55 protein-coding genes and 1 tRNA gene (1 of these 56 running past the window's edge) are annotated in these 57,119 nt (G+C 55.8%); 19 read left to right on the top strand and 37 right to left on the bottom strand.

Annotated features, from left to right (window positions below):
- Window positions 1-790 carry the 3' portion of a LacI family DNA-binding transcriptional regulator gene (locus tag INF58_RS10610; RefSeq protein ID WP_063450401.1) on the top strand. The gene continues 230 nt to the left of window position 1, outside the view, so only the last 790 of its 1,020 coding nucleotides appear in the window; its start codon lies beyond the left edge, outside the window; its stop codon occupies window positions 788-790.
- Between the two features lie 3 nt (window positions 791-793).
- Here INF58_RS10610 and yfcD read toward each other — a convergent pair whose 3' ends face one another.
- Genes yfcD through yfcF form a run of 3 tightly spaced genes read right to left on the bottom strand, consistent with a single transcriptional unit; the run spans window position 794 to window position 2,668 of the window.
- Entirely contained in the window at window positions 794-1,360 is a 567-nt protein-coding gene (gene yfcD / locus INF58_RS10605; protein WP_063450402.1) for an NUDIX hydrolase YfcD, read from the bottom strand.
- A 55-nt stretch (window positions 1,361-1,415) separates the two neighbouring features.
- Entirely contained in the window at window positions 1,416-1,967 is a 552-nt protein-coding gene (yfcE, locus tag INF58_RS10600; protein ID WP_063868180.1) for a phosphodiesterase, read from the bottom strand.
- Between the two features lie 56 nt (window positions 1,968-2,023).
- Complete coding sequence (gene yfcF / locus INF58_RS10595) at window positions 2,024-2,668, bottom strand: glutathione transferase (protein ID WP_102750757.1); 645 nt, start codon at window positions 2,666-2,668, stop codon at window positions 2,024-2,026.
- Between the two features lie 140 nt (window positions 2,669-2,808).
- On the opposite strand from yfcF, the gene yfcG reads away from it, so the two are divergent.
- The 4 genes from yfcG to INF58_RS10575 all read left to right on the top strand — a co-directional run bounded on the left by yfcG (window position 2,809) and on the right by INF58_RS10575 (window position 5,343).
- A complete protein-coding gene (yfcG, locus tag INF58_RS10590; protein ID WP_063450405.1) occupies window positions 2,809-3,438 on the top strand; it encodes a GSH-dependent disulfide bond oxidoreductase in 630 nt (209 codons plus the stop codon).
- A 75-nt stretch (window positions 3,439-3,513) separates the two neighbouring features.
- Window positions 3,514-3,882: a dihydroneopterin triphosphate 2'-epimerase gene (gene folX / locus INF58_RS10585; protein ID WP_003861432.1), complete on the top strand. Its 369-nt coding sequence runs from the start codon at window positions 3,514-3,516 to the stop codon at window positions 3,880-3,882.
- A gap of 13 nt (window positions 3,883-3,895) precedes the next feature.
- Window positions 3,896-4,789: a TIGR01777 family oxidoreductase gene (locus INF58_RS10580; RefSeq protein ID WP_193527652.1), complete on the top strand. Its 894-nt coding sequence runs from the start codon at window positions 3,896-3,898 to the stop codon at window positions 4,787-4,789.
- A 44-nt stretch (window positions 4,790-4,833) separates the two neighbouring features.
- Window positions 4,834-5,343, top strand: a complete 510-nt coding sequence (locus INF58_RS10575) for a GNAT family N-acetyltransferase (RefSeq protein WP_193527651.1) — start codon at window positions 4,834-4,836, stop codon at window positions 5,341-5,343.
- Between the two features lie 87 nt (window positions 5,344-5,430).
- Here the strand turns inward: INF58_RS10575 and hisP are convergent, their stop codons facing one another.
- From hisP to pdxB, 15 genes are all read right to left on the bottom strand, one after another.
- Window positions 5,431-6,204 (bottom strand): histidine ABC transporter ATP-binding protein HisP, encoded by a 774-nt coding sequence (gene hisP / locus INF58_RS10570; protein WP_003861426.1) that lies wholly within the window; start codon window positions 6,202-6,204, stop codon window positions 5,431-5,433.
- 9 nt (window positions 6,205-6,213) lie between these two features.
- The gene (locus INF58_RS10565; RefSeq protein WP_003861424.1) at window positions 6,214-6,927 is read right to left on the bottom strand and encodes an ABC transporter permease; all 714 of its coding nucleotides are present in this window, start codon (window positions 6,925-6,927) and stop codon (window positions 6,214-6,216) included.
- Window positions 6,924-7,610 (bottom strand): histidine ABC transporter permease HisQ, encoded by a 687-nt coding sequence (locus INF58_RS10560; protein ID WP_006811404.1) that lies wholly within the window; start codon window positions 7,608-7,610, stop codon window positions 6,924-6,926. The genes INF58_RS10565 and INF58_RS10560 overlap by 4 nt, the downstream gene beginning before the upstream one ends.
- Before the next feature lie 88 nt (window positions 7,611-7,698).
- On the bottom strand, window positions 7,699-8,481 hold the full coding sequence (hisJ, locus tag INF58_RS10555; protein WP_003861421.1) for a histidine ABC transporter substrate-binding protein HisJ: 783 nt from the start codon (window positions 8,479-8,481) through the stop codon (window positions 7,699-7,701).
- Between the two features lie 224 nt (window positions 8,482-8,705).
- Window positions 8,706-9,488 carry a lysine/arginine/ornithine ABC transporter substrate-binding protein ArgT gene (argT, locus tag INF58_RS10550; RefSeq protein WP_006811405.1) on the bottom strand — a complete coding sequence of 261 codons (783 nt, stop codon included), beginning with the start codon at window positions 9,486-9,488 and terminating at the stop codon, window positions 8,706-8,708.
- A gap of 290 nt (window positions 9,489-9,778) precedes the next feature.
- Window positions 9,779-10,348: a UbiX family flavin prenyltransferase gene (locus INF58_RS10545; RefSeq protein ID WP_193527650.1), complete on the bottom strand. Its 570-nt coding sequence runs from the start codon at window positions 10,346-10,348 to the stop codon at window positions 9,779-9,781.
- Window positions 10,349-10,437: 89 nt separating this feature from the next.
- Window positions 10,438-11,955: an amidophosphoribosyltransferase gene (gene purF / locus INF58_RS10540; protein WP_008502595.1), complete on the bottom strand. Its 1,518-nt coding sequence runs from the start codon at window positions 11,953-11,955 to the stop codon at window positions 10,438-10,440.
- Between the two features lie 33 nt (window positions 11,956-11,988).
- A complete protein-coding gene (cvpA, locus tag INF58_RS10535) occupies window positions 11,989-12,477 on the bottom strand; it encodes a colicin V production protein (protein WP_063868171.1) in 489 nt (162 codons plus the stop codon).
- Between the two features lie 226 nt (window positions 12,478-12,703).
- Window positions 12,704-13,399 carry a cell division protein DedD gene (dedD, locus tag INF58_RS10530; protein ID WP_063868170.1) on the bottom strand — a complete coding sequence of 232 codons (696 nt, stop codon included), beginning with the start codon at window positions 13,397-13,399 and terminating at the stop codon, window positions 12,704-12,706.
- Complete coding sequence (folC, locus tag INF58_RS10525; RefSeq protein WP_193527649.1) at window positions 13,389-14,657, bottom strand: bifunctional tetrahydrofolate synthase/dihydrofolate synthase; 1,269 nt, start codon at window positions 14,655-14,657, stop codon at window positions 13,389-13,391. Before folC ends, dedD begins: the two co-directional genes overlap by 11 nt.
- A 70-nt stretch (window positions 14,658-14,727) precedes the next feature.
- Window positions 14,728-15,633 carry an acetyl-CoA carboxylase, carboxyltransferase subunit beta gene (gene accD / locus INF58_RS10520; RefSeq protein WP_003861408.1) on the bottom strand — a complete coding sequence of 302 codons (906 nt, stop codon included), beginning with the start codon at window positions 15,631-15,633 and terminating at the stop codon, window positions 14,728-14,730.
- A 154-nt stretch (window positions 15,634-15,787) separates the two neighbouring features.
- A complete protein-coding gene (locus INF58_RS10515; protein ID WP_063450414.1) occupies window positions 15,788-16,447 on the bottom strand; it encodes a DedA family protein in 660 nt (219 codons plus the stop codon).
- A gap of 28 nt (window positions 16,448-16,475) precedes the next feature.
- The gene (gene truA / locus INF58_RS10510; RefSeq protein ID WP_193035573.1) at window positions 16,476-17,288 is read right to left on the bottom strand and encodes a tRNA pseudouridine(38-40) synthase TruA; all 813 of its coding nucleotides are present in this window, start codon (window positions 17,286-17,288) and stop codon (window positions 16,476-16,478) included.
- On the bottom strand, window positions 17,288-18,301 hold the full coding sequence (locus INF58_RS10505) for an aspartate-semialdehyde dehydrogenase (RefSeq protein ID WP_063450416.1): 1,014 nt from the start codon (window positions 18,299-18,301) through the stop codon (window positions 17,288-17,290). Before INF58_RS10505 ends, truA begins: the two co-directional genes overlap by 1 nt.
- 64 nt (window positions 18,302-18,365) lie before the next feature.
- The gene (pdxB, locus tag INF58_RS10500) at window positions 18,366-19,502 is read right to left on the bottom strand and encodes a 4-phosphoerythronate dehydrogenase PdxB (protein ID WP_193527648.1); all 1,137 of its coding nucleotides are present in this window, start codon (window positions 19,500-19,502) and stop codon (window positions 18,366-18,368) included.
- Between the two features lie 111 nt (window positions 19,503-19,613).
- Between pdxB and flk the strand changes: the two genes are divergently transcribed.
- Window positions 19,614-20,618 (top strand): flagella biosynthesis regulator Flk, encoded by a 1,005-nt coding sequence (gene flk, locus INF58_RS10495; protein WP_063868162.1) that lies wholly within the window; start codon window positions 19,614-19,616, stop codon window positions 20,616-20,618.
- A gap of 87 nt (window positions 20,619-20,705) precedes the next feature.
- Here the strand turns inward: flk and INF58_RS10490 are convergent, their stop codons facing one another.
- Both INF58_RS10490 and fabB read right to left on the bottom strand, forming a co-directional pair.
- Entirely contained in the window at window positions 20,706-21,884 is a 1,179-nt protein-coding gene (locus INF58_RS10490) for an MFS transporter (RefSeq protein WP_193527647.1), read from the bottom strand.
- A 67-nt stretch (window positions 21,885-21,951) separates the two neighbouring features.
- Window positions 21,952-23,169, bottom strand: coding sequence for a beta-ketoacyl-ACP synthase I (gene fabB / locus INF58_RS10485; RefSeq protein WP_022648859.1), 1,218 nt, complete (start codon window positions 23,167-23,169; stop codon window positions 21,952-21,954).
- Between the two features lie 158 nt (window positions 23,170-23,327).
- Between fabB and mnmC the strand changes: the two genes are divergently transcribed.
- Entirely contained in the window at window positions 23,328-25,325 is a 1,998-nt protein-coding gene (gene mnmC / locus INF58_RS10480; RefSeq protein WP_193527646.1) for a bifunctional tRNA (5-methylaminomethyl-2-thiouridine)(34)-methyltransferase MnmD/FAD-dependent 5-carboxymethylaminomethyl-2-thiouridine(34) oxidoreductase MnmC, read from the top strand.
- A 65-nt stretch (window positions 25,326-25,390) separates the two neighbouring features.
- On the opposite strand, the gene INF58_RS10475 is transcribed toward mnmC, so the two are convergent.
- Genes INF58_RS10475 through prmB form a run of 6 tightly spaced genes read right to left on the bottom strand, consistent with a single transcriptional unit; the run spans window position 25,391 to window position 29,939 of the window.
- Complete coding sequence (locus INF58_RS10475; protein WP_028013966.1) at window positions 25,391-25,666, bottom strand: YfcL family protein; 276 nt, start codon at window positions 25,664-25,666, stop codon at window positions 25,391-25,393.
- Between the two features lie 13 nt (window positions 25,667-25,679).
- The gene (locus tag INF58_RS10470) at window positions 25,680-26,225 is read right to left on the bottom strand and encodes an elongation factor P hydroxylase (protein ID WP_063868156.1); all 546 of its coding nucleotides are present in this window, start codon (window positions 26,223-26,225) and stop codon (window positions 25,680-25,682) included.
- Window positions 26,225-27,034, bottom strand: a complete 810-nt coding sequence (locus INF58_RS10465) for a sulfite exporter TauE/SafE family protein (RefSeq protein ID WP_022648863.1) — start codon at window positions 27,032-27,034, stop codon at window positions 26,225-26,227. Before INF58_RS10465 ends, INF58_RS10470 begins: the two co-directional genes overlap by 1 nt.
- Window positions 27,034-27,858: a penicillin-insensitive murein endopeptidase gene (gene mepA / locus INF58_RS10460; protein ID WP_193033403.1), complete on the bottom strand. Its 825-nt coding sequence runs from the start codon at window positions 27,856-27,858 to the stop codon at window positions 27,034-27,036. The genes INF58_RS10465 and mepA overlap by 1 nt, the downstream gene beginning before the upstream one ends.
- Window positions 27,859-27,860: 2 nt before the next feature.
- Window positions 27,861-28,946, bottom strand: coding sequence for a chorismate synthase (aroC, locus tag INF58_RS10455; RefSeq protein WP_063450425.1), 1,086 nt, complete (start codon window positions 28,944-28,946; stop codon window positions 27,861-27,863).
- Window positions 28,947-29,006: 60 nt separating this feature from the next.
- A complete protein-coding gene (gene prmB, locus INF58_RS10450) occupies window positions 29,007-29,939 on the bottom strand; it encodes a 50S ribosomal protein L3 N(5)-glutamine methyltransferase (RefSeq protein ID WP_063450426.1) in 933 nt (310 codons plus the stop codon).
- 145 nt (window positions 29,940-30,084) lie between these two features.
- Here prmB and smrB point away from each other — a divergent pair, with 145 nt between their 5' ends.
- Complete coding sequence (smrB, locus tag INF58_RS10445) at window positions 30,085-30,636, top strand: endonuclease SmrB (protein ID WP_063450427.1); 552 nt, start codon at window positions 30,085-30,087, stop codon at window positions 30,634-30,636.
- A gap of 45 nt (window positions 30,637-30,681) precedes the next feature.
- On the opposite strand, the gene sixA is transcribed toward smrB, so the two are convergent.
- The 4 genes from sixA to INF58_RS10425 form a co-directional block, all read right to left on the bottom strand.
- Window positions 30,682-31,167, bottom strand: a complete 486-nt coding sequence (gene sixA, locus INF58_RS10440; RefSeq protein WP_063868153.1) for a phosphohistidine phosphatase SixA — start codon at window positions 31,165-31,167, stop codon at window positions 30,682-30,684.
- Between the two features lie 209 nt (window positions 31,168-31,376).
- Complete coding sequence (gene fadJ / locus INF58_RS10435; protein ID WP_193527645.1) at window positions 31,377-33,524, bottom strand: fatty acid oxidation complex subunit alpha FadJ; 2,148 nt, start codon at window positions 33,522-33,524, stop codon at window positions 31,377-31,379.
- Window positions 33,524-34,834 carry an acetyl-CoA C-acyltransferase FadI gene (fadI, locus tag INF58_RS10430; protein WP_107533441.1) on the bottom strand — a complete coding sequence of 437 codons (1,311 nt, stop codon included), beginning with the start codon at window positions 34,832-34,834 and terminating at the stop codon, window positions 33,524-33,526. The genes fadJ and fadI overlap by 1 nt, the downstream gene beginning before the upstream one ends.
- Window positions 34,835-35,071: 237 nt before the next feature.
- On the bottom strand, window positions 35,072-35,356 hold the full coding sequence (locus tag INF58_RS10425) for a YfcZ/YiiS family protein (RefSeq protein ID WP_063868147.1): 285 nt from the start codon (window positions 35,354-35,356) through the stop codon (window positions 35,072-35,074).
- Between the two features lie 372 nt (window positions 35,357-35,728).
- On the opposite strand from INF58_RS10425, the gene fadL reads away from it, so the two are divergent.
- Window positions 35,729-37,012, top strand: coding sequence for a long-chain fatty acid transporter FadL (gene fadL, locus INF58_RS10420; RefSeq protein WP_063868145.1), 1,284 nt, complete (start codon window positions 35,729-35,731; stop codon window positions 37,010-37,012).
- 44 nt (window positions 37,013-37,056) lie between these two features.
- Here fadL and mlaA read toward each other — a convergent pair whose 3' ends face one another.
- A complete protein-coding gene (mlaA, locus tag INF58_RS10415; RefSeq protein ID WP_003861365.1) occupies window positions 37,057-37,809 on the bottom strand; it encodes a phospholipid-binding lipoprotein MlaA in 753 nt (250 codons plus the stop codon).
- Between the two features lie 314 nt (window positions 37,810-38,123).
- Between mlaA and INF58_RS10410 the strand changes: the two genes are divergently transcribed.
- Together INF58_RS10410 and INF58_RS10405 are read left to right on the top strand one after the other, a co-directional pair.
- On the top strand, window positions 38,124-39,053 hold the full coding sequence (locus INF58_RS10410) for a formate/nitrite transporter family protein (RefSeq protein ID WP_193527644.1): 930 nt from the start codon (window positions 38,124-38,126) through the stop codon (window positions 39,051-39,053).
- A gap of 75 nt (window positions 39,054-39,128) precedes the next feature.
- Window positions 39,129-39,200 (top strand) — tRNA-Arg (locus tag INF58_RS10405).
- Window positions 39,201-39,213: 13 nt separating this feature from the next.
- Here the strand turns inward: INF58_RS10405 and INF58_RS10400 are convergent.
- Window positions 39,214-40,593: a diguanylate cyclase gene (locus INF58_RS10400; RefSeq protein ID WP_193527643.1), complete on the bottom strand. Its 1,380-nt coding sequence runs from the start codon at window positions 40,591-40,593 to the stop codon at window positions 39,214-39,216.
- A 268-nt stretch (window positions 40,594-40,861) separates the two neighbouring features.
- On the opposite strand from INF58_RS10400, the gene lpxP reads away from it, so the two are divergent.
- Window positions 40,862-41,782, top strand: a complete 921-nt coding sequence (gene lpxP / locus INF58_RS10395) for a kdo(2)-lipid IV(A) palmitoleoyltransferase (RefSeq protein ID WP_167349523.1) — start codon at window positions 40,862-40,864, stop codon at window positions 41,780-41,782.
- 359 nt (window positions 41,783-42,141) lie between these two features.
- A complete protein-coding gene (gene ypdK, locus INF58_RS21100; RefSeq protein WP_099458937.1) occupies window positions 42,142-42,213 on the top strand; it encodes a membrane protein YpdK in 72 nt (23 codons plus the stop codon).
- A 57-nt stretch (window positions 42,214-42,270) separates the two neighbouring features.
- Here ypdK and alaC read toward each other — a convergent pair whose 3' ends face one another.
- Window positions 42,271-43,506, bottom strand: a complete 1,236-nt coding sequence (gene alaC / locus INF58_RS10385; protein ID WP_107533444.1) for an alanine transaminase — start codon at window positions 43,504-43,506, stop codon at window positions 42,271-42,273.
- Window positions 43,507-43,892: 386 nt separating this feature from the next.
- Here alaC and INF58_RS10380 point away from each other — a divergent pair, with 386 nt between their 5' ends.
- Both INF58_RS10380 and INF58_RS10375 read left to right on the top strand, forming a co-directional pair.
- Window positions 43,893-45,590, top strand: a complete 1,698-nt coding sequence (locus INF58_RS10380; RefSeq protein WP_193527642.1) for a sensor histidine kinase — start codon at window positions 43,893-43,895, stop codon at window positions 45,588-45,590.
- 13 nt (window positions 45,591-45,603) lie between these two features.
- Entirely contained in the window at window positions 45,604-46,335 is a 732-nt protein-coding gene (locus INF58_RS10375) for a LytTR family DNA-binding domain-containing protein (protein WP_063450438.1), read from the top strand.
- 35 nt (window positions 46,336-46,370) lie between these two features.
- Here the strand turns inward: INF58_RS10375 and glk are convergent, their stop codons facing one another.
- A complete protein-coding gene (gene glk, locus INF58_RS10370) occupies window positions 46,371-47,336 on the bottom strand; it encodes a glucokinase (protein ID WP_063868132.1) in 966 nt (321 codons plus the stop codon).
- A gap of 205 nt (window positions 47,337-47,541) precedes the next feature.
- Between glk and INF58_RS10365 the strand changes: the two genes are divergently transcribed.
- Window positions 47,542-48,777 carry an ion channel protein gene (locus INF58_RS10365; protein WP_193527641.1) on the top strand — a complete coding sequence of 412 codons (1,236 nt, stop codon included), beginning with the start codon at window positions 47,542-47,544 and terminating at the stop codon, window positions 48,775-48,777.
- On the opposite strand, the gene ipdC is transcribed toward INF58_RS10365, so the two are convergent.
- The gene (gene ipdC, locus INF58_RS10360) at window positions 48,778-50,436 is read right to left on the bottom strand and encodes an indolepyruvate decarboxylase (protein ID WP_193527640.1); all 1,659 of its coding nucleotides are present in this window, start codon (window positions 50,434-50,436) and stop codon (window positions 48,778-48,780) included.
- Between the two features lie 186 nt (window positions 50,437-50,622).
- On the opposite strand from ipdC, the gene mgrA reads away from it, so the two are divergent.
- Complete coding sequence (gene mgrA, locus INF58_RS10355; RefSeq protein ID WP_193527639.1) at window positions 50,623-51,621, top strand: L-glyceraldehyde 3-phosphate reductase; 999 nt, start codon at window positions 50,623-50,625, stop codon at window positions 51,619-51,621.
- Window positions 51,622-51,747: 126 nt separating this feature from the next.
- Window positions 51,748-52,095 (top strand): DUF2502 domain-containing protein YpeC, encoded by a 348-nt coding sequence (ypeC, locus tag INF58_RS10350; protein ID WP_063450443.1) that lies wholly within the window; start codon window positions 51,748-51,750, stop codon window positions 52,093-52,095.
- Between the two features lie 33 nt (window positions 52,096-52,128).
- Here ypeC and INF58_RS10345 read toward each other — a convergent pair whose 3' ends face one another.
- Window positions 52,129-53,367 (bottom strand): Nramp family divalent metal transporter, encoded by a 1,239-nt coding sequence (locus INF58_RS10345; RefSeq protein ID WP_064910292.1) that lies wholly within the window; start codon window positions 53,365-53,367, stop codon window positions 52,129-52,131.
- 345 nt (window positions 53,368-53,712) lie between these two features.
- On the opposite strand from INF58_RS10345, the gene nupC reads away from it, so the two are divergent.
- Window positions 53,713-54,900: a nucleoside permease NupC gene (gene nupC / locus INF58_RS10340; protein WP_063450445.1), complete on the top strand. Its 1,188-nt coding sequence runs from the start codon at window positions 53,713-53,715 to the stop codon at window positions 54,898-54,900.
- Window positions 54,901-54,945: 45 nt separating this feature from the next.
- On the opposite strand, the gene INF58_RS10335 is transcribed toward nupC, so the two are convergent.
- Window positions 54,946-57,096, bottom strand: coding sequence for an EAL domain-containing protein (locus tag INF58_RS10335; protein ID WP_193527693.1), 2,151 nt, complete (start codon window positions 57,094-57,096; stop codon window positions 54,946-54,948).
- Between the last annotated feature and the right edge of the window lie 23 nt (window positions 57,097-57,119).

Below are 57,119 nucleotides of genomic sequence, written 5' to 3'. Positions count from 1 at the left end.
TCCCAATCTTTCCGAAGCTGGATGTTCCGAGATGTTCGCCGGGCTACAGCAGGTGCTTCAGCCTGCGGGCTACCAGATCATGCTGGCGGAATCTCAGCACCGGCTTGAACAGGAAGAGAAATTGCTCGAAACGCTGCTGGCATCGAACATCGCCGCGGCAATATTACTCAGCGTTGAACACTCTGATACCGTGCGGCACTGGCTTAAAAACGCCTCTATCCCGGTAATGGAAATGGGTGCGATGCGTGCCGATCCGATTGATATGAATATCGGGATTGATAATGTCGCCGCCATGTATGAACTCACAGAAATGGTGATCCAGCGCGGCTACCAGAATATCGGCCTGCTGTGTGCGAACCAGGAGCAGTGGATTTTTCAGCAGCATTTGCAGGGCTGGTACAAGGCGATGCTGCGCCACCATATGTCGCCGAACAGGGTGATTAATGCCGCCATGCCGCCAAACTTCTCTACCGGCGCGGCGCAGCTGCCCGAGTTCCTGCTGGCGTGGCCAGAGCTGGACGCGCTGGTGTGCGTGTCCGATGAGCTCGCCTGCGGCGCGCTGTATGAGTGCCAGCGTCGGCGCATCAAAGTGCCGGACGATTTAGCGGTGGTGGGCTTTGGCGACAGCGACGTCAGCCGCGTCTGTCAGCCGCCGCTGACGACGATGGCGGTGCCGCATCGCAAGATTGGTATTGAAGCCGGGAAAGCGTTACTGGAACGACTAAACGACGGGGGCTGGCGCGACCATAAGCCCATCGCGTCCAGCCTGTGCCTGCGGGAAAGCTGTTAAGGCTTACTCAGCCTCTTCCTCTTTCTCCGCTCTATTTTCCGGTTTAGCGGATTCGTTTTTGGCGTTGCGGGTCATCCACAGCGCCAGTGCTTTTAAGGAATCCGGGGTGAACTCGTCGCAACGCGCGGTGATCTCTTCCGGCGTCATCCAGCTGACTTCGCTCACTTCCTCTTCCTGCAAGGCGAAAGGCCCATGGGAAACGCAGCTAAACAGCCCGCCCCAGACGCGGCAATGCTCATCTTCAAAATAAAACTGGCCGTGCTCGGCAAACGGCACGCCAGCGATACCTAACTCTTCTTCCGCTTCACGACGCGCGGAATCCAGCAGCACTTCATCGGCCTGCACGACGCCACCCGCTGTGGCATCCAGCATACCAGGAAGAAAATCTTTGGTGTCGGTGCGACGCTGGACCAGAATCTTGCCCATGCCGTCATGAACAACGATGTACGTCGCGCGGTGACGCAGACGCTCCGCACGCATTTGTTCGCGGCTGGCCTGCGCGATCACTTCATTTTCTTCGCTGACAATGTCAACCCATTCAGTACTTGCCAAATGATTCTGCTCCACCATCGGGAAACCTTCTCGTCTAAGCGCTCTTTCGGCGCGTTTGCAGTTGAGGTGTAACTTACGGATTAATCGCTATCTGTGCAATAACTTGCTGATCATTAAGTGCTATAACGCTTAATGTACCGTCTTCGTACATGCCGTAGCTTGCCGGGTAACCGCCCTTTGGAATGCTGACGGACCCGGGGTTGAAGTAATAAATGCCTTCACGTTTTTCCGCCACCGGAATATGAGTATGGCCAGAAACCAGGACATCGCCAGCGGCGAGTGACGGCAGGTTATCCGGGCCGAACAGGTGCCCATGGGTCAGGAACAAACGGCTGTTTTCCATCAGCACCTGCTGCCAGGGAGCGGTGATGGGAAAGTGCAGCAGCATCTGGTCAACTTCACTGTCACAGTTGCCGCGCACGGCAATGATGCGCGAAGCGTGCTGATTCAATTTTTCCGCCACCTGCGCCGGGGCATAGCCTTCCGGCAGCGCATTGCGCGGGCCATGGTTTAATACATCACCCAGGATGACCAGCCATTGCGCCCCGCTTTGGGCAAACAGCGAAAGCACGCGTTCGGTCGCGGGCAGCGATCCATGGATATCCGACGCAAACATCAGTTTCATCAGTTACTCCTCCGACAATCAGACTGCCCCTATCATACCTCAAGCGCCTCGTCCGATCAGCCCGCGCGCTTAGCGGAGAGTGCCACATAGCGCTGCACCGACGCGCGTTGCCACTGGAACCCGGCATAATCCACCAGCAGCTGCGGGACGGCATCCCCGTTGAGGATCAGGCGATTGAGCATCAGCGCCAGATCGGCGTCGGCAATACACCACTCGCCAAACAGGTTCGGACTGCCGTGAGCCAGCAGCGAGGAGGCCGTCTCAATCAGCTTTTGCGCGCTGGCTTCCCCCTCCGCGCTGAGCGCCGGCTTTTTGACGCCAGCGAAGACCACGTCCGTGGAGCGCTCGACGCGAATCGGCACCAGATCGCTGCGCAGCCACGCCTGGATCTGACGGGCGCGGGCGCGCTTTTGCAGATCGTGAGGATAGATGCGTTCCCACTCTGGCGGAGCAAAGCGATCTTCCAGATACTCGTCAATCGCCGAGGATTCGCTCAGCTCAAAGCCGTCAATCTCCAGCACGGGAACCCGTCGGGTAAGCGCGTAGCCCTGCCACTGGGGCTTCAGATGTTCGCCGCTGTCCAGGTCAATAGTTTTCAGATTCACGGCGAGCCCCTTTTCAGCCAGCGCCACGTAAACGCTCATAACATAAGGAGAAAAGAAGTTCGCATCGGACCACAACGTTATTACAGGCTGGCTCATGACATCCTCATTAACTGATTGGTTTTCACTCAACATATAATCTCTTTGCCTCGCTGTCACCTGATGAAAACTCACGATTTTCTGCCAGCACCTATACTGTTTTTTCATGGCAACACTCTTCACACTGACAGGAGTTGAGAATGATCGATCTCTATTATGCCCCCACCCCGAATGGCCATAAGATCACCCTCTTTCTCGAAGAAGCCGAAGTGGAGTACCGGATCGTTCGCGTGGATATCAGTAAAGGGGACCAGTTCCGCCCCGTTTTTTTGGCCATATCGCCCAACAATAAAATTCCGGCCATTATTGATAACCTGCCCTCTGACGGCGGCAAACCGTTAAGCCTGTTTGAGTCCGGAGAGATATTGCTCTATCTGGCGGAGAAAACCGGCAAGCTCCTGAGCGGTGAACTGCGCGAGCGTCACCAGACCCTTCAGTGGCTGTTCTGGCAGTCAAGCGGCCTGGGGCCCATGCTGGGGCAGAACCACCACTTTACCGCGTATGCGCCGCAGACTATCCCTTACGCCATTGAGCGATACCAGGTCGAAACCCAGCGCCTGTACGGTGTTCTGAATCGTCGGCTGGAAAAATCACCGTGGCTCGGTGGTGAGCATTACAGCATCGCCGATATCGCCTGCTGGCCGTGGATCAACACCCATGAACGCCACCGGATCGACCTGGCCTCTTATCCGGCGGTGAACAACTGGTTTGAGCGCATCAGGACCCGACCGGCCACCGAACGCGCGATGCAAAAAATCCATCAGATTTGAGCCTGCGCCCCGTTGGGTACAGGTGTTCTCCTCATGTATGATGAGGCAGAAATACTGACACGGAGAAGACCTGCAATGTCCCAGCATGACGCTATTATTCGTATAAAAAACTTACGCTTACGCACGTTCATCGGTATTAAAGAGGAGGAGATCGCTAATCGCCAGGATATCGTGGTGAATGTGGTGATCCATTACCCGGCAGACAAGGCGCGCGCCAGCGAGGATATCAATGACGCGCTGAACTATCGCACGATCACCAAAAGCATCATCCAGTACGTTGAGAACAACCGTTTTGCGCTACTGGAAAAATTAACTCAGGATGTGCTCGATATCGCACGCGAACACCACTGGGTCACTTATGCTGAAGTAGAGATCGATAAACTTCACGCCCTGCGCTACGCCGACTCCGTCTCGATGACGTTAAGCTGGCAGCGCCAGGCGTAAACCTGGAGGTAGTATGAAGATTCTGCTCACCGGCGGTACGGGCCTGATTGGTCGCCATCTCATTCCACGCTTGCAGGCGTTGCATCACGACATCACCGTGGTCACGCGCAGCCCGGAGAAAGCCCGTCAGGTGCTGGGTGCCGGCGTTGAGATCTGGAAAGGCCTGGCGGAACGGCAGGATCTGAACGGCTTTGACGCCGTCATTAACCTCGCGGGTGAACCTATTGCCGATAAACGCTGGACCGAAGAGCAAAAGCAGCGTTTATGCAGCAGCCGCTGGAACATGACCGAAAAGCTGGTTGAGCTGATTCGCAACAGCGAGACGCCGCCTTCGGTGCTGATTTCCGGTTCTGCTACAGGCTACTATGGCGATCTCGGTGAAGTGGTGGTGACCGAAGAGGAGCCACCGCACAACGAGTTTACCCATAAACTCTGCGCCCAGTGGGAGCGTATCGCCTGCGCGGCGCAGAGCGATAAGACACGCGTCTGTCTGCTGCGCACCGGCGTGGTGCTTGCCCCGAAGGGCGGTATCCTCGGTAAAATGCTGCCGCCGTTTAAAATGGGGCTTGGCGGTCCTATCGGTAACGGACGGCAGTATCTGGCGTGGATCCATATCGACGATATGGTCAACGGCATTCTCTGGCTGCTGGATAACGACCTGCGCGGGCCGTTTAACATGGTGTCTCCGTATCCGGTACGTAATGAGCAGTTTGCTCATGCCCTGGGCCATGCCCTGCATCGCCCGGCGGTGCTGCGCGTGCCTGCGACGGCGATTCGGCTGCTGATGGGTGAATCGTCGGTGCTGGTGCTGGGCGGCCAGCGCGCGCTGCCAAAACGGCTGGAAGCGGCCGGATTTACGTTCCGCTGGTATGATTTAGAAGAGGCGCTGGGGGATGTGGTGCGGTGAATATGTTACAGTCATACGCCATGTCTGGATGATATGGCGTAACTATGGCAACCCTCACCACAACCCGGCTTCACCTCTCTCCTTTCAAACCCTCTGACTGGGCGTTCTTCCGCTCACTGCGGGAAGATCCCACCGTCATGCGCTACATGGCTGCTATCACGCCGGAAAAAGAGACGCGCCGCGTATTTGCCGCACGCCTGATGGCGGAGCATGTCTTCGTGATCCGTCTGCATAATGACGATACGCCGCTCGGGGATATCGGGCTGCAAATCAGCGCAGCGAACCGTGAAGAGGCGGATATTGGCTATACCGTGGTGCCTGCCGCGCAGGGAAAAGGTATTGCCAGCGAGGCGCTGCGCGCGGTATGTGATTACGCCTTTAACCCGATCGGCGTGAAGGCGATTAATGCGTATGTACTGGCGGATAATGGCGGTTCGGTACGCGTGCTGGAGAAGGCCGGTTTTGTGCGTACGCAGGTGCTGGAGAAAGCATACGAGATTAACGGGGTGCGGTATGACGACTGGGTGTATCGGCTGGAGCGTGGTGCACCCTGAATGCAGGGCAGCGGCCTACGGTTTTTGTAGGCCCGGTAAGCGAAGCGCCACCGGGCGATTAAGCTGCACCGCCGTCTGATGCCCTCTTTATTTCAGAGATCCCTTCAGGAACTGCTGCAAGCGCGGGCTTTGCGGGTTCGCCAGCACCTCATCAGGATGCCCCTGCTCCTCAATCTTGCCCTGATGCAGGAAGATAACGTGGTTAGAAACGTTACGGGCGAAGCCCATCTCATGCGTCACCACCACCATCGTTTTGCCCTCTTCAGCCAGCTTCTGCATGATGCGCAGCACCTCGCCAACAAGTTCCGGGTCCAGCGCGGAGGTCGGTTCGTCAAACAGCAAAACTTCCGGCTCCATCGCCAGCGCGCGGGCGATGGAGACGCGCTGCTGCTGACCACCTGACAGGTGCACCGGGTATTTGATCTGCTGACGCTCGTCGATACCCACTTTCGCCAGGTATTTCACCGCACGCTCGCGGGCCTCCTGCTTGCTTAAGCCGAGCACCTGAACCGGCGCTTCCATCACGTTCTCCAGCACCGTCATGTGGCTCCAGAGGTTGAAGTGCTGGAAGACCATCGTCAGGCGCGTACGCAGCAGGCGCAGCTGGTTTTTATCCGCCACTTTAAGCTGGCCGTCTTTATCACGGACCATATTAATGTTCTGTCCGCTCACCACAATCGAACCTTCGCTCGGTTTTTCGAGGAAGTTGATGCAGCGCAGGAAGGTACTTTTACCCGAACCTGATGAACCGATAATACTGATCACGTCGCCCGCGTTAGCTTCCAGCGACACCCCTTTCAGCACTTCATGTTCGCCGTAGCGCTTGTGCAAATCAATTACGTTTAATTTGTTCTCAGCCATCATAAATTCTCAGTGCGTCGACGGTTTTATATGCTGCAACCAGCGTTTTTCAGCCTTACGGAACAGGCTGATCAGGACGTAAGAAATGATCAAATAGAGTACTGCCGCAATGCCAAACGCCGTAAACGGCTGATACGTCGCAGAGTTAATATCGCGCGCAATCTTTAACAGATCCGGTACCGTGGCGGTAAAGGCCAGTGCCGTTGAATGCAGCATTAAAATCACTTCGTTGCTGTACGCCGGCAGCGCAATACGCAGCGCTGAAGGCAGAATAATACAGCGGTAAAGCTTCACGGAGGAGAAGCCGTACGCGCGCGCCGCCTCGATCTCTCCGTGCGGCACGGAACGAATGGCACCGGCGAAGATCTCGGTGGTATAGGCGCAGGTATTGAGCGTCAGCGCCAGCACCGTACAGTTCAGGCCGCTGCGGAAGAACGCGTTCAGCATCTCGGTGCCTTTCACGATCTCAAGCGTGTACATCCCCGAATAGAACACCAGCAGCTGTACGTACAGCGGCGTACCGCGAAACACGTAGGTAAACAGCCAGATCGGGAACTGGATAAATTTATTGTTCGACACGCGGCCAATGGCCAAAAACACCGCCAGAATGCCGCCCATTACTACCGAGGAAATCAGCAGCCACAGCGTGATCGCCACGCCCGTGAAGCGGTAGCCGTCCGTCCACAGCAGGGATTTCCAGTACTCCTGAATAATCTCAATCACAGGTCAGCCCTCTTCACACCCACGGAATAGCGACGTTCGAGCAGAAGCAGCACACCATTGGAGACGGTCGTAAAGACCAGATAAATCACGCCGCAGACCACCGCAAAGTAGAACGGTTCCCAGGTGCTCTTACCCGCCAGCTGCGTGGCCTTAACCACGTCTTCCAGACCCAGCAGGGAGACCAGCGCCGTCGCCTTGAGAATAACCTGCCAGTTGTTGCCGATACCCGGCAGCGCGTAACGCATCATGGCCGGGAACATGATCCGGCGAAACGTTTGTGAGGAGGTAAAACCGTAGGCAGTCGCCGCTTCAATATGTCCCTTCGGCACGGCCATATACGCGCCGCGAAAGGTCTCGGTGAAGTAGGCGCCGTAGATAAAACCAAGGGTAATGATACCGGCCACCATCGGGTCGATATCGATCTGATCCATGCCGATAGCGTCCGTCACGCCGTTGAGTGCGATTTGCAGGCCGTAAAAGATCAGCAGCATCAGCACCAGGTCAGGCACGCCGCGAATCAGCGTGGTATAGCCTTCAAATATCAGCGCCAGCGGTCTGTTGGCGGATAACTTTGCCCCCGCGCCCGCCAGGCCTATCAGCACCGCCAGCACCACGGAGCTGATGGCCAGCTCAAGGGTGACAAGCGCGCCCTGTAAAATAACGCCAGAAAATCCGTACAGCATACCGCGTGCCCTGTCGTCTCGTGAGTGGTGGAACCGTGTCTTTTCCCCTCCCGCAACGGGAGGGGCCGCACGTTATCAGACGGGGCGATTAGCCGCCGTAGACGTTAAAATCGAAGTACTTTTTCGCCAGCTTGTCGTAGGTGCCGTCCGCGCGCATCTCGGCGAACGCTTTGTTCAGAGCCTCACGCAGTTCGTTGTCTTCTTTACGCAGGCCCATACCGGTGCCTACGCCAAAGAGTTTTTCATCCTTAATGGACGGACCGCCGAACTTGTAATCTTTACCCACAGGCTGCTTCAGGAAGCCTTCGCTTGCCGCCACTTCATCCTGGAATGCGGCATCAATGCGGCCTGCGGTCAGGTCTGCGTAGATATTTTCCTGGCCCTGGTAAGAGACAATTTCAATGCCCTTAGGCGCCCAGTGCTCGTTGCCGTAGGTTTCCTGCGTGGTCCCCTGCAACACGCCCACGCGCTTGCCTTTGAGAGACTCAAGGGTTGGCTGAATGTCAGAGGATTTCGCCACTACCAGACGTGAATCAGCCGCGTAGAGTTTGTCGGTGAAGGCAATCTCCTGCTGACGTTTTTCAGTGATGGAAAGGGAGGACATGATCACGTCGATTTTTTTCGCTTTCAGGGACGGGATCAGCGCATCCAGCGGGTTTTCAACGTAGGTACATTGCGCTTTAATGCGTTTGCACAGCTCGTTAGCCAGATCGATGTCAAAACCGACCAGTTCCCCCTTCGCATTCTTCGATTCAAAAGGTGCGTAGGTTGGATCAGTTCCAATACGAATTTTCTGCGGAATTGCTGCGAATGCCGCGGTGGCGCTGGAAAAGGCCAGTACCAGAGAAAGTGACAACACCAGTTTTTTCATATCTGTCCTCAACAAACTGTCTTAATACGAGATTTTACGACCACGGGGTGCCGTTAATGTGCCATTAATCCCCTCATTCAGGCAAAGATTAATGCCTCTGAACGGGAATTTTTGCATTTTAAATGCTTAACTATGCACACAGCGATCCAATACGGTGCATTCCCTGCACCATACTGGAACATTACACCGTGGGATGCACCACATCAGTGCATCCCGTTCAGGCATTAATCACCGTAGACGTTAAAATCGAAGTATTTCTTCGCCAGTTTGTCGTAGGTACCGTCTTTACGCAGCTCGTTAAACGCTTTGTCGAAGGCGGCTTTCAGCTCGGTATCATCCTTACGCAGGCCAATACCGGTGCCGTCGCCAAAGTATTTTTTATCTTTAACTGACGGGCCAGCAAAGGCGTACTCTTTACCCGCAGGCTGCTTCAGGAAGCCTTCGCTCGCGGCAACTTCATCCTGGAACGCGGCATCCAGACGGCCCGCCGCCAGGTCAGAGTAGATCAGATCCTGGTTCTGGTAGGCGACCACATCGACGCCCTTCTCGCGCCAGTTGGCGTTCGCGTAGCCTTCCTGGGTTGAGCCCTGAAGCACGCCAACATGCTTACCTTTCAGCGAGTCGATGGTCGGCTGGATTGGGGAGCCTTTCGCGGCAATCAGACGTGAATCGGCAGCGTAGAGCTTCTCAGAGAAGGCGATCTCCTGCTGACGTTTTTCCGTGATGGAGAGAGAAGAGATAATGGCGTCGATTTTCTTGGCTTTCAGCGACGGGATCAGCGCGTCAAAGTCACTGCCCACCCATGTGCACTTCACTTCCATGCGTTTGCACATCTCATTTCCCAGATCGATATCAAACCCCACGAAATCGCCCTTCGCATCCTTGGATGAGAATGGCGCGTAAGTTGCGTCTGTACCGATACGAACTGTCTGTGGAAGCGCTGCATAGCTGCCTGCTGCTGCACTCAAGCCCACGAGCAAAGACAGAGCCAGAACCGTCTTCTTCATACATTTACCCTCAAGAACCGTGATTTTATTATGGTTTATGTTGTGTGTTGTGTTGCAGGCTGCTCTTGCAGGTCTTATGCCACATTGTCGTCGGGTCAAGACTACGACGTTAAATATGTTAATAAAACGTTGCGATACTGCCTTAATGGTGAAAGATAGCAGGTCTGCCGAACGAACCGGAAAGAGAAAAAGGGAAAAAGCGAATTAAATGTCGAGGATATGATCGCGGTTGCAGTTTTGCCCTGAAACAGGGCAAATTGGCTTTTCATGCACCCTGGTTGTGCACGGCTTCACGTACCCTGCCAGCGGACAAAGAGATCTTCAGGCAGGTCAATATCGAACTGATCCAGTACGCGGTTAACGGTCTGATTGATGACATCGTCCAGCGTCTGCGGGCGATGATAGAACGCAGGAACCGGGGGCATAATCACCGCGCCCAGTTCGGCTGCCTTCGTCATGAGGCGCAGATGTCCCAGGTGCAGAGGGGTTTCGCGCACGCACAGCACCAGAGGGCGACGCTCTTTCAGCACCACGTCTGCCGCACGCGTCACCAGCGTGTCGGTATAGCTGTTTACAATGCCGGAAAGGGTTTTAATCGAACAGGGCAAAATAACCATGCCGGCCGTTTTAAACGAGCCTGAAGAGATGCTGGCGGCGATATCGCGGGCATCGTGCACAACGTCAGCCAGGGCCTGAACGTCGCGCAGAGAGAGATCGGTTTCAAGAGAGAGGGTCTGGCGCGCCGCCTGGCTCATCACCAGATGAGTTTCTACGCCTGCAACGTCACGCAGCACCTGTAACAGCCGGACGCCGTAAATCGCGCCGCTGGCGCCGCTGATCCCTACAATGAGTCGTTTCATGATTTTTGCCCTTGCTGATTTCAGGGCAGACTGTGCAGGATTTTACGGGGAGTTGCAAGTGAGGGCGAGCGCCCTCACCTGCACAGGCATCAACCTTCGTTGTGCATCTCTAAGCTTTCGAGATCGTTTTGCAGCTGGACGGCTTTCGCATCGTCGTTACGCAGCGAATCAAGGTAGTCGAGATACTGCTGGTCAACGTCTTTCGTCACGTAGATGCCATTGAACACCGAGCATTCGAACTGCTGGATGTCCGGGTTCTCGGCGCGCACCGCGTCGATCAGATCGTTCAGATCCTGGAAAATCAGGCCGTCGGCCCCGATGATCTGACGGATTTCGTCCACTTCGCGACCGTGAGCAATCAGCTCGTTGGCGGTTGGCATATCAATACCGTACACGTTCGGGAAGCGGATTTCCGGCGCCGCAGAGGCGAGATACACTTTCTTCGCGCCGGCTTCGCGCGCCATCTCGATGATCTGCTCGGACGTCGTACCGCGCACGATGGAGTCATCCACCAGCAGCACGTTCTTGTCGCGGAACTCGGCACGGTTAGCGTTGAGCTTACGACGTACGGACTTACGGCGCAGCTGCTGGCCCGGCATAATGAAGGTACGGCCAACGTAGCGGTTTTTCACGAAGCCCTGACGGTACGGCTTGTCGAGAATGCGGGCGATCTCTAGCGCGATGTCGCAGGAGGTTTCCGGAATCGGAATAACCACGTCGATGTCGAGATCGTCCCACTCGCGGGCAATCTTCTCGCCCAGCTTCGTGCCCATGTTGACGCGCGCGCTGTAAACGGAAATCTTGTCGATGAACGAGTCCGGACGAGCGAAGTAGACGTATTCGAACAGGCACGGGTTGCTCACCGGGTTGTCGGCGCACTGGCGGGTAAACAGCTGGCCCTTCTCGGTAATGTAAACCGCTTCGCCCGGCGCAACGTCACGCAGGAACTCGAAGCCCAGCGTGTCCAGCGCCACGCTTTCGGAGGCCACCATGTATTCAGAACGGCCATCTCCGAGGTCGCGCTTGCCGAGCACCAGCGGGCGGATCCCGTTTGGATCGCGGAAGGCCACCATGCCGTGACCGATAATCATCGCCACGCAGGCGTACGCGCCGCGGATCTGGCGGTTCGTCGCGGCAACGGCGGCAAAGATGTTATCGGCTTCCAGCGGGTAGTGGCGGAAGTTATCCAGCTCGCTGGCAAAGATATTGAGCAGGATTTCAGAATCAGAAGTGGTGTTAATGTGGCGACGTTTCTCTTCAAACAGCTTTTTACGCAGCTCGTGGGCGTTGGTCAGGTTGCCGTTGTGGGCAAGCGTGATGCCATACGGGGAGTTAACGTAAAAAGGCTGAGCCTCAGAGGCGCTGGAACTGCCAGCAGTAGGATAACGAACGTGACCGATCCCCATATTACCTTGCAGACGCTGCATATGGCGGGCTTCAAACACATCGTTTACCAGGCCGTTCGCCTTACGTAAACGGAAGCAGTTGTTTGCATCAATGGTGATGATACCCGCAGCATCCTGCCCACGGTGCTGAAGCACCGTTAACGCGTCATAAATCGACTGGTTTACCGGCATGAAACCGGCGATACCGACAATACCGCACATTCGTCTTTTCCTCGTTAAGCCACATCTCAGGGTTTATGCCCTGGGCAAGAAACTCGACGAGCTTTGCAGATAGTCAAAGAACCATCTGATGATGAAGCTGAACTCCGGAATGAGCTGCGATTTCTGCCAGTCTTCACTTTTGGAGAACCCGGTAAAGGTATCCAGGAAGAACAGGATCGCGGCCACAATCAGCACGCCTCGCAACGCACCGAAACAGATGCCGAGCACCCTGTCTGTCCCTGACAGACCGGTTTTCTCGACCAGCTGGCCTATCACATAGTTGACGATAGCGCCGACAATCAGCGTCGCGATAAACAGCAGCGCGATAGCGATTCCGTTTCGGACCAGTTCATCTTCAAAGCCCGTGAACCAGACAGACAGGTAAGTGTAGTAATGACTGGCAACAAAGAAAGCACAACCCCAGGTTACCAGCGATAACGCTTCACGAACAAAGCCACGGATCAGGCTAACCAGACAGGAAAAACCAATCACCGCAATGATGGCGTAATCAATCCAGACCATATGTGTCCCACGATTTAACGCCCTGTCATCCAGTTCGGGGCGAATTCTAACAGAAAAAGAAAACGTTTGCGTAGGGATTTCCTTCCCATGCGTAAATAAAAAAGGCGCTGAAAAAATGCTCAACGCCGTTGGCTTATTACGTCTCTTTGGACGTCTGCCATTCCCCTCACCCTCACCCTAACCTTCTCCCCTCTGGGGAAAGGGCCGGGGTGAGGGGTAGATCTTATCAGTTTGCGCTGTAGTTCATCACCACGCCGCTCAGGCCGGAGATCTGCTTCAGCTCGCCAAGCGAACCTTTGAGCTTATCTTTAGACGCATCCGGCCCCACGAGGATACGGGTAATTTTACCCTGCACCGGCGTGGTGGGTGAAGTGTAAACACGGTATCCCGCGCCGCGCAGTTTACTCACGATCTCATTGACCTTATCAGCGTTTTTCAACGCACCCAGCTGAACGACATAGGCTTTGCCCGTCGGGGCAGCCTCCTGCTGGGCCTGTCTGGCCGGTGGCGGCGTTTCCGTTGCCGCAGCCAGCTGCTCGGCCGCTTTGTCACGCTGCGGTTTAGGCTGCGTTTTCTCTACCGGCTTCGGTTTTTCAACCGGTTTAGGTTGCTCTACCGGTACGGGATCGATTTCAACATTGTTATTTGCGGCCAGACGCGACGGGTCAAGAGACGGCGCGGCTGCATCGCCTGCACGCACCTCTTCCGCTGCGCCTTCAGGCGGCTGGGCAGGTAGCGCCTGCGTTGCCGCGGGCAGCATGTCGGGCTCGTCGCGGTCGCCCGGTTTTGGCACCAGCGGAATAGCCGCAAATTCATCCTGGTAATGCTTTTTCTGCCCGTCGAGCAGCCCCGGGAGAATAATCACCCCGAGCGCGACCAGCACAATGGTTCCTGTTAAACGGTTCTGAAACTTACTCGCCACCGGTTCTCCCCGCCTCCATCACTTCCATGACATGTGCCACCGTGTGGAATGACCCACACACCAGCACGGTATCTTCTGGTTTAGCTTCCGCCATCGCGGCGCGCCAGGCCGAAACCACGCTGTCGTAGATTTCGCCTTTGCCGAGATGTTCCATTAATTGCTCAGCAGTCGCGCCACGCGGCCCCTCCAGAGGAGCACAATACCAGCTATCGACCACACTCTCCATGCAGGCCAGCGTGCCGCCGATATCTTTATCATGAAGCATACCGATAACCGCCAGCACGCGCCCGGTTTTTGGTAACGATTTGAGACGTCCTGCGAGGTACGCCGCCGCGTGCGGGTTATGCGCCACGTCCAGAATCAGACGCGGTGACTCGCTCACAATCTGGAAACGCCCCGGCAGTAGCGCGTTCTGAATACCGTCGCGGATCGCCTGCTCGCTCACCGTTAACCCGCTGGCGCGCAGTGCAGCCAGCGCGGTCGCTGCGTTAGGCTGTGGCACCTGCGGCAGCGGCAGATTCTCCAGCACGCCCTGCGCATCGCTATAGCGCCAGCCGTGGCCCTGAATCTCATACTGCCAGTCCACGCCACGACGCAGCAGCCGCGCGCCCTTCTCTTTCGCCACGTCGGCAATGGTGTGCGGCATGTCCGGCTCGCCGACCACGGCGGGCTTATTCGTACGGAAAATACCGGCCTTCTCGCGGCCAATGCTTTCGCGGTCTGGCCCCAGCCAGTCGGTGTGATCCAACGCGATGCTGGTCACGACCGCGACATCCGCATCCACCATGTTTGTCGCGTCCAGTCGCCCACCCAGCCCGACTTCCAGGATCACCACGTCCAGTTGCGCCTGCTTAAACAGCCACAGCGCCGACAGGGTGCCATATTCGAAATAGGTCAGTGAAGTTTCGCCGCGCGCCGCTTCGATAGCGGCAAACGATGCCGTGTGGGCAGATTCCGCCAGCTCGGCGTTTTGCACCCGCACGCGCTCGGTATAGCGCACCAGATGCGGAGAGCTGTAAACGCCGACCTTATAGCCGGCAGCCATCAGGACAGATTCCAGCGTGCGGCAGGTGGTGCCTTTCCCGTTAGTGCCGGCGACGGTAAACACGAACGGCGCGGGTTTCAGCACGTCGAGACGCGCGGCAACCTGGCTTACGCGCTCAAGGCCCATGTCGATGGTTTTACTGTGCAGGTTTTCCAGATAAGAAAGCCACGCGGCCAGGGGCGACGTGGCTTGAGGAATGCTTTTATTTTCCATGATGCCCGGTTGTCATTAACGGTTTAGAAAGCAAAAGGGCAGCGCCATTCGGCCCTGCCCTTTTCAGTTATCAGGCCTCGGGTTCCTGATCCGGTACGACCACGCCTTCGCGCGGCTCGTCCGGGTTAGGCGCTGGCAGATTCATCAGCTTCGCCAGAATGCTGGCCAGCTTGAGGCGCATTTCCGGACGGCGGACGATCATATCGATAGCGCCTTTCTCAATGAGGAACTCACTGCGCTGGAAGCCCGGCGGCAGTTTCTCACGTACGGTCTGTTCGATAACGCGAGGACCGGCAAAGCCGATCAGCGCTTTTGGCTCGGCGATGTTCAGATCGCCCAGCATTGCGAAGCTCGCAGAGACGCCACCCATGGTTGGGTCGGTCAGTACCGAGATATACGGCAGACCGCGTTCCTGCATTTTCGCCAGCGCAGCGGAGGTTTTCGCCATCTGCATCAGGGACATCAGCGCTTCCTGCATACGCGCACCACCGGAGGCGGAGAAGCAGATCAGCGGGCAGTTGTCTTCCAGCGCCTGCTCAACGGCACGCACGAAACGCGCGCCGACCACGGAGCCCATTGAGCCGCCCATAAAGGAGAACTCAAACGCAGCGGCAACCACCGGCATCTCATGCAGGGTGCCCTTCATGACGATCAGCGCGTCTTTCTCGCCGGTCTCTTTCTGTGCAGAGGCCAGACGATCTTTGTATTTTTTGGAGTCGCGGAACTTGAGCACATCTTTTGGCTCCAGTTCGCTGCCCAGTTCTACCAGAGAACCTTCGTCCAGCAGGCTATGCAGGCGGTTGCGCGCCGACATACGCATGTGGTGGTCACACTTCGGACACACCTCAAGATTGCGTTCCAGCTCTGCACGATACAGAACCTGGCCGCAGCTATCACACTTCGTCCATACCCCTTCAGGAATGCTCGCTTTACGCGTCGGGGTAATGTTGCTTTTAATTCGTTCAATCCAGCTCATTGATAACCTTTCTGCCTGAACCTGGTCGTATGCCAGTTTTGCTGTAAGAGGCGAATAATGCCATTTTTGCCTCCAACAGACCATGAATGTTGCACATTAAAACATAACAGCCCGAAACTTTGGATAAAAAAGTGGTCGAACCGCCAGCGTGCATTTACTTCGCTTGTTTTGCTGCCGCGCGTTTGTGACGAATGATTTCGATAACACCCGGCAGAACGGAAAGCACAATAATCGCTACAATCAGTAACTTAAGGTTTTCCTGAACCACAGGCAGATCGCCAAACAGGTAGCCCGCATAGGTAAAGAGCAACACCCAAAGCAGTGCGCCCACCACGTTGTACATCGCAAAATGACGATAGGACATGTGTCCCATTCCCGCCACAAACGGTGCAAATGTGCGCACAATAGGCACAAAACGGGCAAGGATAATGGTTTTTCCGCCATGACGTTCATAGAACGCATGGGTCTTGTCTAAATAACTGCGGCGGAAAATCTTCGAGTCCGGATTACTAAACAACCGCTCGCCAAACACTCGCCCGATGGTGTAGTTGACCGCATCGCCAACAATCGCCGCGACGATCATCAGGACGACCATCAGATGGACGTTCAGGTCATTGGTTGGCAGTGCAGATAACGCACCGGCCACGAACAGCAGCGAATCTCCCGGCAGGAACGGCGTAACCACAAGGCCGGTTTCACAGAACAGAATGAGGAACAGAATGGCGTATACCCAGACGCCGTACTGCGCGACCAGCTCCGCCAGGTGAACATCAATGTGCAGGATGAAATCAATCAGAAAACGTATTACGTCCATATTGTCTAAGCCTTAATTGCACCTTTGTTTAGTCCGCTAAAAACAGCGGGCCCATTGGCGGTTTTGGCAGGTCGAACCGGTCCGGATAATCCACCGAAACCAGATACAGCCCTTCCGCTTTCGCCGTTGCTGCCGCAAGCGTTCTGTCCTTCGCTGCCAGCAGTTCTGCAATCCAGCTCTCCGGCTGGTGTCCGGCGCCCACTTCCATCAGGCTGCCCACGATATTCCGCACCATATGATGTACAAAGGCATTGGCTTTGATATCCACCACCACATACGCGCCATAACGACTGACGTTAATGTGCATGACGTTACGCCACGGCGTACGGGACTGACACTGCACCGCACGAAACGACGTAAAATCATTTTCTCCAATCAGGCACTGCGCCGCGCGATGCATGCGTTCTGCATCCAGCGGTTCATAAAAATGCGTTACGCCCTGGCTTAACACGGCCGGGCGCAGACGCTGGTTGTAGATGACATAACGGTAGCGCCGCGCCGTCGCGCTGAAGCGCGCGTGAAAATCATCCGGCACAGCTTTCACCCAACGCACGGCAATGTCACCAGGTAAATTCGCATTTACACCCAGCGTCCAGGCCGCATCTTTACGTACCGCAGTGGTTTCAAAGTGCACCACCTGCCCCGTGCCGTGAACCCCGGCATCGGTGCGGCCCGCACAGAAGACGCTGATCGGTTCGTTCGCTACCTGAGAGAGCGCTTTTTCCAGCTTCTCCTGGACGCTGCGCACCTCATTCTGACGCTGCCAGCCATAGTATTTACTGCCATCGTACTCAATGCCGAGGGCAATTCTGTGGACCGGCTTTTGCTCCACGTCTGACATCAGTACAGATACTCCTGCACCAGTTTTTCCGCGATTTTGACCGCCATCAGCGCGCCGCCAAAACGCACGTTGTCGGCAACGGACCAGAACTGCACCTGCTCCGGCATACCGTAATCGTTACGTACGCAGGCCACGGAGAGATGCGCGCTGCCGGTGGCATCGCCCACCTGCGTCGGGAATTCGCTCTCTTCGGAAAGGACAATGTCCTCACCGCGGCCAAACGCGTCGCGCGCTTCTTCAGCCGCCAATGGACGCAGGGCTTCAAAGCCGACCATCTGCGCATGGCCGTAAAAGACCGGAGACTGTACGACGTTCGCGGAGATCATCAGCCCGTCATCCTGCAAAATTTTGCGCGCTTCATCGACGATACGACGCTCTTCCCGCACCGAACCTTCACGATCCGGCAGCAGCGGCAGCATGTTGAACGCCAGCTGGCGGCCAAAGAAATCATCTTCGTCGATCGGGATCCCGTTCAGCAGCTTCGCGCTCTGCCCTGCCAGCGCGTCTACGGCTTTTTTGCCATTAGCCGAAGCCGACAGCAGGCTGGTCACGGTAATGCGCGACAGGCCACCGTCGTCGATCAGCGGCTTCAGCGCGGTCAGCAGCTGGCTGGTGAGGCTGTTTGGTACCGCAATGATGTTGCGGTTGCGGTAATCAGCCAGCACAAACGGGTTAACGTCCGGCACCACCAGCGGCACATCCGGCTCAAGGGAGAACAGGCCGCTCAGGTCGATCACCAGACAGCCTGAATTGGTCGCCTCTTCAATGTAAGACGCCGTCGCCTCTGCACCTGCGGCAAAAAACGCCAGCTGAGCCTGGGTCCAGTCAAATGCGGCGGCATCCTGCACCATCACGGATTTTCCGCCGAAACGCAGATGTTCACCCGCGCTGTCGGTACGCGCCAGCGCGTAAATTTCGCCCACCGGGAACTGGCGCTCAGCAAGGGTTTCAAGCAGGGCTTCGCCCACGGCGCCAGTGGCGCCCAAAATGGCAATGTTCCAGCCTTCAGACATGGTGGTTTACTCCAGAAATAAAAACGCGTCCCTGTCGGCGTTTCCAACAGGGAGCAGAAAGACATTAACGTGCCGGGTGGTGAACGGCGTTAAATCCCAGCTGATGCAGCAGCGCCGCCGCGGAGGCGTCATCGCACATCACATACAGGGAGGACCACTCGCGGCGCTCAAGGTAATTTTTGCGCAGCTTGTCAAACTCACCCGGAATACCCGCCACTTTACGCAGCAGCGCGTCATCGCGGCGCACATCATACACCAAATGCACCAGTCTTTTTAGCGTTGCCTCATCCAGCGGGCCATGAAGGGTAATGCGGCCAAATTCCGGCGCGGGAAGCAGTGTATCCAGCGCCACCTGCTGCGGATGGCCGATAAAGGCGCTGTAGGCCTCAAATACCTGAGTCGTACCGCGCGCCTTGCCTTCGAGGGTATAACCCGCAATATGCGCGGTCCCCACGTCCACCTTATTCAGCAATGCGACATTAAGATCCGGCTCGGGCTCCCAGACGTCCAGCACAACGCTCAGATCTTGTCCCTCGTCGAGACATTTCAGCAGCGCCGCGTTATCCACCACCGGACCGCGGCAGGCATTTATCAGAATAGTGCCAGCCTTCAGACGGCGAATTAGCGTCTCGTCGGCCAGGTGCAGAGACCGGTACGGCCCCTCTTTGAAAAGCGGCGTGTGGAAGGTGATGACGTCGCACTCGTCGACCAGCTCGTCCAGCGTGCGGAAATCGCCTTCATCGCCGTTATCCTTGCGCGGCGGATCGCACAGCAAGGTGCGAATGCCCCAGGCTTCCAGACGCTTTTGCAGACGTCCGCCGACGTTGCCCACGCCCACAATACCTACGGTGCGGTCTTTCAGCGCAAACCCATCGCGCTCGGCCAGCATCAATAATGCGGAAAAAACATATTCCACGACGGCAATGGCGTTACAGCCTGGCGCCGCTGAAAAACCAATCCCCGCCTGCTTAAGCCACTGGTCATCCACATGATCGGTCCCGGCCGTTGCCGTCCCGACAAATTTGATCCCTTTGCCGGTGAGCAGTGCCTCATTTACTTTGGTCACCGAGCGCACCATCAGGGCGTCTGCATCGTCCAGTTCGCTGACCGGAATCGGGCGACCAGGGACAGCCTTAACCTCGCCCAGGCGGCTGAATAGCTCACGGGCGTAAGGCATATTTTCATCAACGAGGATTTTCACGTCTGAGTACCTGTTTGAGAGGAAGTAAACCTGCCAAGTGTGCCATAATCTCGCCGCCGGGCATATATCTCCGCCCGGTTACGCAGAGTTTGACTTTAAGGATTTTTGACGATGCAGCCCATTTCAGGTACGCCTCCGCGCCCTCCGGGTGAAGGCCCCGTAGCGCCCAACACGCCAGGCGAACAGCCGCTCTCCACGCAACAGCGCACCGTGCTGGAGCGTCTGATCACGCGCCTAATTGCGTTGACCTCGCAGCAAAACGCAGAGGTATGGGCCGGCGTTAAGCACGATTTGGGCGTCAGAAACGATGCGCCGCTCCAGTCGCGCCATTTCCCTGCCGCTGAACAAAACCTGAACCAGCGTCTTACCAGCGCACAGCAGCAACATACCACCCGCCAGATTGTCTCGCAGCTGACCGAGCTGTTGGGCCAGGGGAATAATCGTCAGGCGGTGAGTGATTTTATCCGTCAACAGTACGGGCATACCGCCCTGAGCCAGCTTTCGCCGGACCAGCTGAAAACCGTGCTGACCCTGCTGCAAAGCAACCAGCTTTCGATCCCGCAGCCACAACAGCGCCCGTCGACAGAACGGCCATTGCAGCCAGCGGAGCATAATACGCTCAAGCAGATGGTCACAAAGCTGGCTGCCGCCACCGGCGAACCGACAAAGCTCATCTGGCAATCCATGCTGGAACTTTCCGGCGTGAAAGCGGGCGAGCTGATCCCGGCAAAACAGTTTACCCATCTGGTCACCTGGCTCCAGGCGCGTCAGACGCTCAGCGCCCAGACCGCCCCGACGCTGCATACGGTGCAGGCGTCGCTTAAGCAGCCGCTTGAGCGGCAAGAGTTTGAAGCTGTTCGGGAATATGCTCAGCAGGCCTGGCAGGCCACGCCGCAAACGGTGCTGACCACCGCGCAGGTACAGGATTTACTGAATCAAATCTTTATTCGCCGCGCCGAGCGGGAAGGCGGCGTGCCGGAAGTGCGTAACGTTCAGCCCATCTACAGCCCGCTGTTTGCCCCGGTTGTCGACACGTTTAAAACGCTCTCTGCCCGTCCGGGATTGATGTTTATCGCGCTGATGATTGCGCTGGCGCTTTTCTGGCTGGTTGTCTGAGGTTTTGCCCGGTGGCGCTCCGCTTACCGGGCCTACAACGGCTCGAACCGTAGGCCGGGTAAGGCGCAGCCGCCACCCGGCAACATATTACCGCTTCCGAAACGCCACCAGCGTCACCACGATCCCCACCACCGCAGAAACCGCACCGGCGAGAAATACGGAAGGATAGCCAAACGACGTCGCCAGCACGCCCGCCAGCGGTCCGGTTATCCCGTAGGAAATATCCTGAAACGCCGCATAGCCGCCCAGCGCCGTGCCGCGCACCTGCGGTGCGACGCGCTTCACCACCTCAACGCCCAGCGCCGGGAAGATCAGCGAACAGCCGCAGCCGGTTAACGCCGCACCCAGCAGCGCAACGTAAGCGGACGGAGCCTGCCAGAGCAGCACCAGACCTACCGTCTCAATAACCAGTGACGCCACGGCCACCTTCACGCCGCCAAAGCGATCCGGCATCCAGCCAAACAGCACGCGCATCAATACAAACGCGCCACCAAAGGCCGTCAGCGTAAAGCCCGCCATCGCCCAGCCGCGGCTCATAAAATAGAGAGAGACGAAGGTGCCAATCACCGCGAAGCCTACTCCCTGAAGCGCCAGCCCCAGCCCTGGCTGCCAGATTTGCCCCACCACGCTCCACAGCGAAGGACGTTCGCCTTTATGGGCGGGCACCTTGCGTACCGAACCGTTAAACGCCCACGCCAGCAGCGGTAATACCATGGTGGTTGCTGCCAGCGCCGCAAAACCAAACTGGCTGTGGATCAGCAAACCCAGCGGCGCGCCTGCCGCCAGCGCGCCGTAAATCGCCATCCCGTTCCAGGACATCACTTTACCGGAACGCGCAGGCCCCACCAGCCCCATTCCCCAGGTCAGGGTGCCGGTCAACAGCTGGCTTTCGCCAAAACCGAGGATCAGGCGCCCCACTACCAGCAGCGCGAATTTATACGCTGCATCTATCGGCAACAGCGCCGCCAGCAGCCAGGCGCTTCCCGCCAGCCCACAGGCAAACATGCCCTGCAATGCCGAGCGTTTTGCGCCGTGCTGGTCCGCCAGACGCCCGGCGTAGCCCCGGGTTAACACCGTCGCTAAAAACTGAATGCCCACCGCAATGCCGACCATGGTGTTGCCATAGCCCAGCTCATGGTGAACGAACAAGGGGATCACCGGCAGCGGAAGGCCAACGGTCATATAGGTCAGAAACACCGCAAAGGCGATGCGGAAAAGGGAAAGGTTCCCGGAAGGAGCGTTCTTCTCAGGGGTAACAGCCTTCATGCATAACTCCGTGTTCAGGCATAAAAAAGGGAGCCGCGCGGCTCCCTTCTACTATACCTTCAAACGCTTACGCTTTCAGCTTGCGCATCACCAGCGTGGCGTTGGTGCCGCCGAAGCCGAAGCTGTTGGACATAACGGTCGTCAGCTCACGTTCGGTAGTTTCGGTCACGATGTTCAGGCCAGCCGCCTGCTCGTCCATCTCGTCGATGTTGATGCTCGGGGCGATAAAGCCGTTTTCCAGCATCAGCAGAGAGTAGATCGCTTCCTGCACGCCCGCCGCACCCAGAGAGTGACCGGTCATGGCTTTGGTGGCAGAGATAGCCGGGCTGTTGTCGCCGAACACTTCGCGGATGGCACCCAGCTCTTTCACGTCGCCTACCGGAGTAGAGGTACCGTGGGAGTTCAGGTAGTCGATTGGGGTATCAACGCCGTGCATCGCCATCTTCATACAGCGCACCGCGCCTTCGCCGGATGGAGCAACCATGTCAGCGCCGTCAGACGTTGCGCCGTAGCCCACGATCTCAGCGTAGATGTGCGCGCCACGCGCCAGCGCGTGTTCCAGCTCTTCAACCACGACCATGCCGCCGCCGCCCGCGATAACAAAACCGTCGCGGTGTGCGTCATAGGTACGGGATGCTTTGTCTGGCGTTTCGTTGTATTTGGTGGACAGTGCGCCCATCGCGTCGAACTCGCAGGCCATTTCCCAGCCCAGCTCTTCGCCGCCGCCAGCAAAGACAATGTCCTGTTTGCCGAGCTGGATCTGCTCAACCGCATTACCGATACAGTGCGCGGAGGTCGCACACGCGGAGCTGATGGAGTAGTTCACGCCGTGGATTTTGAACGGCGTTGCCAGGCACGCGGATACCGCAGAACCCATCGCTTTGGTCACAACGTATGGACCGACCGCTTTCAGGCCGCGCGGGCTACGCATGGCGTCAGCACCGAACACCTGCGCCTTAGAGGAACCGCCGGAACCGGCAATCAGGCCAACGCGTGGGTTGTTCTGGTAGGCGTCTTCGCTCAGACCAGAATCCTTGATCGCTTCCTGCATGGAAAGATAGGCATAGATAGAGGCATCGTTCATGAAACGAACCACTTTACGGTCAATTAAACCGGTGGTATCCAGTTTAACGTTACCCCATACGTGGCTACGCATTCCAGAATCTTTAAACTCTTCAGAGAAAGTGATCCCGGAGCGTCCTTCACGCAGAGATGCCAGGACTTCCTGCTGGTTATTACCGATGCTGGAAACGATGCCCAGGCCAGTAATCACTGCACGTTTCATTCAATACCTCTGTAAGTCGCACTATAAAAAGTTTCGAGTCGCACAATAGCGTACACTTGTACGCCGAACAAGTCCGATCAGCGATTTTCTGTGGAAATTTGCACCGACAGGCTCACATCGTTAAGATCGTGCCACTGCCTGTCGGACGAGTAACTTACGTGAAACAAAACGCCATACAACCTGCCAACCTCGAATTCAACGCTGAGGGTACACCTGTTTCCCGAGATTTTGATGACGTCTACTTTTCTAATGATAACGGACTGGAAGAGACGCGCTATGTTTTCCTCGACGGAAATCATCTCGGCACCCGCTTCCCTGAGCATCCGCGCAGTCTGTTCGTTGTGGCGGAGAGCGGTTTCGGAACCGGGCTGAATTTTCTGACTCTCTGGCAGGCATTCGATTGTTTTCGCGCTGCACACCCCGAGGCTACCCTACAAAGATTACATTTCATCAGTTTCGAAAAATTTCCGCTTACCGCGCACGATCTGCGGCTTGCCCATCAGCACTGGCCGGAACTTGCCCGCTGGGCGGAACAGCTTCAGGCACAGTGGCCGCCTCACATCGGTGGCTGTCATCGTCTGATTCTGGACGATGGGCGGGTCACGCTCGACCTGTGGCTGGGCGACATTAACGACCTGACCGATAAGCTCGACGACTCGATGAATCAGAAGGTTGACGCCTGGTTCCTGGACGGTTTTGCGCCCGCCAAAAACCCGGACATGTGGAGCCAGCATCTGTTCAATGCCATGGCGCGGCTGGCACGTCCCGGCGCGACGCTTGCCACCTTTACCTCGGCGGGCTTTGTTCGCCGTGGGTTGCAGGAGGCGGGGTTTACCATGCGGAAAACCAAAGGCTTTGGCCGTAAACGCGACATGCTGGTCGGGGTGATGGAGCAGGATCTGGCGATCCCGGCACAGGCCCCCTGGTTTGCTCGCCGCCCCAGTGCGTCGCGTGAGGTCGCCATTGTGGGCGGCGGTATTGCCAGCGCCCTGCTCTCGCTGGCGCTGCTGCACCGGGGCTGGCAGGTGACGCTCTATTGCGCTGACGAGGCGCCGGCGACGGGTGCTTCAGGCAACCGCCAGGGCGCACTTTATCCTTTGTTAAGTTCACACGATCCGGCGCTGTTCCAGTTCTTCCCGGCGGCGTTTACGTTTGCTCGTCGTCTCTACGATAGCCTGCCGGTTGCGTTTGACCACGACTGGTGCGGCGTGACGCAGCTCGGCTGGGACGAGAAGAGCCAGCAGAAAATTACACAAATGCTGTCGCTGGGTCTGCCGGAGGCCATCGCCTATGCCGTGACGGCGCAGCAGGTTTCTGAGACCGCGGGCGTCGACACCAGCTGCGGCGGGATTCAGTATCCACGTGGCGGCTGGCTGTGCCCGGCTGAACTGACTTCTGCGGCGATTGCTCTTGGGCAGTCGCGCGGCTTGACGGTACATTATGCCCACAGGGTTGAATCGCTTAGCCGCACAGCGCACTGGACGCTGCGTTTTGCTGACGGCAACGAGGCGAAGCATGCAAGCGTGGTGCTGGCCAACGGGCATAACATCAATCAGTTTACCCAGACCAAGACGCTGCCGGTTTATCCTGTCGGCGGCCAGGTGAGCCATATTCCTGCCGCGCCCGCGCTGAGCAAGCTGCGCCAGGTGCTGTGTTACGACGGCTACCTGACGCCGCAAAATCCGTCCAACGGCCATCACTGCATCGGCGCAAGCTACCATCGCGGTGAAACGAACATGCAGTACAGCGAAGCAGATCAGCAGCAAAACCGCCAGCGCCTGATCGACTGTTTCCTGGATGCGTCGTGGGCGAAAGAGGTTGACGTCAGCGAGGGCGAAGCGCGCTGCGGCGTACGCTGCGCGACCCGCGATCACCTGCCGATGGCGGGAAACGTGCCGGACTATGAAGCCACGCTTGAACTCTATCAGGATCTGGCAGACAACAAAGAAACGGCGGTGAGTGCGCCGGTTTATCCTGAACTGTTTATGCTGGGTGGTTTAGGCTCGCGGGGATTATGCTCCGCGCCGCTGCTGGCAGAGGTGCTGGCTGCGCAAATGAGCGATGAGCCGGTTCCGCTGGACAGGGTTACGCTCGCGGGGCTGAATCCGAACCGGTTGTGGGTAAGGAAACTGCTGAAGGGGAAAATGGTTAAGTAGGGTGCGGTCGAATCCCCTCACCCTGACCCTCTCCCCAAAGGGGAGAGGGAAGAGAAGGCGGCGGCTTAGCGTTTAGCCTGCTGGAATAAATTGTCCCACATGCCCAGCACTAAAGACTGGTCGCGCGGAGAGAGCTCCCCGGCCAGAATGGCTTTTTCCAGGCTGCGCGTGACTTCAGCGTGAACGGCGTCGGCAGAGTGATCGTCACCTGCTTCCAGCTCGGCTACCGCCAGCGTCAGGTGACCACGCAGATAACCGCTGGCGAACAGCTCATCATCACTGGCGTGTTCCACCATGTCATCAATTAACGCCAGAATGCGTGATTCAAATTCTGCGATCATCTTCTTTCCTCTGTTATAAATCTTCCGGCCACGGGAAGCATTCCGCCGTGATCTCCGGCGTGTGGTAATAATTCTGTAAGGCCTCGATCAGACGCGCCGGACGTTCCGGGATGCCCTTCTCAAGATACTCCATCACCTGCGCATGCACGCGGCGCTGGAAGACGATACGGTCTGGCTCGAAGTCGCCTTCAAGGTTGTCACAGCTCACGTTGAACGGGAAACCCGCCGCCACGCAGAACAGCCACTCCAGCGCCTGCGGTTTCACCTCCACATCTTCGAACCGCCCCTGGGTGGCGGCGTCGCGCCCGTCCGGGCAGTACCAGTAACCGAAGTCCACCAGCTCGCGACGCGCTTTCCCCGCGATGCACCAGTGCGAAATCTCGTGCAAACCGCTGGCGTAAAAGCCGTGGGCAAAGACGATGCGGTTATACGGAACCTCGTCATCAGCAGGAAGATAGATCGGTTCGTCGTCGCCTTTAATCAGACGGGTATTAAAATCATCAGCAAAACAGCTATCGAAGATCTCAATCAGCTGTTCGTATTTATGCGTACTGTTCATTAGTTCATCCCCAACCAGGTGAGGATCTCCTGTCCATGGCTGTCATAAAGAAGTTTGGCGCTCATCACCGCCGAGACGACAACAATCATCGGGCGGATTAGCTTTTGCCCTTTGCTTAATACCAGACGCGAGCCTGCGCGCGCGCCCAAAAACTGCCCTGCCATCATCACAAACCCGGTTGCCCAGATAACCTTGCCGCCAATGATAAACAGCAGCAGGCCGCCAACGTTGGAGGTCGCGTTGAGGACTTTGGCGTGGGCGGTGGATTTGGCGAGGTTAAAGCCGGCCAGCGTCACGAACGCCAGCGCGTAAAACGAGCCTGCCCCCGGGCCAAAGAAGCCGTCGTAAAAGCCGACGCAGCCACCGGCAATCAGCGCAAACGGCAGGCCGTGCAGCCGCCGCGCCCGGTCTTCCTCGCCGAGTTTAGGCATCAGCAGGAAATACAGGCCGATGCAGATAACCAGAATCGGCAGGATCTGGCGCAGAATGTCGGACTGCACGTGCTGTACCAGCAAGGCACCCGCCGTCGAGCCAATAAACGTCATCAGGATATTGAGCTTCTGATCGGCGAGATTCACCACCTTGCGGCGAACAAAATAGAGCGAAGAGGAAAGAGAGCCGCCGCACGCCTGGAGTTTGTTGGTGGCGAGCGCCTGGGCAGGACTCATGCCTGCCGCCAGCAGCGCCGGAACGGTGAGCAAGCCGCCACCGCCCGCAAGGGCATCGATAAATCCGGCTAACATCGCAACAAAAAAGAGCACCGCCAGCAGCAGCGGTGACACCATGAACAGATCGACGAAATTATCCATTAAAGTACATGCTCATCCAGTAGCGCCTGGCAGGAAGGCGGCAACGGAGGCGGTGTCTTCTTCTCAGGCTTAGAGGTTCCAGGCTTGGCCGGTTCAAACCAGCTTTGCAGTTCGTAACCGCAACCATCGCCAGGCGGCGGGAGCGGCTGATCTTCACATTCCAGGCTGTTCGCCGGGCAGCGCAGACGAACATGCATATGTGCCCGGTGCTGGAACCACGGGCGCACTTTGCGCAGCCAGTCGCGATCCGTTCCCGCATCCAGACAGAGCTGCTGCTTGATGGCCGGGTTAACAAAGATCCGCGTGACGTCATTATCTTCTGCCGCCAGCTTGATCATGCTGGAAATTTCCGGTGACCAGCGCGAAGCGACGACCCGTTTGCCATCGGCCGACACCAGATCCAGCGCCTGCGGCTTCAGCAGCTGCGCTGAACTCCAGCGCGTTTTCGGCAGTTGCAGGAAAATATCCACATCCAGTCCGGTCTGGTGGCTGGCGTGTCCGCCGTTAAAGCGGCCACCGGCAGGCATCCCCATATCGCCAATCAGCATCGTGCCCAGCCCCAGGTTATGTACCTGGTTGCCAAGACGCTGAATAAACAGCACCAGGTCAGGATGGCCGAAATAACGGCGCTGGTCGGTGCGCATCACCTGATAGGTATTCGATTGCAGCGGAAGTTCCTGCGCGCCGACGATACAGCCGTTGGAAAACGCGCCGATAGACTGCGCACTACCCGCCACCGGGTGGGTGATTTTCTGCCACGGCGTGGCGGCCAGACTGGCTCCACTGGCAAGCAGCGCCAGCAGAGCGATTGCGGTTTTTTTCATAGTTACCAGCGTGGAATGGTGGTCGACACATCAGCATTCTGCGCGCGCTGACGCAGGAAGTGATCCATCAGCACGATCGCCAGCATCGCTTCTGCGATCGGCACCGCGCGGATCCCCACGCACGGATCGTGTCGCCCTTTGGTGATCATCTCAACGTCTTCGCCAGCGCGGTTAATCGTGTGGCCCGGTACGGTAATACTGGACGTTGGCTTCAACGCGATATTGGCCGTAATCTGCTGACCGCTGCTGATACCGCCCAGAATGCCGCCCGCATGGTTGCTCTGGAAGCCGTCTTTCGTAATTTCATCACGGTTCTGGCTGCCGCGAAGCTGAACCACGTCAAAACCGTCGCCGATTTCGACGCCTTTCACCGCGTTAATGCTCATCAGCGCGTGGGCGATGTCGGCGTCGAGGCGGTCAAATACCGGCTCGCCCCAGCCAGCCGGCACGCCGTCGGCTACCACGGTGACTTTCGCGCCAATAGAGTCACCCTCTTTTTTCAGGCCGCGCATCAGTTCGTCCAGCGCGTCCAGCTTGTCGGCATCGGCGCAGAAGAACGGGTTAAGCTCGACCTGATCCCAGTCTTTGATTGCCAGCGGAATGTCGCCCATCTGGGTCAGACAGCCGCGGATAACGATGCCGAATTTCTGCTGGAGATATTTTTTGGCAATCGCCCCTGCCGCCACGCGCATCGCGGTTTCACGTGCGGAAGACCGGCCGCCGCCGCGATAGTCGCGGAAGCCATATTTTTGCTCATAGGTGTAATCGGCATGGCCAGGACGGAAAACGTCTTTGATTGCGCCGTAGTCCTGAGAGCGCTGATCGGTGTTTTCAATCAGCAGTCCGATGCTGGTGCCGGTGGTACGGCCCTCAAATACGCCGGAGAGAATTTTGACCTGGTCCGGCTCGCGACGCTGCGTGGTGTAGCGAGAGGTACCCGGACGACGACGATCGAGGTCATGCTGCAAATCGGCTTCGGTCAGTTCGATGCCTGGCGGGACGCCATCAACGATACAACCCAGTGCCAGACCGTGCGACTCGCCAAAGGTGGTCACACGGAATACCTGTCCAATACTGTTTCCTGCCATCACGGCTCCGATGTTGTTGTTTGTGTTTGAGCGTTGTGAAACGGGCCGAAGCCCGTTGGATTAATCTTTGTAAATGCTGAAGTATTCGCGCGCGTCAAGCAGCTGCGCTTTGGTCAGCATAAAGACGCCGTCACCACCGTTGTCGAACTCAAGCCAGGTGAACGGCACATCCGGGTACTGCTCTATCAGATGTACCATGCTGTTGCCCACTTCACAAATCAGAACGCCGTCGTCGGTCAGATAATCCGGCGCACACGCCAGGATGCGGCGGGTCAGCTTCAGGCCGTCAGAGCCTGACGCCAGGCCCAGCTCCGGCTCGTGACGGTACTCGTTCGGCAGATCGGACATGTCTTCTGCATCCACGTACGGCGGATTGGTAACGATCAGGTCGTATTGCAGCGTCGGCAGGTCGCGGAACAGGTCAGAGCGGATAGGCGTGACGTGATGGATCAGGCCGTGCTCTTCAATGTTGTGTTCGGTAACGGCCAGCGCGTCGGTGGAGATATCGACGGCGTCCACTTCCGCTTCAGGGAAAGCGTAGGCGCAGGCAATGGCGATGCAGCCGCTGCCGGTGCACATATCGAGAATGTGCTGCGGCTGGTGCGCGATCAGGCCGTCAAAGTGGTTATTGATCAGCTCACCAATCGGCGAGCGCGGCACCAGCACACGCTCGTCAACGTAGAACTCGTGGCCGCAGAACCAGGCTTTGTTGGTCAGGTAAGCCACCGGAATGCGCTCGTTCACGCGGCGGATCACGCGCTCAACGATGCGGTGTTTTTCGCTGGAGGTCAGGCGCGCGGTACGCATGTCTTCCGGAATATCCAGCGGCAGATAGAGTGACGGCAGCACCAGCTGGACGGCCTCATCCCACGGGTTATCGGTGCCGTGACCGTACCAGATATTGGCGGCGCTGAAGCGGCTAACCGACCAGCGCAACATGTCCTGTATGGTATGCAGCTCGTTTACTGCTTCATCGACAAAAATTTTATCCACTCTTTCCTCCAGGGCATGCTCGCATAATTTTCGGCGGCTAGTTTGCCATGAAGACGGGGATAAATCAGCAATGACGCGTACCGCTTGAGGTTAAAAAATGCGTTTAGTCGGGTACACTATCGGAAATACGAGATGAGAATGACGAATGAAAAAGAAAACACCGCTCAGCGAGGAGGATCAGGCTCTCTTCCGTCAGCTGATGACCGGGACGCGTAAAATCACGCAGGACACCATTGTCCATCGCCCGCAGCGTAAGAAAATCAGCGAGGTTCCGGTCAAACGTCTGCTCCAGGAGCAGGCCGATAACAGCCACTATTTTTCAGATGAATTCCAGCCGCTGCTCAATACGCAGGGGGCCGTGAAGTACGTGCGCGAGGACGTCAGCCATTTTGAGCTGAAGAAGCTGCGCCGGGGCGATTATTCGCCGGAGCTGTTTCTCGATCTGCACGGGCTGACGCAGATGCAGGCGAAGCAGGAGCTGGGGGCGTTGATCGCGGCGTGCCGACGCGAGCATGTTTTTTGCGCCTGCGTGATGCACGGTCACGGCAAACATATTCTCAAACAACAGACGCCGCTGTGGCTGGCTCAGCATCCACACGTGATGGCTTTTCATCAGGCACCAAAAGAGTACGGCGGAGATGCCGCATTGCTGGTGTTGATTGAAGTTGAGGAGTGGCAGCCGCCAGAGTTGCCCTGACAGGATGGCGGGAAGCGCTATGCCCCCGCCATATCGCACGTCACGTCAGATGGCTTTTGCCATCTTCAGGTTGCACGGACTCATTTGCCAGTTGAAGACCCCTTTGCCGGTTTCGTCGAGGGTGACGTTGGCAATGGCGGACGTTGTGAACATTGGTGGCGTTTCGCCCGGGCACAGCTCAGATACCAGATAGCCGACCAGCGGCAGGTGGGAAATGACCAGTGCGGAAGCAACACCTTCATTGCACAGCGCCTGAAGGTAAGCGCTGACAAGGCCAACATCGCCGCACGGCGTGAGTTCAGGAAGAACGTCCACGCTGGCCGGCAGGTTCATACACTCCCCTACCACATCCAGCGTCTGCTCTGCCCGCAGGAACGGACTCACCAGAACGCGTTCAATGTCCACTTTTTGACCTTTAAGCCATGTTGCCATCTGACGGGATTCGTCGCAGCCACAGACGGTTAAAGGACGTACTGAGTCACTGGCGGCATCAAGTGCCGCGTCGCCGTGACGCATGATAAAAACTTGCATATTGCACCGCTTTTGTTAACCAGAATCACCGGCGTTAACTACCCGCGATTAATGCTCTGAGGTAGAAAACCCGATGGCCGGGCATTGTGCCTGATCCATTCGGTGAATGAAACGCTGTTTTTTACCTCAATGGCGTAAGTATAGTCAATCTCTGTTTACAATTTCGCCAGAACAGGTTCCATTACCTCAGGATTTACCCTTCTTTGACTTCAGTTTACGCAATCAGTTTCCCTTGCGGGCCAGAATGTCTGGCCCCGTTCCGCCATCTGCAATAATTCGTCACAAGGTGTAAACCGTGGACCGTATTGCGAGGCCAGACGTTGCAGGATCGCAACCACTTCACCCGCCCCGAGGGTATCCATGTACCGGAACGGGCCGCCAAGGAATGGCGGGAAACCGATGCCAAACACGGCGCCGATGTCGCCGTCGCGCGCGCTTTTGATCACCTGCTCGCCAAAGCAACGCGCCGCTTCATTGAGCATCATCATTACGCAGCGCTCAGCGCACTGAACTGCCGACAGTTTTCCCTGACCCGTGACGGGAATAAGCGCATAAACCGAAGGGTCGACCTGTTTCTTGCTTTTACGCCCTTTCGCGGCGTAAAGATAGAAACCGCGTTCATTTTTTCTGCCTTTGCGATCGTCCTTCAAAATTGCAGAAACAAAGTTTGCAGGCGGCGCAAAACGATCGCCATAAGTTGCTTCCAGCACAGGGATAATTTTAGTCCCCGTATCAATCCCTACCTCATCCAAAAGCTGGATTGGGCCAACGGGGAAACCAAACTTCACCAGGGCATCATCGACGTGCTCAATTTTCTCCCCTTCCGTCAGCAGCCGCATTGCTTCGTTAATGTACGGCGCCAGAATACGGTTGACGTAGAAGCCCGCTTTGTCCGCGACCACAACGGGGGTTTTGCCCTGTTTTTTCGCCAGCTTCACCACGGTGGCAATAGTTTGCGGGCTGGTTGTGGCATGCGGGATCACCTCCACCAGCGGCATTTTTTCGACCGGGCTAAAAAAGTGCAGCCCTATCACCTGCTCCGGGCGCGCGGCTTTCGCCGCGATGTCGCCAATCGGCAAAGAGGAGGTGTTTGAAGCAAAAATGGTGTGCGGCGCGCAATGCTGCTCAACGTCCGCCACCATCTGTTGCTTAAGGGCCAGATCTTCGAACACGGCTTCAATCACCAGATCGCGGTGTGCGAACCCGCTGTAGTCGGTGGTGCCCGTGATCGTCGCGAGGGTTTTATCGCGCTCGCTGGCCTTAATATGGCGGCGTTTCACTTTGCGATCGAGATTCTGCCAGCTGTACTGCAACGCGTGGTTGATGCCCTTAGGGTTGATATCTTTAATACGTACGGGCAATTTGCCTTTGCTGGCGGTGACAAACGCGATGCCGCCACCCATCAGCCCGCCGCCCAGAACGCCAATGGCGCGCAACGGAGCCGGTTCAGCTTCGCTGCCCGGATCTTTTTTGACCTCCGTGCTGGCAAAGAAAATGCTGCGCAGCGCCTGCGATTGCGGCGTCATCGCCAGTTCGCCAAACGCCTTCGCTTCTGCGGCATAGCCGCTGCTGCTGCCCTGCGATAAACCGGTTTCAATCACCTCCAGAATGCGCTTCGTTGCCGGATAGTTTCCTCTGGTTTTTTGCTCGGTTTTTTTATCCACCATCCTGAACAGCAGCGCGCGTCCCAGCGGCCCGGCAAGGATGCGCTCGCGCACCGGCAGAGGGCGTTTCGCCTGACGCCCCTTCAGCGCCCGTTCAACGGCAGCGTCAAGCAGGATAGCGTGCGGAACGACCTCATCAACCAGACCCGCCTTCAGGGCCTGACGGGCGCGCAGCTGTTTACCGGTTAAGATCATCTCCAGCGCCGTGCTGACGCCCACCAGACGCGGCAGGCGCTGCGTTCCACCTGAGCCGGGCAGCAACCCAAGCTGTACCTCCGGCAGGCCGAGTACGGTTTTTGCATCGTCGGTACAAATGCGGCTGTGGCAGGCCAGCGTCAGCTCAAGCCCGCCGCCCAGGCAGGCCCCATGAATCGCGGCGACAACGGGTATCGACAGCGCATGGATCTCCGCCATCACCTGCTGACCCTGACGCGCCAGATCTTCTGCCTCCTGAGCGCTTGCAGCGCGGGCAATCATATTGATATCGGCCCCGGCGATGAAGTTATCCGGCTTTGCCGAGATAAATACCAGTCCACGTATCGCTTTGTTTTCGCGGATCTGTCTGAGCATTGCGCGCACCTGAACGCCAAACTCGGCCTTCAGGGTATTCATCTTTTCGTCGGGCACATCAATGGTAATAACGGCCACGTTATCGAGGCGAACGGCCAGGTTAAATGCAGATGTCGTTTCCATTATTCAGCCTCCAGAACCATTGCTGCACCCAGGCCGCCCGCCGCACAGGCGGTGACGAGACCAAAACCGCCGCCACGTCGACGCAGCTCGTGCAACGTCTGGGTTATCATTCGCGCCCCTGTCGCCGCAAACGGATGACCGTAGGCGATGGAGCCACCCAGCACGTTGAATTTACTCTGATCGACTTCGCCTGTGGCATGCGCGCGGCCCAGCACGTCGCGGGCAAAGCGCTCGCTCGCCATAAGCTGCACGTTTGCCAGCGTTTGGGCGGCAAAGGCTTCGTGCATATCAATCAGCGTGAGATCGGAGAGCGTCAGCCCTGCGCGATCCAGCGCCAGCGGCGTGGACCAGGCCGGTCCGAGCAGCATGTCCTGCCAGACATCGATGGCGGTAAAGGCGTAGCTGCGCAAATAGCCCAGCGGCGTAATGCCCAGCTCTTTCGCCCGGGATTCCGTCATCAGGATCACGGCGGCGGCACCGTCCGTCAGAGGCGTACTGTTAGCCGCGGTGACCGTACCGTGCTTACGGTCAAACGCCGGGCGCAGTTTGGCGTAATCCGCCAGCGTGGAGGTGCCGCGGATGTTGTTATCTTCTGAAAGCGGTTCGCGGTAAGGCGGCACGTAGGCGGTCATTACTTCGTCGGCCAGTTTGCCCTCCGACCAGGCTTTCGCTGCCAGCTGATGCGAGCGATGCGCCAGCGCGTCCTGCTGCTCACGGGTAATACCGTAGGTTTTTGCCATCTGCTCGGCAGTGTCGCCCATTCGCAGGCCGGTGGAGTATTCCGCAACTGCAGGGGGCACGGGCATGAGGTCGCGCAGGCGTAAACGCGAGAAGAGTTTGAGCTTCGCGCCGGTGGTCCGGGCTTTATTGGCATCCACCAGGATGCGGGCCAGCCGTTTGCTGACGCCGATGGGCAGCACGGAGGAGGAATCCGCGCCTCCGGCGATCCCCGCGCGAATGGTTCCCGCCATCAGGCTTTCAGCCACGTTCGCCACCGCCTGAAAACTGGTGGCGCAGGCGCGGCTGACGCTGTAGGCGTCGGTGTGAACGTTCATGCCGGTGCCCAGGACGATTTCACGCGCGATATTGGGCGCTTCCGGCATTTGCACGACCTGGCCGAAAACCAGCTGCTCAATAACCTCTGGCGGGATCTCGCTGCGAGCCAGCATCTCCCCCACGACCATTTTTCCCAGATCGACAGCCGGTATACCGTGAAACGCGGTTGCCTGACGCGCAAACGGCGTACGTAACCCGCTGACAATGGCAATGCGGTCACCGTGTCGGGTGATAAGCGGTAATGCCTGACTCATAACACTCCCCTGTAAAAAAATTTTGCGCGCACATTAAGTGGTCTGACCTGATAATAGTGTTAACTATTTTTTTACATTGAGCCAATCGGGGAAGCGAAAAATTGCGAGCTAAGGCACAGAGAAGAAAAAGAAAATGCCCAGGGTAAAAGCAAAACGGTAACCCGTGGGTTACCGTTTTTAGAGTTTGCGCCCTCTCCCGTGGGAGAGGGTTGGGGTGAGGGCACCAGACCGCAGGAATTAACGCAGGCCCAGCTGGAAAATCAGCGTTTCAGCTTCGCAGGCGAACACGAAGTCGATATCCAGCTGCACGCCGCCGTCCACTTCCGTAAAGGTAGATTTGATTTCGCACGGATCGGATTCCACTTCGCGCGCGCGCTGGGTCAGCGCCGCCAGCGTTTCTTCCGCTTCAGCGCGATTGCTGAAGACGCGGCTGTAAGAGGCGGTGCAATCGGTGTTGTCCATGATGGTGCCAACATCCATACAGCAGCAAACCGGGGTTTCATCAGCACTGCATTTACTCATAGCTCAATTTCCTCTGTATTCGCGCAACGCGCGAGATAAACACGATGCGACTATTTTACGCCCCCGGACGAGCCCCCTCCAGCCGTTAATGGCGCAAAATCGGATAAGTGAGCAATATCACACTAAAAAATGATCTAAAACAAAATTCACCTTTTCAGATGATTCGCACTGGTCACAATTTTGCCAACCAGATCTCGTTTCAAGAAACATATCTGAAAATATTAATAAACAAACTTGCAACATCCCAGCTGGTCAGACCTATACTCTCGCCACTGGTCTGATTTGTAAGTCATACCTCAGACCCTACACTTCGCGCTCCTGTTACGGTATGTAACAATTATTGAATAAAAATAACTCAATGAGGTTATGGTCATGAGCCAGAAAACCCTGTTCAAACAAACTGCTTTAGCAGTTGCAGTGGCAATCGTCTCAACGTCCGCCTGGTCAGCGGGCTTCCAGTTAAACGAATTTTCTTCCTCTGGCCTTGGCCGTGCGTATTCCGGGGAAGGTGCGATTGCCGATGACGCAGGCAACGCAAGCCGTAACCCGGCGCTGATCATGATGTTCGATCGCCCTACCTTCTCTGCTGGTGCGGTTTACATCGATCCTGATGTCAACATTTCTGGCAAATCTCAGTTCACCGGCGCGGATCTGAAGGCGGATAACATTGCGCCAACGGCGTGGGTGCCTAACCTGCACTTTGTTGCCCCGATTAACGAACAGTTTGGTTGGGGGGCATCTGTTACCTCTAACTATGGCCTGGCGACGGAATTCAACAACGATTATCCGGCCGGGGAATACGGCGGTAAAACCGACCTGACCACCCTGAACCTCAACCTGAGCGGCGCCTATCGTCTGAACGATAGCTGGAGCTTCGGTCTGGGCTTCAATGCCGTTTACGCCGATGCAAAAATCGAGCGTTACACCGGCGAGCAAACCGCTGCGCTGCCGAAAAACAGCAACAAAATCGCCAGCCTGAAAGGTGATGAATGGGGCTACGGCTGGAACGCCGGGATCCTGTATGAACTGGATAAAAACAACCGCTGGGGTCTGACCTATCGCTCAGAAGTGAAAATCGATTTCGATGGCGATTACAAAAGCGGCATCCTGAGCCCAGTCAACGGTATGGTTCCGGGCGCAGGCACCACCATTCCATGGGGTACCTCGAATCAAACCGTACCGGGTTCACTGTCGCTGCACCTGCCTGAAATGTGGGAAGTGTCTGGTTACAACCGCGTTGCGCCGCAGTGGGCAATTCACTATAGCCTCGCGTATACCAGCTGGAGCCAGTTCCAGGAGCTGAAAGCCACCGGCAGCAACGGCCAGACGCTGTTCTATAAGGACGAGAGCTTCCACGACGCATACCGTCTGGCGCTCGGTACGACCTACTATATGGATGACAACTGGACGTTCCGTACCGGTATCGCGTTTGATGACAGCCCGGTCCCGGCTGATAAACGTTCTATCTCCATTCCGGATCAGGACCGCTTCTGGCTGAGTGCGGGTGCAACCTACGCATTTAACGAGAATGCGTCCATCGACGCGGGCGTCTCTTATATGCACGGTCAGAAAGTCACCTTCCAGGAAGGCCCTTACGAGTTTACCTCTGAAGGTAAAGCGTGGCTGTTCGGTACCAACTTTAACTACGCGTTCTAATCCCAACACGATTAAAAAAGGTGAGCATCGCTCACCTTTTTTATTTATTCCGAATCAATATCTTTTAATTCGTTCTCAATGGCTTTCGCGTTCGGATTATCTTCCGGCTTCAGCTTACCGCCGTTGGCAATAAAGTCGTGGTTCTGGAAATAGGCCTCACGCACCATGATGTACGGATCAGAAGACTGACGCAGCAGACCGTCAGAGTCCAGCAGTTGCGCACGTGTTTCAATCCCTTCCACGGTCCATTTACCAATCGACAGCGGCCAGGTGAGCCATGACAACACCGGATACAGCGTATCCACCATGTCGCCGCCATCGTCACGCACGGTGAAGCTGCCGTAGAACGGCAGATGCACATACGGACCATAACCTACGCCATAATGCCCCAGCGTACTGCCGAAACGGTGCGGCTGTTCACGCTGTAGTTTCGGGTTAGCCATGCCTGCGACATCAATTAAGCCGCCCATGCCCAGCAGGGAGTTCAGGAAGAAGCGGGTGAAATGCACCATCCCCTGATACGGGTCGCCCTGGAGGAAGTAGTTCACCATCACCGCTGGCTCTTCGAGGTTACTGGTAAAGTTGCTCAGGCCGTTTCGCGCTGGCTGCGGAACGTAGTCACGCCATGCCACGGCAACCGGACGAACCAGGTACGGATCCAGCACATTATAGTTAAAGCTGTACATTGAACGGTTAAATCCTTCGAGAGGATCGGAGCGTCCGGTTTGCTCGCCAGAGCTGGCGCAGCCCACAAGCATCGTCACGCCCAGCGCAAGCGCCGACAGCCGAAGTTTCATACATTTCTCCCTGTTCAATATGGCTATCGTTGAATGCCATCTGTAACGGAGCAGGTGACGCTCCGCCTGAAACGTGCAAGTGATTGTAACAGCACGCTTACCGATGTCTACGAGGACAATGACGACCCGCTCGCGTCATCACGCTAATTTCAGCATAGCCTGTCTTTAAGAATTCGTTTCGCCGGCAATTTTATATTGGCTTTGAAAGAGATGTCTCACCTTTATTGCCATTTTTTGCAATTTAAGAGCTTCCCCACGGGCAAGGCGCTAAAAGCCGCTACGCTTAAATGAGCGATAACCCCGAAGGAGCAGTTATGAAAGACATTAACGAAGAAAAAATTGGCGAGAACAATGAAGAACCTGAGATTGAGAGCGAGGAGAAAGACCGGGGCGAAGAGATAGAAGTCGATGAGGATCGCCTGCCGTCGCGCGCCATGGCGATTCATGAACATATTCGCCAGGATGGCGAAAAGGAGATGGAGCGTGACGCGATGGCCCTGCTGTGGTCAGCCATCGCAGCCGGTCTGTCGATGGGCGCATCGCTGCTTGCCAAAGGGATATTTCACGTGCAGCTGGAAGGCGTGCCGGGCGGGTTTATGCTCGAAAATTTAGGCTACACGTTCGGCTTTATCATCGTCATTATGGCGCGGCAGCAGCTTTTTACCGAGAACACCGTTACCGCCGTACTGCCGGTCATGCAAAACCCCACCCTCGGAAATTTTGGCTTACTGATGCGCCTGTGGAGCGTCGTGCTGCTGGGGAACCTCATCGGTACGGGCGTAGCCGCCTGGGCCTTCGAGTATATGCCCATATTTGATGAACCGACCCGTGACGCATTCGTGAAGATTGGGATGGCTGTGATGAAAAACACGCCGGTCGAAATGTTCTCTAATGCCATTATCTCCGGCTGGATCATCGCCACTATGGTCTGGATGTTCCCGTCAGCGGGCAGCGCGAAAATCGTCGTGATTATCCTGATGACCTGGCTTATCGCACTCGCGGATACCACGCACATCGTTGTCGGGACCGTAGAAATCCTTTATCTGGTGTTTAACGGCACCCTCCACTGGAGCGACTTTTTCTGGCCGTTCGCCCTGCCTACCCTCGCAGGCAACATTTGTGGCGGAACCTTTATCTTTGCGCTGCTGAGCCATGCGCAAATCCGTAACGACATGTCCAACAAGCGTAAGGCCGAGCTTAAGGCTCAGGAAAAAAAGGATAAAACAGCCGAAAAATCGGCGTGAACGGTGACTCTTTGACCAGTCAGGCGGCAATGCGCTTAACGAAAAGTGTAAATAACGTTATACTCTTGCCGCTTCGTCCCCTTAGTTAAATGGATATAACGAGCCCCTCCTAAGGGCTAGTTGCAGGTTCGATTCCTGCAGGGGACACTTCTGTTTTTCCTTATGCCCCCTTCCAAAGCTCCACGCAGTTCCGGCCACGCCGTTTCGCGCCGTATAAGGCTTCATCCGCAGCCTGAATCAGCCGTTCGTAATCAGGATGACCGTTAAACATCGCAGCGCCTATCGAGAGTGAGAGCGGGATAATCTCGCCGGTTGGGGAGTTAACCTTGATTTTTTCCACCCGTTTGCGAATGCGCTCGGCAATACGCAGCGTATCCACTTCCGAGATTTCCGTCAGCACAATCAGGAACTCATCCCCGCCGTAGCGAAAAACGTAATCGCAGGTTCGCACGTTGTCGTAGAACGCGCCGGAAACTTTTCGCAGGATCTCGTCCCCGGTATTGTGTCCCCAGGTATCATTGATTTGTTTAAATTTGTCGACATCAATCAGCAGCGTTGAGAGCATTGTCCCGGCCCGGGTGGCGTGCAGGATTTCGCGTTTGAAGATGGTTGGCAGGAAACGGCGGTTCAACAGACGAGTCAGGACATCCACCCCCACCTCGTGCCGCGAAACTTCATCAAATAGCTCGCGCAGCAGGGTGATGATTTGCGAGAGGGTATTCCGCATTCGCTGCAAGAATTTATCCCGGTGCACTTTATCATTCAGGTCCTGCCCTGACAGACGGACCTCGTTAAAAAGGTCATCAAATTCCTGAATCAGACGAGAGATATGCCCGGCCTCAGCGATCCCGCTGAAATAGTGGCGACCTTTATGGCTAAACCACAGTCCAAATTCAGACTGACCCAGCGGAAGACTGTTGCCGATACTGGAATTAAGGGTGATTTTATACAGCAGCACCATTTCCCATGACAGTAACGCCGCGGTCTGTCTTTCTTTCTCCTCTTCTGCGTTCTCCATTAAGGAAAAGATGCGATAATTCTCATCTTCCTTCGCCGCACTGTTCTCGCTAAAAACATAGGCACGCGACATCACTTCCATGGCCAGATCGATACTGTTTATCGCGTAATGATAAATATGCAGCTTCACCTCGGGCGTATGGGCGCTGGTAGTAATGACGGGTAACAGCAGCTTTTTCAGAACACGAAAGCCCATTTCGACCAAATCAACCGAAATACCAATACGGGCATGAACATCCGCAGCGCGCTGCTGCGCCCGCATCTGCTCTTCAACCTGCTCCACCCGGCATGAGAGCACATCAATAAGCCAGCGACGAAGCGCCTCCTGAAGCTGCCTTTCCACCTGTTCGGTCGTCAGGAATTCAGCCACCGAAGGGTCCGCCAGCACCACACGATAAAATTCAGCAACCAGCGGCGATGCGTTGTCCCTGGCAAGCTCAGTCGCAAGGCGATGCACGTCGGGATCGGTCTCATTAATCAGCTTCACCCACTCTTCTTTCACCGTTTGCAGGTAGGTTTCCATGATCTGCTCCTTAAGGAGTCATGCGGGAACGCAGATTTAACAATAGCAAAATCAACCCACTCCGCAATTGTCGCTTTTTTAAGCAAAAACGAGTGATAGCTCATATTGTATAACGGTGCTACATTATGCCGCCCACCCAAGTCAGCAATGGCCAGGCAACGTCGTAAAGAACGGTAAAGCCTGCAACCATGACCTCGTCCTACGGTCTTAATGGCACGTGGTATCGCGAAGTCTGCGCTACCTTCACAGGCTTTAAAAAGGTTCCACTATTTTGTCTCAATCCAAATTTCAGCGGGCGTTTCTGCATCCGCGCTACTGGTTTACATGGTTCGGCCTTGGCGTACTTTGGCTACTGGTCCAACTCCCTTATCCTGTGATTCGTTTTCTGGGTTCGAAGCTCGGCAGCGCATCGCGTCACTTCCTCAAACGTCGTGAGTCCATTGCACGTAAAAATCTCGAACTTTGCTTTCCGCATTACAATGCGCAGCAGCGCGAAACGCTGATTGCGGAAAATTTCAAATCTATCGGTATGGCGCTGCTTGAAACCGGTATGGCCTGGTTCTGGTCAGACGAACGCGTCCGTAAATGGTTCGACGTGGAAGGTCTGGATAACCTGAAACGTGCCCAGCTGCAAAAGCGCGGCGTGATGGTTGTTGGCGTACATTTTATGTCTCTTGAGCTGGGCGGCCGCGTTATGGGCCTCTGTCAGCCGATGATGGCAACCTATCGCCCGCATAACAGTGCGCTGATGGAATGGGTACAAACGCGGGGTCGCATGCGCTCCAACAAGGCGATGATCAGCCGTAACAATCTGCGCGGTATGGTGGGCGCCCTGAAAAAAGGTGAAGCCGTCTGGTTTGCCCCGGATCAGGATTACGGTCCTAAAGGCAGTAGCTTTGCCCCTTTCTTCGCGGTTAAAGATGTCGCTACGACAAACGGTACCTTTGTGATTTCACGTCTGTCAGGCGCCGCGATGTTAACGGTTACCATGGTCCGAAAAGCCGATAAGTCAGGCTATCGTCTGCACATTTCCCCAGAAATGGCGAACTATCCTGAAGACGAAAGTGAAGCCGCTACCTTTATCAATAAGGTGATTGAATTCGAGATTATGCGTGCACCCGAGCAGTATTTGTGGATGCACCGCCGCTTCAAAACCCGCCCACTGGGCGAAGCCTCACTCTATATCTGAACCCTTCCGAAGGTTAGTTTCGCTAAGAAACTAACCTTTTCAAACACCTGTCATCGCCGTGCGTAACGGTTTCGTTCAACCGTCGCTCAATACGCATTTATTGCGTACTGAAATCAAACTGTCGCCGTTCCACGACACTCGTAAGTATAGGAAATTATTTAAAAAAATGCCTCTTGTCACTCCTGAATTTTAGGCGTACATTAGCGCCGTCTGGCGACAGGAAAGCACAGAATTCAGGGCTGAAGTTAGCGACGGAACGGGATAAATCCGATTTCCCCTTTCGCATGATTTCAACTCTCTATACTCAGTTGGACTCTGTTTTTTTAATGCGTACCGGAAGATACGCGGAGCGATGAAACGTGAAATATTTCTTTATGGGCATTTCGGTTATTGTTTTAGTTTGGGCCGGAACGTTTGCTCTGATGATCTAGTTAAGAAAATGCAGTCAAAAAAACAGGCGCCGTTGGCGCCTGTTTTTTTGGTGTCCGTTAAGACTCAGCTTGTTCCGTAACGCTCTTCGCTGCGAGCAAACCATCCGCGCGGAACATGCTTTTGATCCCCCGCACTGCCTGACGGATACGGTCGCTGTTTTCGATCAGCGCGAAACGCACGTGCGTGTCACCGTAGTCACCAAAGCCAATGCCCGGAGAGACGCACACCTTCGCGTCCTGAAGCAGTTTTTTGGCAAATTCCAGCGATCCCATCGCCGCATATGGCTCGGGGATTTTCGCCCAGACGTACATGGAAGCTTTAGGCATTTCCACCATCCAGCCCGCTTCGTGAAGCCCTTTGACAAGCACATCACGGCGGCGTTTGTACTGGGCGGCAATATCAAGTACGCACTGCTGATCCCCTTCCAGCGCCGCGATGGCCGCGACCTGTAATGGCGTAAAGGTGCCATAGTCATGGTAGCTTTTAATACGTGCCAGGGCGCTCACCAGCGTTTTGTTCCCGACCATAAATCCAATTCGCCAGCCCGCCATGTTGTAGCTTTTCGAGAGCGTGAAAAACTCAACCGCCACATCACGGGCACCCGGTACCTGCATAATGGACGGCGCTTTCCAGCCATCATAAACGATATCGGCATAGGCGAGATCGTGTACCACCAGCACGTCGTAACGCTTAGCCAGTGCAACCACTTTCTCAAAGAATTCGAGTTCAACGCATTGTGCCGTTGGGTTAGACGGGAAGCCGAGGATCATCATTTTCGGCTTTGGATAGCTTTCACGAATCGCCCGTTCCAGCTCGTTAAAGAAGTCGACGCCTTCCACCAGCGGAACAGAACGAACCTGCGCGCCGGCAATCACCGCCCCATAAATATGAATAGGGTAGCTCGGGTTCGGCACCAGGACGGTATCGCCGTGATCCAGCGTCGCCAGCATCAGGTGGGCCAGCCCCTCTTTCGAGCCAATGGTCACGATCGCTTCACTTTCGGGATCGATATCCACCTGATAACGATCCTGATACCAGCGAGAGATCGCCCGACGTAACCGGGGAATGCCGCGTGAGGTCGAGTACCCGTGGGTATCAGGACGCTGGGCAACGGTGCAGAGTTTCTCAACGATATGCGGCGGCGTTGGGCCGTCAGGGTTACCCATACTGAAATCGATAATGTCTTCGCCGCGCCGACGCGCAGCCATTTTCAGTTCAGCAGTGATGTTGAAAACATAAGGGGGGAGACGATCGATACGCGTAAAACGGCGTTCAGGACTGAATTCAGCCATAGATTCCTCAGAGTCACGTTAGCGCCCGGACCGTCCGAGCGACGCTGCCACCCGTGTGGCGTGCTTAGAAAATAACCTGAAGAAAAAGACGCTGTCGAGAGGGTAATGACAAAATAATATTTTGCGCTAAAACGGGAATACTATAGCAGTCAAAAGCGGAACGCTTTTCGCGAACAGGCAGTTTTAAGCGCTACGATTTAACACGTTGTTATCAGTATCGTTACCGTACTTTTTACCTCAAACGGAAACGCACCAACTTTCAGTCAAAAGCAAGCAATCCCCTTTGAGAATTATGGTTTTTCCTCATTTGATAAATCTGACGGATAGCTGGTCATCAGGCCCCATGTTTTCTATCATAGATTTTTCCCGTTTTCCCAGGCCTGACCGTGCACGAAATCTTCAATATGCTCCTTGCGGTGTTCGACCGCGCGGCATTAATGCTGATCTGTCTCTTTTTTCTCATCCGCATTCGCTTGTTTCGCGAGCTTTTGCATAAATCAGCCCACTCGCCAAAAGAGCTGCTGGCCGTCACGTTTATCTTTTCGATGTTTGCCCTGTTCAGCACCTGGTCCGGCGTGCCGGTAGAAGGATCGCTGGTAAACGTGCGCATCATCGCCGTGATGTCAGGCGGGATCCTCTTTGGCCCCTGGGTCGGGATTATTACGGGCATTATCGCCGGGACCCACCGATACCTGATTGATATTGGCGGCGTGACGGCCGTCCCCTGCTTTATCACCAGCATTATTGCCGGGATACTCTCCGGCTGGATTAACCGCAAAATCCCGAAAAAGCAGCACTGGCGTGCGGGGATTATCGCAGGGATGATTTGCGAAACGCTGACCATGATTCTGGTCATCGTCTGGGCGCCCACCGTTGCGCTGGGGCTGGATATCGTCTCGAAGATCGGGATTCCGATGATCCTCGGGAGCGTCTGTATCGGTTTTATCGTGCTGCTGGTGCAAAGCGTGGAAGGTGAAAAAGAGGCCAGCGCCGCGCGTCAGGCCAAGCTGGCGCTGGATATTGCCAACAAAACGCTGCCGCTTTTCCGACACGTTAACGCCGACTCTTTACGTCAGGTTTGCGATATCATCCGCCGGGACATTCATGCGGATGCGGTCGCTATCACCAATATTAACCACGTGCTGGCTTACGTTGGCGTCGGTGAGCACAACTACCGCGACAGCGACGATACCATCAGCCCGACCACCAGACAGGCAATTAATTACGGAAAAATCATCATTAAAAATAATGATGAAGCCCACCGAACGCCAGAGATCCACTCGATGCTGGTGATCCCGCTGTGGGAAAAAGGGGTCGTTACGGGGACGCTGAAAATTTACTACTGTCACGCGCACCAAATCACCTCCTCGCTTCAGGAAATGGCGATTGGCCTGTCGCAAATTATCTCCACCCAACTTGAAGTGTCGCGTGCGGAGCAGCTGCGCGAGATGGCAAATAAGGCAGAACTCCGTGCCCTGCAAAGCAAGATCAATCCCCATTTTCTGTTTAACGCGCTGAATGCGATCTCCTCCTCCATCCGTCTTAATCCGGACACCGCGCGGCAGCTGATTTTTAATCTGTCACGCTATCTGCGCTACAACATTGAGCTAAAAGACGACGAGCAGATCGACATCAAAAAAGAGCTGTATCAAATTAAGGATTACATCGCGATCGAGCAGGCACGCTTTGGCGATAAGCTCACCGTCATTTACGATATTGATGAGGAGGTCAACTGCGTGATCCCAAGCCTGTTGATCCAGCCGCTGGTGGAAAATGCCATTGTTCACGGTATTCAGCCGTGTAAAGGCAAAGGCGTGGTCACGATTAGCGTGACGGAAAGCGGTAACCGCGTGCGCATCGCCGTGCGCGATACCGGACACGGCATCGATCCGAAAGTCATCGAGCGCGTCGAGGCAAATGAAATGCCGGGCAACAAGATCGGGCTGCTGAACGTGCACCACCGGGTCAAGCTGCTGTTCGGTGACGGGCTGCACATTCACCGTCTTGAGCCGGGCACCGAGATTGCATTTTATGTTCCGAATGAACGAACGCCCGTTAATGCCCCCATTTCCTTGTTGCCGTAGGCCGGAGTAACAGATGAAAGTCATCATTGTAGAAGATGAAATTCTGGCTCAGCAGGAGTTGAGCTGGCTTATCAAAACCCACAGCCAGATGGAGATTGTTGGCTGCTTTGAGGATGGTCTGGACGTGCTGAAATTTTTGCAGCATAACCGGGTCGACGCGATTTTTCTCGATATTAATATTCCGTCGCTGGACGGCGTCCTGCTGGCGCAAAATATCAATCAGTTCGCCCACAAGCCGTTTATTGTGTTTGTCACCGCGTGGAAAGAGCATGCCGTGGAAGCCTTCGAGCTCGAGGCGTTTGACTATATTCTCAAGCCGTACCAGGAGTCGCGTATTATCAGTATGCTGCATAAGCTGGAAGCCGCATGGCAGCAGCAGACGCTGCCCGCCAGCACCAGCCCGGCAGCGCGGGAAAACGACACCATTAACCTGGTGAAAGACGAACGGATCATCGTCACGCCTGTCGACGATATTTACTATGCCGAAGCGCATGAAAAAATGACGTTTGTCTATACGCGGCGTGAATCCTACGTCATGGCGATGAACATCACCGAATTTTGCAATAAACTCCCGGCCGCCCGCTTCTTCCGCTGCCACCGTTCGTTCTGCGTCAACCTGAACAAGATCCGCGAAATCGAGCCCTGGTTTAATAACACCTATATTTTGCGTCTGAAGGATCTGGATTTTCAGGTGCCGGTAAGCCGCAGCAGGGTGAAAGAGTTCCGCCAGCTCATGCACCTGTAGTGCGTTCCCTCTCCCGCAGGAGAGGGGGACAGGCGTCAGAGGATCTGGCCAAGCACCTGGCGCAGATGCGCACCGGAGCCAAGCAAGCCTGGGTTGTCGTGGACAATCAGGTAAACCGGAATGTCCTGCACGTAGCTCCTGAAGCGGCCTTTGTCTTCGAAGCCGCCGCGGAAGCCGGAGGCGGTAAAGAAATCGAGGAAGCGCGGCACGATCCCACCCGCAATATAGACCCCGCCAAAGGTGCCAAGATTCAGCGCCAGGTTGCCGCCGAAACGCCCCATAATGACGCAGAACAGCGACAGCGCACGGCGACAATCAGTACAGCTGTCGGCCAGCGCGCGTTCGGTCACGTCTTTAGGCCGCAGATTTTCCGGCAGACGGCCATCTGATTTCACAATCGCCCGATACAGGTTCACCAGTCCCGGGCCAGAAAGCACGCGCTCGGCCGACACGTGACCAATCTCGGCGCGTAGCTCCTCAAGAATAATGCCCTCTTCTTCGCTGTTCGGCGCAAAATCCACGTGACCGCCCTCGCCCGGCAGGCTCACCCAGCGTTTGTCGACGTGAACCAGGTGCGCCACCCCCAGACCGGTGCCCGCGCCGTAAACGGCAATCGGTTTACCTTCAACCGGGGCCGTACCGCCGAACTGAATCAGATGCTCTTGCTTAAGCATCGGAATAGCCATGGAAACCGCGGTGAAGTCGTTAATGATTTCAAGGTGCGAGAAGCCGAGGTTCTTCTGCATTTCGGCAATTGAGAAAGCCCAGGTGTGGTTGGTCATCGCGACCCAGTCGCCGGTGATCGGACAGGCGATGGCGATACAACCGTCCTCAACGCTCACTTTATGCTCTTCAAGATAGACGCGTACCACCGCTTCCAGGCTTGGGTAATCCAGCCCTGAATAGGTTTTCGCCTGAGAAATTTCACCGCTGTTCACATCGCACAGGGCAAGGCGAGCGTTGGTGCCGCCCACATCACCTACCAAAGCATACTTTGTCATTCTTCTACTGCTCCGCTAAAGTCAGAATAAATCTTTGGGACACTGTAAATTCAAGGCGTGATAACAACAACGACCAGAAGGTGACTGCCCATGGATTATCGATCTTCGTCACATAATAACTTTACCGTTTCAGCACCTTTTGCACTATTGCCACAATGCTGATTGTGCAAAGTAACGTTAAGCCGTTTTGTACAAGGAAATCATCATGCTCCATCCGCGAGCCAGAACCATGCTTTTATTGGCTGTCCCGGCGCTGATTATTGGCGTGGCGTCGAGCCTGGTGCTCATCGTCGTCATGAAGGTGGCATCGGTGCTGCAATCGTTGTTGTGGTCTGCGCTGCCCGTGAAGCTCGGCATCAGCATTGACTCGCCGGGTTGGATCATGATGATGCTGACCCTGACCGGGATTGCCGTAGGCCTGGTGATCCGCTTTAGCCCGGGACACGCCGGGCCGGATCCGGCGCTGGAACCACTGATTGGCGCGCCCGTTTCGCCTTCTGCCCTGCCGGGGCTTATCATCGCGCTGATTATCGGCCTCGCCGGCGGCGTGAGCCTCGGGCCTGAACATCCCATTATGGCGGTCAACATCGCGCTGGCGGTCTTCCTGGGGGCGCGTCTTTTCCCGCGCGTTGGCGCGCTGGACTGGACGATTCTGGCCTCCGCCGGCACCATCGGGGCGCTGTTTGGCACGCCGGTAGCCGCCGCGCTTATCTTTTCTCAAACCCTGAGCAGGGACAATGACGTGCCGCTGTGGGACAAACTCTTCGCGCCGCTGATGGCCGCCGCTGCGGGGGCGCTCACCACCAGCCTGTTTTTCCATCCTCATTTTTCGCTGCCCATCCCCCATTACGGTCAGATGCAGCTCGCCGATATTTTCAGCGGTGCCGTCGTCGTCGCGATAGCCATTGCGCTGGGGATGGTCGCGGTATGGTGTCTTCCGCGCCTGCATCGCCTGATGCACAGGCTGAAGCATCCGGTGCTGATTCTGGGTATGGGCGGCTTTATTCTGGGCGTTTTAGGCGCCATCGGCGGGACGGTTACGCTGTTTAAGGGGCTGGACGAGATGCAGCAACTGGCCTTCAGCCAGGTCTTTGGCGTTTCAGATTATCTGCTGTTCGCGCTGGTGAAACTGGCGGCGCTCGTGGTCGCTGCGGCCTGTGGTTTCCGGGGAGGGCGTATCTTCCCGGCGGTCTTTGTTGGGGTCGCGCTGGGGCTGATGCTGCATGAGCACGTCGACGCAGTCCCTGCGGCGATTACCGTCTCCTGCTCCATTCTGGGGCTGGTACTGGTGGTCACGCGCGATGCGTGGCTAAGCCTGTTTATGGCGGCCGTTGTCGTGCCGGATACCACGCTTCTGCCGCTGCTCTGTATCGTGATGTTGCCCGCCTGGCTCCTGCTGGCGGGCAAACCGATGCTGATGGCATGGCGAAACGACAGGTAATCAGGCGTTATTGCGCGCTTCCAGCGCTTTGGTCAGCGCGCTCAACAGCGGCGGAATATCGGCTTTCGGCAGCATCACCTCGATCAACGACAGCCGCTCGTGGTGTGCCACTTTATCCAGCACTTCCGCCAGCGCTTCCGCTTCGCTGACCTGCCAGCACTCTGCCTGAGGCGCCAGGCTCAGCGCCTGCGGGATCTGCGTCCAGTTCCAGAGGGCGATATCGTTATAGCGCTGCTCCGGCCCGTGGATAGCCCTCTCGACCGTGTACCCTTCGTTGTTAAGCACCAGAATAATCGGGCGCTGCTTGTCGCGCAGCATTGAGCCCAGCTCCTGAATGGTCAGCTGCGCGGCGCCGTCGCCCGTCAGGACAATCACGCGTCGGTCCGGACACGCCGTTTGTGCGCCAAAAGCCGCCGCCAGCGTGTAGCCAATCGAGCCCCACAGCGGCTGGACGATAAAGTTGACGTCTGCCGGTAAACGCAGATCGATAGCGCCAAAAGCAGATGTTCCCTGGTCAGCCAGAATAATATCGCCGGGACGAATAAACGCTTGCAGGGTACGCCAGAAGCTCTCCTGCGTCAGAGACCCTTCGATAGTGGGGAACGAAAAGCCGTTGTTATCTGATGACGTTCGCGTATCACGTACATGCGTTTTACACAGGGCCGTTAGCGTTTCAATCGCCTCTCTCATCGGGATGCCCGTAAACCAGACGTCACCGACGCGGGCAGCGTGGGGCTGAACCTCTATCGTCTGGGCTGGCGTCAGCTGATGGGTAAATCCGGCGGTGAGCGTATCGGTAAAACGCGTGCCAATGCACAGCACCGTATCGGCACCCTCGATCGCCTCTTTAACCTGTTCGGCGCTTGCCGACCCGCTATAGGTGCCATAAAAGCCGCTCTGGCGTTCATCAAAAATGCCCTTACCCATCAGCATCGTTGCGTGGGCCATTGGCACCTCTTTGACCCACTTCTGAACGGCGTCTCTCAGGCCGTGACGCAGCACAAGAAAATCCGCTAACAGCGCGGTGCGTTTGCTCATAGACAGACGCTTTTCGGCAGCCTCACGGAACGCCTGCAAACAGGCTGAATCAGCGGGTGCGGGATGCAGAGTGAGAGCGCTTACAGGAGGCGTAGCGGCTTTTTTCGCCACATCGGCAGGCAGCATCAGGTAGCCCGGACGGCGCTCCCGCAGCATGGTGGTAAGCACCCGGTCAATTTCATAGCAGGCGTTTTGTTCGGTGAGCACCGCCTGTGCGACGGTGATGGGTTCGCTCATATGATAGAAGTGGCGGAACTCGCCGTCGCCTAACGTATGGTGCAATAACTCTCCTCGTTGCTGTGCCGCCATACCCGGGGCCCCCACAATATGGAGTACGGGAACATGTTCGGCAAAGCTGCCCGCCACACCGTTCATGGCGCTTAATTCCCCAACGCCGAATGTCGTCAGCAGCGCGGCAAAGCCCTTACAGCGGGCATAGCCGTCAGCAGCGTAAGACGCGTTCAGTTCGTTGGCACAGCCCACCCAGCAGATGTCCGGGCTGTCTATCACATGGTCGAGAAATTGCAGGTTATAGTCGCCCGGCACGCCAAACAGATGATCGGCACCGCAATCTGTTAGTCGGTCCAGCAGGTAATCGGCGACGCAATAGGGGGTACGCATATTATAGGTGTCCTTCTGACGTTGACCTCACTCTGAGTATTAAATAAGCGTGAAGCCTGTCCAGAAATGGCGAGAAGTCGAGAATGGAAAGAATGCTTTACGAAAAAAGCTGAGCTATGCTCATTTTCTTCGGGTGAGTGTAAACGTATACACTGATTTTTCTTTTCAGCGCCAGAGGTCTCGCCAATGGGTTATCAACCTGACAAAAATCGTTATCAGACAATGCAGTATCGCCGCTGTGGACAAAGCGGCCTTAAGCTTCCCGCTATCTCGCTGGGGCTGTGGCATAATTTTGGCGACGCGACGTTGCTCGAAAACAGCCGTCAACTTTTACAGCGCGCGTTCGATTTGGGTATTACGCATTTTGACCTTGCCAATAATTACGGCCCGCCTCCCGGGTCGGCCGAACGTAATTTTGGTCGCATTTTGCAGGAGGATTTCCTGCCCTGGCGCGATGAGCTGATTATCTCCACCAAAGCGGGCTACACCATGTGGGACGGGCCTTACGGCGACTGGGGCTCGCGTAAATACCTGATCGCCAGCCTGGATCAAAGCCTCAGGCGTATGGGGCTGGAGTACGTTGATATTTTCTATCACCATCGTCCCGATCCCCAAACGCCGCTGCGTGAAACCATGAAAGCGCTTGACCACGTGGTGCGTCAGGGCAAGGCGCTGTACATTGGTCTGTCCAACTACCCGGCAGAACTGGCACGACAGGCGATTGAAATACTGGAGGATCTGGGCACGCCGTGTCTCATCCACCAGCCGAAGTACTCCATGTTTGAACGAGCGCCTGAAGCGGGTTTGCTGGAGGTATTGCAGCAAAAAGGGGTGGGATGCATCCCCTTCTCTCCGCTGGCGGGGGGACAGTTGACCGATCGCTATCTGAATGGCATCCCGGCGGATTCTCGCGCGGCAAGCGACAGTAAGTTCCTAAATCCGGAGCAAATCACCGACAATAAGCTGGAAAAAGTGCGTAAGCTGAATGCGCTGGCGCAAAGCCGGGGGCAAAAGCTGTCGCAAATGGCGCTGGCCTGGATACTGCGTCACGATGCGGTGACGTCAGTGCTCATCGGCGCAAGCAAAACCGGGCAAATTGATGATGCAGCAGGCATGCTTGAAAATTGTCATTTCTCCGCAGAAGAGCGGAAGACGATAGAAGCGATCCTGTCCAGTTCAGATTAACATTACTTTTAGCAAAAAGTGCTCTCCTTCATGATTTAGGAGTTGAGGCGATGAAACGAATGTTTACCAACTCGTAAAATTGCGTTAACAGGTCGCACAGCGGCCCCGATCGTGAAGGAGAAGAGTATGTTCAGGTCACTGATTCTTGCAGCGGTATTACTGGCTTCGGCCCCGCTGGTCGCCAACGCTGGCGAAATCACCCTGTTGCCATCGATAAAATTACAAATTGGCGATCGCGACAATTACGGTAACTACTGGGACGGCGGCGGCTGGCGCGACCGTGACTACTGGCACCGCCATTATGAGTGGCGTAAAAACCGCTGGTGGAAACACGATAACGGCTATCACCGTGGCTGGGATAAGCGTAAGGCCTACGAACGCGGCTACCGCGAAGGCTGGCACGATCGTGACGACCACCGCGGCGGCAGAGGCCATGGTAAAGGCAGGGGCCACGGTCACGGCCATCATCATTAACAGCAAAAAGGAGCCTCACGGCTCCTTTTTCTTTTACAGCCCTGCCGCCGTGCCTATTAACAACCAGAGGTTTAACGCCACCACCACGACCACAATGGCCCAGCCGGCGCGTTTCACCCATGTTGAATTTACCAGATCGCCCATCAGCGATTTGTTGCTGGTGAAGATCAGCAGCGGCACCAGCGCTAGCGCAATACCGAAACTCAGCAGCACCTGACTCATCACCAGAATGCGGGTCGGATCCAGCCCCATCAGAATGACAATAAAGGAAGGCAGCATCGTTACCGAGCGGCGAACCCACAGCGGAATGTGGAAACGTACAAACCCCTGCATCACCACCTGCCCGGCCAGCGTCCCCACAACCGTAGACGAGAGACCCGCAGCAACCAGGCTTAAACCGAAAATAGTGGCCGCGGCATGGCTCAGCAACGGCTCCAGCGTCAGGTAAGCCTGATCGAGATCGGCAACCCCGGTATGCCCGTTAAAGTGGAACGCGGCGGCGGCGGTCGCCATCATCGCCAGGTTCACAAATCCGGCAATGGTCATCGCGATCGCCACATCCCATTTCGAGGCGGAGTAACGCTCTTTGCTCGTTCCGCCGTGCAGATTCTGGGTTAAAGAAGAGTGCAGATAAATCACGTGCGGCATGATGGTCGCCCCCAGCACCCCGGCCGCGAGAAAAACGGCTTCAGAGGTGGGTAACGATGGGATCACCATCCCTTTCGTCAGCTGCACCAGATTCGGCTGGGAGAAAACCAGCTCAACAATATAGGCGGCAGCAACGAACAGCAGCAGGCCGCCGATGACTTTCTCCAGCGGTTTTTGTCCCCGCCGCTGGAGCATCAGAATAAGGAACGTGGCGATACCGGTCAGCACGGCGCCCTGTAGCAGTGAGACGCCCAGAATAAGCTTGAAGCCAATCGCCGCCCCGATAAACTCGGCGAGATCGGTGGCCATGGCAATAATTTCCGCCTGGACCCAGTAAAACCATACCGCCGGACGCGGATAGTGATCGCGGATTTGCTCCGCCAGGTTTTTCCCGGTGGCAATACCCAGCTTCGCGGAAAGCATCTGAATCAGCATCGCCATCAGGTTGGCCCAAACCACAACCCACAGCAGCTTATAGCCGAAACTGGCCCCGGCCTGAATATTGGTCGCAAAATTACCCGGATCGATGTAGCCAATCGCGGCAATGAATGCCGGTCCCATTAATGCGAACCGCAGCTTGCGTGCCGCTCTGCCGCTGCTACTCTCTACGCGACTATTCGTCATTTCTGCCTCTGGAAATATAGCCTTTGCTATGTTTTATGCTATCAAAATGAGAATGATTATCAAGTTCATTTGTAATGGATAACATGATTTCTCTGATAGCCAGGAACAATAGACAGGCAGGTGGAGCAAGGTCACAGAATGTGAAAATGCGCAGACATTTGTGAAGCGTAGCACACAAACTTAACTTTTCACTCATTTACCTAACATAACAAAAATGTATTGTTGATCACTATTTTTGAGACTCGTCACAGGATGTAACTATAGTGTGGGCTTGATCTCGTTTTCTTTGTGCTTGTTACATAGAATGTGCACGGAAATTAAACCTGCCTCATATTTGGAGCAAATATGGACCGCGTCCTTCATTTTGTCCTGGCACTCGTTGTCGTTACTGCACTCGCATTGCTGGTCAGCACAGACCGCAAAAATATTCGTATTCGCTATGTTGTCCAGCTGCTGGTCATTGAAGTTTTACTTGCGTGGTTCTTCCTGAACTCCAACGTAGGCCTCGGCTTCGTGAAAGGCTTCTCCGAAATGTTCGAAAAACTGCTCGGATTTGCCAATGAAGGGACAAACTTTGTCTTTGGCAACATGAACGATCAGGGTCTGGCCTTCTTCTTCCTGAAAGTGCTTTGCCCTATCGTCTTCATCTCTGCCCTGATCGGTATCCTCCAGCACATCCGTGTTCTGCCGGTGGTTATCCGTGCGATCGGCTTCCTGTTATCTAAAGTTAACGGCATGGGCAAGCTGGAGTCCTTTAACGCAGTCAGCTCGCTGATCCTCGGTCAGTCTGAGAACTTCATTGCGTATAAAGATATCCTCGGCAAGATGTCCCGGAACCGCATGTACACCATGGCGGCGACCGCAATGTCTACCGTTTCCATGTCTATCGTGGGCGCGTATATGACCATGCTGGAACCTAAATACGTGGTTGCGGCGCTGGTTCTGAACATGTTCAGCACCTTTATCGTGCTTTCGCTGATTAACCCGTACCGTGTGGATGCCAGCGAAGAGAACATTCAGATGTCAAACCTGCACGAGGGACAGAGCTTCTTCGAAATGCTGGGTGAATACATTCTGGCTGGTTTCAAGGTTGCGGTTATCGTTGCCGCGATGCTGATTGGCTTTATCGCGCTGATCGCTGCGCTGAACGCCCTGTTTGCGGCCGTACTGGGTATCTCCTTCCAGGGCATTCTGGGCTATATCTTCTACCCGGTTGCCTGGGTGATGGGTGTACCTGCTCACGAAGCGTTGCAGGTGGGCAGCATCATGGCAACGAAACTGGTATCCAACGAATTCGTGGCGATGATGGATCTCCAGAAGATTGCCAGCACGCTTTCCCCGCGCGCGGAAGGGATCCTGTCCGTCTTCCTGGTCTCCTTCGCGAACTTCTCTTCCATCGGTATCATCGCTGGCGCGATTAAAGGCCTGAACGAAGAGCAGGGTAACGTGGTGTCTCGCTTTGGCCTGAAGCTGGTTTACGGTTCAACGCTGGTGAGCGTCCTGTCTGCCTCTATCGCAGCACTGGTCCTCTAATTCATACCGCTGAACGAAAACCGGGAGCCATCGCTCCCGGTTTTTTTATGCTTCCAGCGCCGTCAGAGGCTGTGGCTTGCCAATCAAATAGCCCTGCAAATAATCTACGCCAAATCGCAGCAACATTTCGCGTTGTTCAGCCGTTTCCACATATTCAGCCACCACACACAGCGATTTCGTTTTTGCCATGTTGCAAATGGACTGCACGATCATCGCATCCATGCTGTCGGTGCAGATATCTTTCACGAAGCTGCCATCGATCTTAATGATATCGGCCTCCAGCCGCTTCAGGCGCTCAAAGTTGGCATAGCCGGTACCAAAGTCGTCTATGGCAATACGGAAGCCGTAATCACGCAGCTGCTGGATATTTTTGATGCTGCTTCCCGAGTCAGAGAAAGCCTGTTCCTCGGTGATCTCAATGATGATATCTTGCGGCGCAATAGCGTAGCGTTCAAAAAGGGCAATGATCTCAGCCGCAATCTCATTTTGCATCAGCGTCAGCGGCATCAGATTGACGGAGAAGCGCGTTCCTGCACGTCCGGACGGATGGCTGCGCATCCACATCAGCAATTTTTCCAGTACGTTCAGGTCAAACCGGTGGCTCAGGTTGAACTGAGCAATCAGCGGAATAAAGCGGTCAGGGGTGATGATCTCGCCATCGCTTTCCAGCCTGGAGAGGATTTCAAAGTACCCTTCCCCGCGCGCATTGTGGATTGGCTGGGCGTAAAGGTGAAGACCGCCGATATCCAGGGCGCGTTTTATGCGGGCCAGCATTAGCACCCTGTCCGTCGTCTGACCAGAGACATCATCCAGACTGTTGGTTAACGCCAGAACGTTATGCCCGCCACAGGACTGCTCGGACAGCCAGCTCAGCTGACCCAGCGTGTGGTGCAGGCTTTCCCCATCCGGCACTTCCCCCCAGGAGGCACCAAACTCAATGTCGAGCTCGGTCTTGTTCCAGGTGATCTTACGGCTGTTCAGTTGGTCAACCATATATTGCAGGCGCTCAGCCGTGCCCGGCCCCAGCAAAACCACCACCAGCTCGCTGCCCGGCAGCTGGAAGAGCTTCTCGTCTTTTTGCAATAGCGGTTGCAGCGACGCGGTGATCATCTTTTTACAGTGCACGCGCATGAGGATGCCGTAGTGACGGCTCAGGAATTCCAGATTATCCAGGCGCAGGCAGCAGACTTTAGCCTCAGGATGGTGCTGAAGAAAAACTTCCAGCGCACGAATGTTAGGCAGACCGGTGAGCGGATCGGTAAGCGCCCTCTCCTGCCATCCCTGTTTCAGCCATTCACTTTTCTGGAAGATCCGTGACATGTAAAGCAGGCAGATGGCGAAAGAGATGAGCACCGACAGGATAAAGGAAAGTGAGTGACCCGATTCAACGCCATTGAGAAAATTATAATTGTAGGTCAACAGCATGAGCGCCGAAGCCGCCCAGAGCAAAGAGATGAGCGAATAGCTCAGACGACCAATCCCCAGGGTAAAAAGAATAAAAACGATTGGCATCAAATAACCAGCTATAAACTGTGACTCGAAAGGCGCGCACAAAATAGCGATCATCGAGACCAACAGCATCAGCCACACAACGATAAATAATGCTTTTTTGTGACAAAAGAGAGGCTTCACGCTTCGCCGCCAGAATGTTCGGGCATACCGGGGATTAATTATCATTCTTAACGGGTAATAGAACATCATGGTGAAAATCAGGGCGGCACAAATCAGGCTTTGAATATCGATAACGTTATAAATTGCAGAGCCTTCGCCGAAATAGGAGGAGATTGTCACCGGGAAATCAAATAAATATCCAGCCAGATACATCGATAATTTGATGCCTACAGGAACCATAAATCCGAGCCAGAAAATACGTATACCGATGTACTTATTCGGCATGCTGTGTCGCCAGCGCTTGCCCAGCATCAGACGGATGACGCCACAGGCCGCAAAGACGGCAAACGTCTGACAAAGTAATAACACGGAAGATTGTAGCAATGATAAATCAAAGTAATAAATGTTAGTGACACTGAAACTAATCAGTAAAGGAATGATTGCCCGACGTCCAAATAACAACACGATGGCGAGCATAGCGCTTAAGGGCAACCACGCTAAATAAACATCATTTTCGTTGACGATAGCGCGCGGGGAGATATAACGGGAAAAGGGGATCGCAATCAGGCTTAGCGCCAGGGCAATATATGGTTGACCAACTGAACAGC

Source organism: Enterobacter cloacae complex sp. P24RS, assembly GCF_014982165.1.
In the GTDB taxonomy this organism is placed as follows: domain Bacteria; phylum Pseudomonadota; class Gammaproteobacteria; order Enterobacterales; family Enterobacteriaceae; genus Enterobacter; species Enterobacter quasihormaechei.
Note: the sequence above shows the minus strand (reverse complement) of the source record. Positions and strands in the feature narration are given on the sequence as shown.

Excerpts from the sequence above, each read along its gene's own strand:
- yfcD (WP_063450402.1), bottom strand. The coding sequence starts at position 1,360 with ATGGTGGAGCAGAATCATTTGGCAAGTACTGAATGGGTTGACATTGTC.
- yfcE (WP_063868180.1), bottom strand. The coding sequence starts at position 1,967 with ATGAAACTGATGTTTGCGTCGGATATCCATGGATCGCTGCCCGCGACC.
- yfcF (WP_102750757.1), bottom strand. The coding sequence starts at position 2,668 with ATGAGCCAGCCTGTAATAACGTTGTGGTCCGATGCGAACTTCTTTTCT.
- yfcG (WP_063450405.1), top strand. The coding sequence starts at position 2,809 with ATGATCGATCTCTATTATGCCCCCACCCCGAATGGCCATAAGATCACC.
- folX (WP_003861432.1), top strand. The coding sequence starts at position 3,514 with ATGTCCCAGCATGACGCTATTATTCGTATAAAAAACTTACGCTTACGC.
- INF58_RS10580 (WP_193527652.1), top strand. The coding sequence starts at position 3,896 with ATGAAGATTCTGCTCACCGGCGGTACGGGCCTGATTGGTCGCCATCTC.
- INF58_RS10575 (WP_193527651.1), top strand. The coding sequence starts at position 4,834 with ATGGCAACCCTCACCACAACCCGGCTTCACCTCTCTCCTTTCAAACCC.
- hisP (WP_003861426.1), bottom strand. The coding sequence starts at position 6,204 with ATGGCTGAGAACAAATTAAACGTAATTGATTTGCACAAGCGCTACGGC.
- INF58_RS10560 (WP_006811404.1), bottom strand. The coding sequence starts at position 7,610 with ATGCTGTACGGATTTTCTGGCGTTATTTTACAGGGCGCGCTTGTCACC.
- hisJ (WP_003861421.1), bottom strand. The coding sequence starts at position 8,481 with ATGAAAAAACTGGTGTTGTCACTTTCTCTGGTACTGGCCTTTTCCAGC.
- argT (WP_006811405.1), bottom strand. The coding sequence starts at position 9,488 with ATGAAGAAGACGGTTCTGGCTCTGTCTTTGCTCGTGGGCTTGAGTGCA.
- INF58_RS10545 (WP_193527650.1), bottom strand. The coding sequence starts at position 10,348 with ATGAAACGACTCATTGTAGGGATCAGCGGCGCCAGCGGCGCGATTTAC.
- purF (WP_008502595.1), bottom strand. The coding sequence starts at position 11,955 with ATGTGCGGTATTGTCGGTATCGCCGGTTTCATGCCGGTAAACCAGTCG.
- cvpA (WP_063868171.1), bottom strand. The coding sequence starts at position 12,477 with ATGGTCTGGATTGATTACGCCATCATTGCGGTGATTGGTTTTTCCTGT.
- folC (WP_193527649.1), bottom strand. The coding sequence starts at position 14,657 with ATGGAAAATAAAAGCATTCCTCAAGCCACGTCGCCCCTGGCCGCGTGG.
- accD (WP_003861408.1), bottom strand. The coding sequence starts at position 15,633 with ATGAGCTGGATTGAACGAATTAAAAGCAACATTACCCCGACGCGTAAA.
- INF58_RS10515 (WP_063450414.1), bottom strand. The coding sequence starts at position 16,447 with ATGGACGTAATACGTTTTCTGATTGATTTCATCCTGCACATTGATGTT.
- truA (WP_193035573.1), bottom strand. The coding sequence starts at position 17,288 with ATGTCAGACGTGGAGCAAAAGCCGGTCCACAGAATTGCCCTCGGCATT.
- INF58_RS10505 (WP_063450416.1), bottom strand. The coding sequence starts at position 18,301 with ATGTCTGAAGGCTGGAACATTGCCATTTTGGGCGCCACTGGCGCCGTG.
- flk (WP_063868162.1), top strand. The coding sequence starts at position 19,614 with ATGCAGCCCATTTCAGGTACGCCTCCGCGCCCTCCGGGTGAAGGCCCC.
- INF58_RS10490 (WP_193527647.1), bottom strand. The coding sequence starts at position 21,884 with ATGAAGGCTGTTACCCCTGAGAAGAACGCTCCTTCCGGGAACCTTTCC.
- fabB (WP_022648859.1), bottom strand. The coding sequence starts at position 23,169 with ATGAAACGTGCAGTGATTACTGGCCTGGGCATCGTTTCCAGCATCGGT.
- INF58_RS10475 (WP_028013966.1), bottom strand. The coding sequence starts at position 25,666 with ATGATCGCAGAATTTGAATCACGCATTCTGGCGTTAATTGATGACATG.
- INF58_RS10470 (WP_063868156.1), bottom strand. The coding sequence starts at position 26,225 with ATGAACAGTACGCATAAATACGAACAGCTGATTGAGATCTTCGATAGC.
- INF58_RS10465 (WP_022648863.1), bottom strand. The coding sequence starts at position 27,034 with ATGGATAATTTCGTCGATCTGTTCATGGTGTCACCGCTGCTGCTGGCG.
- mepA (WP_193033403.1), bottom strand. The coding sequence starts at position 27,858 with ATGAAAAAAACCGCAATCGCTCTGCTGGCGCTGCTTGCCAGTGGAGCC.
- aroC (WP_063450425.1), bottom strand. The coding sequence starts at position 28,946 with ATGGCAGGAAACAGTATTGGACAGGTATTCCGTGTGACCACCTTTGGC.
- smrB (WP_063450427.1), top strand. The coding sequence starts at position 30,085 with ATGAAAAAGAAAACACCGCTCAGCGAGGAGGATCAGGCTCTCTTCCGT.
- sixA (WP_063868153.1), bottom strand. The coding sequence starts at position 31,167 with ATGCAAGTTTTTATCATGCGTCACGGCGACGCGGCACTTGATGCCGCC.
- fadJ (WP_193527645.1), bottom strand. The coding sequence starts at position 33,524 with ATGGAAACGACATCTGCATTTAACCTGGCCGTTCGCCTCGATAACGTG.
- fadI (WP_107533441.1), bottom strand. The coding sequence starts at position 34,834 with ATGAGTCAGGCATTACCGCTTATCACCCGACACGGTGACCGCATTGCC.
- INF58_RS10425 (WP_063868147.1), bottom strand. The coding sequence starts at position 35,356 with ATGAGTAAATGCAGTGCTGATGAAACCCCGGTTTGCTGCTGTATGGAT.
- fadL (WP_063868145.1), top strand. The coding sequence starts at position 35,729 with ATGAGCCAGAAAACCCTGTTCAAACAAACTGCTTTAGCAGTTGCAGTG.
- mlaA (WP_003861365.1), bottom strand. The coding sequence starts at position 37,809 with ATGAAACTTCGGCTGTCGGCGCTTGCGCTGGGCGTGACGATGCTTGTG.
- INF58_RS10410 (WP_193527644.1), top strand. The coding sequence starts at position 38,124 with ATGAAAGACATTAACGAAGAAAAAATTGGCGAGAACAATGAAGAACCT.
- INF58_RS10400 (WP_193527643.1), bottom strand. The coding sequence starts at position 40,593 with ATGGAAACCTACCTGCAAACGGTGAAAGAAGAGTGGGTGAAGCTGATT.
- alaC (WP_107533444.1), bottom strand. The coding sequence starts at position 43,506 with ATGGCTGAATTCAGTCCTGAACGCCGTTTTACGCGTATCGATCGTCTC.
- INF58_RS10375 (WP_063450438.1), top strand. The coding sequence starts at position 45,604 with ATGAAAGTCATCATTGTAGAAGATGAAATTCTGGCTCAGCAGGAGTTG.
- glk (WP_063868132.1), bottom strand. The coding sequence starts at position 47,336 with ATGACAAAGTATGCTTTGGTAGGTGATGTGGGCGGCACCAACGCTCGC.
- INF58_RS10365 (WP_193527641.1), top strand. The coding sequence starts at position 47,542 with ATGCTCCATCCGCGAGCCAGAACCATGCTTTTATTGGCTGTCCCGGCG.
- ipdC (WP_193527640.1), bottom strand. The coding sequence starts at position 50,436 with ATGCGTACCCCCTATTGCGTCGCCGATTACCTGCTGGACCGACTAACA.
- mgrA (WP_193527639.1), top strand. The coding sequence starts at position 50,623 with ATGGGTTATCAACCTGACAAAAATCGTTATCAGACAATGCAGTATCGC.
- ypeC (WP_063450443.1), top strand. The coding sequence starts at position 51,748 with ATGTTCAGGTCACTGATTCTTGCAGCGGTATTACTGGCTTCGGCCCCG.
- INF58_RS10345 (WP_064910292.1), bottom strand. The coding sequence starts at position 53,367 with ATGACGAATAGTCGCGTAGAGAGTAGCAGCGGCAGAGCGGCACGCAAG.
- nupC (WP_063450445.1), top strand. The coding sequence starts at position 53,713 with ATGGACCGCGTCCTTCATTTTGTCCTGGCACTCGTTGTCGTTACTGCA.